Raw genomic sequence first — 57,671 nt, 5'->3', positions numbered from 1 at the left:
CTTCGCGCCCACCTACGGCTTGGCCGAGTCCACGCTGTACGTCAGCGGCGGTCCGTGTGGTTCGGGCGCACGCCCACAACTCTTCGCACCCGACGACCTGGAGCGTGGTATCGCCACCGCGAAGTCCGGCGGGCGAGAGCTGCTGAGTATGGGACATGTTGAGCCGGAACAGCTCGCCGTGGTCGACCGGGAAACGGGTCGGCGCTGCCCCGAGAACCGCGTCGGGGAGATATGGCTGCGCGGCGAGAGTATCGCCGACGGGTATTGGGGGAAGCCGGAAGCGAACGAGCGCACCTTCGCGGCGACCATTGCCGAAGAAGGTAACTCGGCCTTTTTGCGTACCGGTGATCTCGGATTCGTACGCGGGGGAGAGCTTTTCATCTCCGGGCGAATCAAGGAGCTGATGATCGTCCACGGGCGCAATATCTTCCCGCAGGATATCGAGCGAACGATCGTATCGAACCACCCGACGCTGCGGCCCGGTGGTTGTGCCGTTTTCGCGGCATGTATCGACAACCAGGATCGCGTGATGGTCGTCCAGGAGCTCAACGACACATTGGAGAAGGGCGGCGCCACCGAGCTGGAGGGTTCGATTCGCGACATTGTCAGTCGCGCACATGCGATCAGCCTGTATCGAATCATCTTCGTCGGAAAAGGTGAGGTTCCCAAAACGACCAGCGGCAAGATTCAGCGGCAACGTTTGCGTGAGATCTACTCGGCTGCAACAGCATTGGAGGGAAGTGTGCTATGAGTGAATCGACGGAAACGGCGACCGTACTGGATTTCTTCGTGGGCTGGGTGGCCGAGCGTTTGGAGCGGGAATCGGTCGACCCGCATTCTCCGCTCACCTCCCTGGGACTCGATTCCGTGCAAGCGGCGGAGCTGATGACCATTCTGGAGGATCGGTACGATACGGAAGTCACCGCCGAGGACATCTTCGATGGGCTGAGCCTGGCCGATATCGCGGCGATGGTGGGTACCAGATCCGACGTCCCCGCCTCTCGCGCAATCGATTTCAGCCTGCTGTTCTTCGCCAGCGATGCGCAGCAGAATTCCACCGGTCGCTACAACCTGTTACTCGAGAGCGCGCGTTTCGCCGATACGCACGGCCTCCGAGCCATTTGGATTCCGGAGCGTCACTTCCACAAGTTCGGTGGCCTGTACCCGAATCCGGCGGTGCTCGGCGCCGCACTGGCCGCCGGTACCGAGTGCGTGCGCATTCGCGCGGGCAGTGTGGTGCTGCCACTGCACAATCCGGTGCGGGTCGCCGAGGACTGGTCGGTGGTCGACAACCTGTCCAACGGACGGGTCGATCTGGCCTTCGCCACCGGATGGAATGTCGACGACTTCGTGCTCGCGGGTGACCGCTACACCGATCGGGTCGAGATCACCCGATCGGGCATCGAAACGGTGCGACAGCTGTGGCGCGGCGAATCGATCGCCCTGCCCAATGGCGTCGGCGAGGAGCGGTCGGTGCGGATCTTCCCGACACCGGTGCAACCGGACCTCCCGATCTGGCTCACCTGTAGCGGCGGTATCGAACGTTTCGAAATGGCCGGGGCATTGGGTGCGAATGTGTTGACCGCCTTGCTTTTTCAAGAGGTAGACGAGCTGGCGGAGAAGTTGGCGGCCTACCGCAAGGCGCGGGTACGGCACGGTCACGGTATCGACGAGGGGACCGTCACCGTCATGCTGCACACCTTCGTCGGCGAGAGCGAGGCCCAGGTGCGCAAGACGGTCGAGGGGCCCTTCAAGCGCTATCTCGAGGATTCCGTCGATCTGTGGCGCCGCGGCTCCGCCGCACTGGACAGCCTGGACGCGAACTCGCGATCCAAGGTGCTGGATTTCGCATTCGAGCGCTACTACCGCAATAACGGCCTGTTCGGTACGCCGGACTCCGCGCTGTCGATGGTCGAAAGGTTGCACGAGATCGGCGTCGATGAAATCGCCTGCCTGATCGACTTCGGCATTCCGGACTCGCAGGTGCTGGCGGGACTGGAATCGCTGGCCAGGCTCGGGAAGCGGGCGTCGTCCGCGTAGCAGATCGTCGCCGAACAATACAGATACGGGAGCACAATTGACGGGCCAGCCTTCACTTCCTTTTCCGTTATCGTCCGCACAGCAGGGAATTTGGTACGCACAGCAGTTGGCTGGCTCGACCCCGGTAACCAACTCCCTCTGCATCGATCTGCACGGCGACCTCGACGCCGGATTGCTGATGGAGTCGTTCTGGCGGGTGGCGGGGGAGTTCGAAGCGGGACGCTTACGCCTGATCGAGGCCGCGGGCGCACCGTTGCAGGTGGTGGACCGGCCGCTGGACGAGCCGGTCCGCTGCCTGGATCTGCGCTCGTCGGCGGATCCGGTGGCGGCGGCCCACGAATGGATGCGTGCGGAGTACAGCCGCCCGGTCGACCTGTACCGGGATCGCCTGATCACCACCGCGGTTCTGCGAGTGGGGGAGCGACGCTGGTTCTGGTACCTGCGCGCCCATCACATCGCGATGGACGGGGTCGCCGCGATGACCCTGCTGACCCGGATCGGCGAGGTGTACACCGCCGCGGTCGAGGGCAGGCAACCCGCGCCATTGCGCATTCGCGGTTTGGCCGAACTCGTCGCCGAGGACGAAAAATACCGCGCCTCCGAACGTTTCGAGGTGGACCAGCAGTTCTGGCGAGAGCAGTTGACCGGCCTGCCCGCACCGGTCAGCCTCGCCGGACAGAGCGGTCGAGCCGATGCCCACCCCATCTCGGTGAGCGGCGTGCTCTCCACCGAAACGGCCGCGATGCTAGATGCGGTGGTCAAGGCGAATTCGACGACTCAGGCAGCGCTGATTCTGGCGGCCTTCGGATTGTTCCTCGGCCGAATGACCGATAGCGCGGATATCGTCCTCAGCCTGCCGGTCTCGGCACGTGTCACCACGGCGGCGCGACGCTCCGGCGGCATGCTGGCGAATACCGTTCCCTTTCGAGTGACCAGCGGTCCGAGCGGCACGGTGGGGGACCTGATCCGCGCCGCACAACAGCAGTTGGTCGATGTGCTCCGCCACCAGCGCTACCGGCAGGAGGATATGTTCCGCGATACCGATCGGCTGACACCGCAGTCACAGGTCTTCGGTCCCTATGTGGACCTGATGATGTTCGATACGAAAATTGTTCTCGGATCGATCGCCGGACAGCTACAGGTATTGACTCCCGGACTGGTCTCGGATCTGTCGGTGAGCTTCTATTCCGGCGCGGGCGCGGATGCCACGCGAATGGACTTCGTGGCGAACCACAACCTGTACACGCCCGAGGATCTCGCGGGCCACCATCGCCGATTCCTCGGGTTCTTCCACGACTTCCTCCAGGCGATCGGTACCGATCCCACCACTCCGGTCCGCGATATCGGCGTACTCGAGCCCGGCGAACGAGATCGACTGCTGCGGCAGTGGAACGACACCGCAGCCCCCGTCGACCCGGCCGTCACGCTCGTGGATATGTTCCATGAGCGGGCGGTCACGACTCCGGATGCGGTCGCCGTGGTCTCCGGCACCGAACAGCTCACCTACGAACAGCTCGGCGCTCGCGCTCGGCAGCTGGCGCAGGTCTTGGCAGCGCGCGGAGCCGGGCCGGAAACCATTGTGGCGGTCGCACTTCCGCGTGGCATTGCGCTGATCACGGCATTGCTCGCCGTGCTCGAGACCGGTGCCGCCTATTTGCCGCTCGACCCGGCGTCACCGCCGGACCGGCTCACCTACATTCTGGCCGACGCCGATCCGCGGCTCGTGCTGGTCGACGACAGCACCGCCGATCTCATCGGGCATCTGGACGTGGCACGTGTGCACATGGACGATCCGGGTTCGAGTGAGCCGGTCGTCGTCGCGCCGCCCCGGCTGCGGCCGGAGAATGCCGCGTACTTCATCTACACCTCCGGTACGACCGGAAAACCCAAGGGCGTCGCCATTACCCACGCGAACGCGGTCTCACTGTTCGTGGGGACACAGCCCTGGTGCGGTTTCGGCTCCGATGATGTGTGGGCGTGGTGCCACTCGCAGGCGTTCGATTTCTCGGTCTGGGAAATCTGGGGCGCGCTGCTGCACGGAGGCCGGGTGGTGGTCGTGCCACGGGAAGTGGCGTATTCGCCGTCGGAACTGTGGGATCTCGTCGTGGCGCAGCGGGTGACGATTCTCAATCAGACCCCGTCGGCGTTCTACGCACTGATCGAATCACGCTGTGCACGTGTGGAAGACCGCTCCGCCCTGCGGATGGTGATCTTCGGCGGCGAAGCCCTCGACCCCGCGCGCCTGCGGCGCTGGCCGTTCGTCGAAGGCCCGAACACACCGGTGCTGGTGAATATGTACGGCATTACCGAAACCACCGTGCACGTGACGAAACAGGTTCTCACCGAACAGCATTGGCGTAGCGAACCGGGGGCCAGTCCGATCGGCGTCCCGCTGGCGAATCTGCGTGTGTACGTGCTGGATTCGTGGCTTCGACCGGTACCCGCGGGCGTGGCCGGGGAGATGTATGTGGCGGGCAGCCAGGTCGGGCGGGGCTACCACGGCCGCGCGGGACTGACGGCCGCGCGATTCATTGCCGACCCGTTCGATTCGACCGGTGCCGGAAGGCTGTACCGCAGTGGTGATGTCGTGCGCTGGACAACGGATGGAGCGCTGGAATACGTCGGTCGCGCCGATGAACAGGTGAAGATTCGCGGATACCGCATCGAACTCGGTGAGGTCGAAGCCGTCCTGGCCGCCGAGGACGTGGTCGCCCGGGCCGTGGTAACCACTCGCACCGCCACCGGGGGCACACCCGAGGCCGCGCCCGTGGAACAGCTCATCGCCTATATGGTGCCGGATCCTCGCGTCGCGCCAGTGGCCGCGAAATGTCTGCAGCTACAGCGCGACGGTGTGATCGCCGCGAACGAACTGCACGAACTCCCGAACGGGATGCCGGTGGTCGGCCGCAATAAGTCCAATATCTCGTTCCTCTACGAGGAGATCTTCGAACGCGCCGAATACTGCGCCTGCGGTCTGACCATCCCCACCACGGGATGCGTGGTCGATATCGGCGCACACGTCGGCATGTTCTCCCTCTACGCGAAGAGCAAATCGCCCGATCTCGAGATCTACGCGGTCGAGCCGATGCCGGAGTTGCGCCGGATGTTCGAGGCCAATTCGGCGCTGCACGGTCTGAACGCGACACTCATTCCATATGCCATCGGCGCGGAGTCGGCGACCGATACCTTCACCTACTACCCGGAAATGTCGGTGCTGTCCGGCCGGGGCGCCGACAGCCGGGTACAGCGCAATATTCTCGAGTCGTACCTGCACAATGAATTCCAGGCGGAGAGCCGCGATCTGGGGGACACCTATGTCGATCAGCTGATCGCCGACCGGCTGGAGTTCGAACAGGTCGACGTACCCATTCGAAGTCTGTCGCACATTATCGACGAGTACGGCATCACCCATATCGACCTGCTCAAGGTCGATGTGGAGGGCAGCGAACTCGAGGCGTTGCGCGGTATCGAGACCGCGCACTGGCCGCTCATCGATCGCATGGTGATCGAGGTGCACGATATCGAGGATCGGCTCGCCGGTATCGAGAAACTCCTGTGCGAGCGGGACTTCGAGGTCGCCTCGCTCATCTCGCCGAATGTGACCGGGACGGACCTGCACATCGTGTACGCGGTCCGCCACGGTCTCGATTCGAGCCAGGGTTGCGGCGGCGAACAGGTCAATGTGCTGGAGCCCCGGGAGAAATGGAGCGCCCCGGCGCCGCTCGGCGCGCTGCTGCGCCGACGTCTCGGTGAGCGCCTGCCCGGTTACATGGTGCCGGATGTGGTGATGGTGCTCGACGAGCTGCCCTTGACGGTGAACGGCAAGGTGGACAAGGCCGCGTTGCCCGACCCGGTGCTGGCGCAGGTGTGCTACCGGGCACCGGCCACCGCGATGGAAGAGGTGGTGGCGGGGATCTTCGCCGAGGTGCTGGAAATCGAGCGGGTCGGTGTCGACGACGATTTCTTCGCGCTGGGCGGCAATTCACTGTCGGCGACCCGGTTGTCGGCGCGCCTCGCCGATGGGGTGGGCGTCGCGGTGGCGGTACGCGATATCTTCGACGCGTCGGTGGTGGGGGAGTTGGCGGAGGTGCTCGCCGAGCGCGTAGCGAGCCCGGATGCGGTGAGCGTGGACGAGGGCCCGCGGCTGGGTCGCCGACCGCGGCCGGAACGGGTGCCACTGTCGTTCGCTCAGCAGCGCATGTGGTTCGTGAACCGATTCGCGCCGGAGTCGGCGGCGTACAGCATCCCCATGCTGTTGCGTCTGTCGGGCGAAGTGGATGTGGCGGCGCTGTCGGCCGCGGTAGGGGATGTGCTGGAGCGGCACGAGGTATTGCGGACCCGGTACCCCGATGCGGACGGTATCCCGTTCCAGGTGGTGGTTCCGGTCGAGGAGCTGGCCACGGTGGTGGACATGACCCCGTGCCCGGTGGCGGGTTCCGCGCTGGCAGATGCGGTCGACGCGGTGGTGTCGGTGGGTTTCGATGTGGCGCGGCAGGTTCCGATGCGGGTGCGGTTGCTGTCGGTGGGCCCGGACGAGTTCGTGCTGATCTGGGTGATGCACCACATCAGCTCGGACGGGTTCTCGATGGCCCCGTTGGCGCGTGATCTCGCGATGGCCTATGCGGCGAGGTGTAGTGGGCGGCAACCGGCCTGGGCTCCGCTACCGGTGCAGTACGCGGATTACGCGTTGTGGCAGCGCGAGCTACTGGGCGCTGTCGACGATTCGGAATCAATGCTGTCGAGCCAACTTCGCTATTGGGCCGAGCGATTGCGCGATCTGCCCGAGGTATTGGAACTGCCGAGCGATCGTCCGCGACCGGCGGTGGCGTCGTATCGAGGGGCCAAGCACCGCTTCGTGGTGGAGCCGGAGGTCGTCACCGGGTTGCAGGGGCTGGCGCACAGCTACGGAGTGACCGTCTTCATGGTCTTCCACGCGGCGCTGACGGTCGTGCTCGCGCGGCTGTCGGGCAGCGGCGATATCGCTGTCGGATCGCCGGTTTCCGGACGCGGTGCGGCCGAACTGGATGATCTGGTCGGCATGTTCGTCAATACCCTCGTGCTGCGCACCCGGGTGGACGAGTCGGTGTCGTTCGCCGAACTGCTGGCGCAGGTTCGCGATGTCGATCTGGATGCGTTCGCGCACGCCGAGGTTCCGTTCGAGCAGGTCGTGGAGGCCTTGGATCCGCCGCGCAGTCAGGCGCATCACCCGTTGTTCCAGGTCATGCTGGCCTTCCACAATCTCGATGAGGTTCACTTCGATTTCCCCGGACTCGAGGTGACCGGATCGGGCGCCGAAACCGGTATCGAGCGGTTCGACCTGACCTTGACAATGACCGATGCCGCCGATGGTACCGGTGCGATGCCGATCGATATCGGCTATGCCACAGATCTTTTCGATGCGACAACGATCGCGGTGCTCGCCCAGCGCCTGTTGTTCGTGCTGGGTGCGGTGGCTCAGGACCCCACCGTGCCGGTGCGCGCTATCGATGTGCTGTCGACAACCGAGCGCCGGGTGCTGCTCGACGGTTGGGGTCGCAATACCCAGGTCGTGGACCCCGTGGTGCTGCCGGAATTGCTGGCCGCGGCTGCCGTGCGCAACCCGGCCGGTGGTGCGATTGTGGACGGGGAGCGGCGAATCACCTACCGCGAACTGGATGAGCGCTCGAATCGCCTGGCGCACTATCTGATCGACCATGGGGTGGGTCCGGAGTCGGTGGTCGCGATCGGTGTCCCGCGATCGCCGGAGTGGGTGCTGTCGGTCTGGGCGATCGCCAAGACCGGAGCCGCGTTCCTCTCGCTGGATCCCGGCCACCCAACGGGGCGCAACCAGTTCATCTGCACGGATTCCGCTGTGCTACTCGGGGTTACGGTCGACCGGTACACAGCGGCTCTGCCACGAGAAGGTATGTCGTGGCTGGTGGTCGACGACCCGACCGTCGCGACCCGGATACGGCAGTGCCCGGCTACCCCGATATCCGATGCGGATCGGTGCGCGCCGGTGCGCCCATCCAATACGGCCTATGTGGTGTACACCTCGGGATCGACCGGACTCCCGAAGGGCGTCGAGGTCACACACGCCGGCCTGGCGGCATTGACGGTCGACCATCTGCTGCGCGCCGAGGTCGAGACGGATTCTCGAGTATTGGGCGTTGCCGCACGGACATTCGACGCGGCGATACTCGAACTGCTACTGGCGGTATCCGGCGGCGCGGTACTGGTTCTCGCACCCGAGGACGTCTATGGCGGACAGCCACTGTGGGAGCTGCTGTACGGAGAGCGCATCAGCCACGCGTTCCTGACACCGGCGGTGGCATTGTCGATGGACGCCGATGGGCTCGATGATCTGCGCGTCGTCATGACCGGCGGCGACCGGTGCGGACCGCAGCTGGTGTCGCGATGGTCGGGGACCGATCTCGCGGCTCGGCGCAGGGTGCACAACCTGTACGGCCCGGCCGAGGCGACGATCTGGGTTACCGGCGCGGAGCTGGCACCGGAGCGCCCGGTGGGAATCGGTGGGCCGATCGCCGGTATATCCGCGGTGGTGCTGGATTCGTGGCTGCGTCCGGTCCCCACCGGTGCGGTGGGTGAGTTGTATGTATCGGGACCCGGTGTGGCACGCGGATATCGGGGGCGGCCGGGGCTGACCGCCTCGCGATTCGTCGCAGATCCGAATGGTCTACCGGGCGCGCGCCGGTATCGCACGGGCGATCTGGTTCGGTGGCTGCCCTGCGACGAATCCGATTCGGGCGCTGCTGTTCTGGTGTATGTCGGCCGCTCCGATTTCCAGGTGAAGGTGCGCGGACAGCGACTGGAACTGGGCGAGATCGAGGCCGCCCTGACCGACGTCGACGGCGTCGACCAGGCCGTGGCCATCGTGCATTCTCCCGACGGCGGTGCCGCTACCCGCCTGGCGGCCTACGTGGTCGCCGGGCCGGGATGTGTGCTGGACCCCGCGATTGTGCGGGAGTCGGTGACCCGGCACCTGCCGGGATACATGGTGCCGGATGCGGTGATGGTGCTCGCCGCGCTGCCCTTGACCACCAGCGGCAAGGTGGACCGCCGCGCGCTGCCGGAACCGGTCGTCACCGAGCAGACGTTCCGGGCGCCCGTGACCGCCGTCGAGGAGATCGTGGCGGACGTCTTCGCGGAGGTCCTCGGTATCGACCGGGTCGGGGCCGAGGACGACTTCTTCGTCCTGGGTGGCGATTCGATCGTTTCGATCCAGGTCGTGGCCAAGGCCCGCGCCCGCGGGGTGGTGTTCGGCCCGAAGGATATCTTCGAGCGGCGCACCGCGGCCCGTCTGGCGCTGATCGCCCGGACGCCCGAGGCCGAGACAGCCGGTGCGACAGCGGAGTCGGCAGGCGCCGGAGTGGGGGAGCTGCCGCTCCTGCCGGTGGCGCGCTGGATGGTGGAGTGGGGTAGCGAATTCAGTCGATTCGACCAGCACGTAGTGCTGCGCCTGCCCACCGGGTTGGACGAAACGGCGCTGCTCGACGCCATCGGTGCGGTGCTGGATCGGCACGACATGCTCCGTTCGGCGTTGCGGCGCAAGGAATCCGGTGAGTGGTCGCTGGCCGTGCCCCCACCGGGCACTATCGATCCGATCGCGCTACTGCGCCGGCGCACGCTCGACACCGTCGACTCCGCAACCGGCCGCGACGCGATCGCGGATATCGCCGCGACGGAACTCGAGTCGGCATTGGATCAACTCGATCCCGCGGCCGGTGCCATGGTGCGCTTCGTCTGGTTCGACGCGGCCGATGCCGGTGTGCCCGGCTGGTTGCTGGTAGTAGCCCACCACCTGGTGATCGACGGTGTGTCGTGGCGCATTGTGGTGCCGGATCTGCTGTCGGCGTTCGAACAGCTGCGGGCCGGAGATACACCGACGCTCGCCCCGGTGGGAACGTCCATGCGGAGTTGGGCGCACGGACTCGCCGCGGCGGCCACCCACCCCGAGCGGGTGCGGGAACTGGCGCTGTGGCAGGAGATGCTGGCCGGGCCGGACCCGGTGTGGGGCGGGCGCGAACTGGACCCGGATCTGGATACGGCCGCAGTCGTCGAGCAGGTCCGACTGGAACTGCCCGAGCAGGTGACCCGGGCGCTACTGGCGCGGGTTCCGGCCGTTTTCCACGGCGGCGTGGACGACGCTCTCCTCGCGGGTTTGGCTGTGGCGGTGCGTATCTGGCGCGGCCGCCGCGGGATTGATGAGCCGTCGGTGCTGGTGCGCCTGGAAGGGCACGGCCGCGAGGAACAGGTCGTCGGCGGTGCGGACCTGTCGCGCACGGTGGGCTGGTTCACATCGATGTTCCCCGTCCGTTTCGATCTGACCGGCATCGATCTCGAGGGGGTGCTGGCGGCCGGCACCGAGGTCGGTGCGGTGGTGCGGTCGGTGAAGGAGAGGTTGCGGTCGATTCCGGACAGGGGGATCGGTTACGGATTGCTGCGGTATCTCAATGACGAGACCGCCGCGCTACTGCCCGATCGCATGCCGGGCCGGATCGGCTTCAACTACCTGGGCCGTGTCACCGGCACCGGCGTGGACGGAATCGACGGTGGTCTAGGCGAACTGAACTCCACCCCGGATCCGGATATGCCGGTGACGACCGCGGTGGATGTGACCGCGATCGTGATCGACGACCGGCTGCGGGCCAGTTTCCGTTTCCCCAGCACCCTGTCGAGCCGCGCGGATATCGAGGAACTGTCGGCATTGTGGTCGCAGGTGCTGACGGCGATCGCCGAGCACGCGCAAACGCTCGGTGCGGGCGGGCATTCCCCCTCGGACTTCGAGCTGGTCGGGTCGACCCAATCCGATATCACCGCACTGGAACTCGCGTACCCATCGCTGAGTGATGTGTGGCCGCTGACCCCATTGCAGGCCGGATTGCTGTTCCACGCCGACCTTTCCGCCACCGCCACCGGCGTCGACCTGTACACCGCGCAGATGGTGCTGCGCCTGACCGGCAGCCTGAACGTTGATCGTCTGCACGCGGCCGCGGTCGCCCTGGTTGACAGGCACCAGATCTTACGGACCGCGTACACCACGACCGGTAGCGGCGTCAGCGTCGCGGTGGTCTCGACTGATGTCGAACTGCCCTGGCGGGTAGTCGATCTCACTGTCAGCTCCGACTCGGACGCTGACGAGCGCCTGGCCGAGCTCGCCGTCGCCGAGAAGGCCGAGCGCTTCGATCCGGCGGTCGCGCCGCTGCTGCGATTCGTGGTGGCGGAGCTGGAGACCGATCAGTGGGCACTGGTATTGACCAATCATCACGTGATCCTCGATGGCTGGTCCTGGCCTTTGTTGCTCAGCGAACTCTTCACCCGATACGCGGACGCCGACCCCGTCGGTGACGACCCGGCCGGTTCATACCGAGACTTCCTGGCCTGGTTGGCGACCCGTGATCGTGACGCGGCCCTGACCGTATGGTCGGAAGCCCTCGACGGTGCCGAACCAACCCTGGTCGGAGGTACCGCCGCGGCCGAGTCCGGTGCGGTGGCGGAACGGTCGATCGCACTCGACGATGGCGAGAACCAGGCACTGCTGACGGCGGCCGCCGCCGCGGGCGTCACGGTCAACACGGTGCTCCAGTCGGCGTGGGCGCTCATGATGGCGCAATTGAGCGGCCGCGACGATGTGGTGTTCGGTGCGACGGTATCGGGGCGCCCCGGTGAACTACCCGGTGCCGAAAGCACTATCGGCCTGTTCATCAATACGATCCCGACTCGGGTCCGGCTGCGGCCGACCGAGACCGTCACCCAACTGTGGGCTCGAATCCACAATGAGCAAGCCGTCCTGCTCGACCATCACCACCTGGGTCTCACCGATATCCACGAGCTGGCGGGTACCGGCAGCCTCTTCGACACCGTCATGGTCTTCGAGTCCTATCCCATTGACGAGCGCACCATTCGGCGCATCACCGCGCGCGGCGATATGCAGATCAGCGGAGTCACCGCGACCGATGCCACGCACTATCCCCTGACGTGCAGCTTCACCTTGCAGGACGTGTTGCGGATTCGATTGCAGTACCGCCCGGAAGTATTCGGCGAGTATGCGATCACGGACTTCTCCCAGCGCCTGCACCAGGTGTTGCGATCGATCACCCACGATCCCACCGCGCCGGTACGAGATATCGACGTGCTCTCCGCATCCGACCGAGAGCAGCTGGGACGGTGGGGGCACGGCGGCAACCCCGGCCGCGCGGCCCGCTATGCGATGCTGCCGGAGTTGTTGGCGGCAGCCGTCGCGAATAATCCGGACGGCCCCGCGGTGGTCTACGAAGGCCAGCAGCTCACGTACCGCCAACTGGATGAGCGTTCGAATCGATTGGCGCGCTACCTCATCGGACTCGGTATCGGCCCCGAGACGGTCGTAGCGATCGGGGTCCCGCGCTCGCTGGAGTGGGTGCTGTCGGTCTGGGCGATCGCCAAGACCGGAGCCGGATTCCTGTCCCTGGACCCCGGCCACCCCCTGGACCGCAACCAGTTCATGTGCGCGGACTCCGGTGCACCGGTGGGTATTACGGTCGCCCGGCATTCGGCGGCACTGCCGTGCACGGATATATCGTGGCTGGTGGTCGATGATCCCGCTGTCGTATCGCAGATCCAGCGGTGCGCACACATCCCCGTGGACGATGCGGACCGAGGTGCGCCGCTGCATGCGCACTGCACCGCGTATGTCGTCTATACCTCGGGTTCGACGGGCCGCCCGAAGGGTGTCGAGGTCACCCACGCCGGACTCGCGGGCGTGTGCGGTGAGCAGCGGCAGCGCTATGCGGTACGTGCGACGTCGCGGGTATTGAGCGTGTCCGCAAGGACATTCGACGCGGCGATCTTCGAACTGCTACTGGCGGTATCCGGTTCGGCGGCTCTGGTGGTGACCCCATCGGATGTCTACGGTGGGCAGCCACTGACCGAACTGATGCGCGCCGAGCGCATCACCCACGCCGTCCTCACCCCGACGGTGGCCGCCACCATGGACCCCGGCGGGCTGAACGACCTGGAGGTATTCACCGCGGCGGGTGAGGCATGCCCACCCGCGCTGGTCGCCCGGTGGTCGCGCACCGATGCGACAGGTCGCCGACGGGTGCACAATCTGTACGGTCCAGCCGAAGCGACGATCTGGGTCACCGGCAGTGCCGAATTGCTGGTGGACCAACCGATCACCATGGGATCGGTGGTAGCCGATCTCTCGGTACGGGTGTTGGATTCGTGGTTGTGTCCGGTGCCCGCCGGTGTGGTGGGTGAGTTGTATGTGTCGGGTCCGGGTGTGGCGCGAGGATATCGGGGTCGTGCGGGGCTGACGGCATCGCGTTTCGTAGCCGATCCGTTCGGCGCTCCGGGCGAGCGCCTGTATCGCACGGGCGACCTGGTCCGCTGGGTATCGGCAGCCGAATCCGATTCGGACGCGGGTACTTTGGTCTACGTCGGACGTGCAGACTTCCAGGTGAAGGTACGCGGCCAACGATTGGAACCGGGCGAGGTCGAGGCCGCGCTGACCGACGTACCGGGAATCGAACAGGCCGTCGTCATCGTGCATGCCCCGGACAGTGGTGCGCGCCTGGTCGCCTACGTGGTGGCCGGTCCGGGAGCCGTGCCGGACCCGGCGGCGGTGCGGGCCGCGGTGCGGCATCGCCTGCCCGGGTTCATGGTGCCGGATGTCGTCATGGTGCTCGATGAGCTGCCGGTGACGATCAATGGCAAGGTCGACAAGGTCGCACTGCCCGATCCGGCAACGGCCCGCGCGTCCTACCGAGCACCCGCGACCGAGACCGAGCAGCTCGTGGCGGGGGTATACGCCGAAGTCCTCGGGCTCGACCGAGTCGGCCTGGATGACGACTTCTTCGCACTGGGTGGCAATTCCCTATCGGCGACCCGACTTTCGACCCGGCTGACCGACGGTCTGGGTGTCACCGTGGGTGTCCGCGACGTATTCGCCACCGCGGCGGTCGAGGCGATGGCGGCATTGCTGACCGCTCGCAGCACGGATTCGCCGGTGGTGGACACTGGCGCGCGGCTGGTTGCGCGGACGCGTCCGAAGCGGGTGCCTCTGTCGTTCGCACAGCAGCGCATGTGGTTCGTGAACCGCTTCGCGGCGGAATCTGCGGCCTACAGCATTCCGATGGTATTGCGCCTGTCGGGACGGTTGAACGTGGCGGCGCTCTCGGATGCCGTGCGCGATGTGCTGAAACGGCACGAGGTACTGCGCACCAGGTATCCCGACGAGGGTGGCGTCCCGTGCCAAATCGCGGTCCCGATCGAGGAACTGGCCACCGCGGTGGATGTGGAAATGACCGGTTCTCCGGTGGCCGAGGACGAACTGGTCACCGCGATCGCCGCCGTCGTCTCGACGGGTTTCGACCTGGCACAGCAGATTCCGATGCGGGTGCGGCTGCTGACCATCGCCCCCGATGAGTTCGTGCTGGTCTGGGTGGTTCACCACATCAGCGCGGATGGCTTCTCGATGGCACCGCTGGCCCGCGACCTGGCGGCCGCCTACGCCGCGAGGTCCGCTGGCCGGGAACCGGACTGGGTGCCACTGCCGGTGCAGTACGCCGATTACGCCCTGTGGCAGCGGGAATCGCTGGGTTCGACCAGCGATCCGGAGTCATTGCTCTCGCGGCAGCTCGAGTACTGGGCTGGCCAATTGCGGGATCTGCCCGAGGTATTGGAGTTGCCGACCGATCGTCCGCGCCCGCCGGTCGCATCGCATCGGGGCTCGACCCACGGCTTCGTTCTGGAGCCAAGTGTGGTCTCCGGATTACACGGCCTCGCACAGGCACACGGCGTCACGGTGTTCATGGTCTTCCACGCGGCCTTGGCGGTGCTGCTGTCGCGCCTGTCGGGCCGCGGCGATATCGCGGTGGGAACGCCGGTTTCCGGCCGCGGTGCGGCGGAACTCGATGATCTGATCGGCATGTTCGTCAATACCGTGGTGCTGCGCACCCGGATCGATGAAGCGGTCTCGGTGGCGGACCTGCTGGCCGAGATCCGGGGCACGGATCTGGATGCGTTCGCGCACGCGGAGATTCCATTCGATCAGATCGTGGAGGCGTTGGATCCGCCACGCACACAGGCGCATAACCCGCTGTTCCAGGTGATGCTGGCCTTCCACAATCTCGACGACGCCGATATCGCACTGCCCGGCATCGCGGTCACCGCGTCGGGCGCCGACACCGGTATCGAGCGGTTCGATCTGACACTTGCCCTCACCGATACCCCGGACGACACCGGCTCGATACCGGTCGACATCGGTTACGCCACCGATCTTTTCGATCCCGCCACCATCGCCGACTTCGCCAGCCGTCTGTACCGGGTACTGGAAACGATGATTGCCGATCCCGCCCTTCCGGTGCGCGCGATCGACGTCCTCTCGCCACCGGAACGCCACCGGCTGCTCCGCGAATGGGGCCGCAACGGTACTCCCGAACTCGACACCCTGGCGGGCGCAGACGATGTGACGCTCCCGGTGTTGCTGGCGGCGGCGGTCGCGGCCAATCCCAGTGGTGATGCGGTGGTGGACGGCGACCGGCGACTGACATACCGGGAACTGGATGAAGCGTCGAATCGCTTGGCCCGCCATCTCATCGGCTGCGGCGCCGGTCCGGAATCGGTGGTAGCGATCGGGGTCCCGCGCTCGCTGGAGTGGGTGCTGTCGGTCTGGGCGATCGCCAAGACCGGAGCCGGATTCCTCTCCCTGGACCCGGGTCATCCGCTGGGCCGCAATCAGTTCATGTGCACCGATTCCGGTGTACCGGTGGGAATTACCACCGGGCAACACGTGGCATCGCTGCCGCAGGACGGTATTTCGTGGCTGGTCGTCGATGATCCGGCCGTGACGGCACAGATCCGACTCTGTCCGCGCACCCCGCTGACCAATGCGGACAGGCGCGGGTCGTTGCGCCCCGCCAATACTGCCTACGCCGTGTACACCTCGGGCTCGACCGGACGCCCGAAGGGTGTCGAGATCACCCATGCCGGACTCGCCGCGGTGGCCGCCGCGCAATTCCATCGATATGCCGTAGACACCGGTTCCCGGGTATTGGGCTTGGCCGCACGTACTTTCGACGCCGCCATGCTCGAGATCCTGCTTGCCGTTCCCGCCGGCGCTGCCCTGGTTCTCGCACCCGACGACGTGTACGGCGGGGAACCGCTGGCCGAATTCCTTCGCGCGCAACGGGTGAGCCATCTGTTCTGGACACCATCGGTGGCGCTGTCGGTGGCACCGGAGGGGCTCGATGAGCTGCGGGTCGTCTCTGCTGGCGGCGAACATTTCTCACCGCACCTGGTAGCGCGCTGGTCGCGTACCGACATCGCCGGTGCGCGCAGGTTCTTCAATGCCTACGGACCCACCGAGACCACGATTATCGCGGCCATCAGCCCCGAACTCAGGGCCGGTGATCAGATCACCCTGGGGTCGGGTATCGCCGGTGTGGATGCGGTGGTGCTGGATTCGTGGTTGCGTCCGGTCCCCGCCGGTGTGGCGGGTGAACTGTATCTGTCGGGGCCAGGTGTGGCGCGCGGATATCGGGGCCGTTCGGCATTGACCGCCTCGACGTTCGTCGCCGATCCCTATGGGCTACCCGGCGATCGCCTGTATCGCACCGGCGATCTGGTCCGCTGGGCGGCCGACGAGTCCGACATCGGCGCTGGATCTTTGGCGTATGTGGGCCGGTCCGATTTCCAGGTGAAGGTGCGCGGCCAGCGGCTGGAGCTCGGCGAGGTCGAGACCGCGCTGACCGACGTGGCGGGAGTCGAACAGGCCGTCGTGACCGTGCATTCCCCTGAAGCGGGCGACGCCGCCGCTGTGCGGCTGGTCGCCTATGTGGTGGCCGCGGCGGGCGGTGTCCTGGACCCGATTGCGGTGCGGGAGTCCGTGGGTCGGCAGCTGCCGTCCTACATGGTGCCCGATGTGGTGATGGTGCTCGCTGACCTGCCCCTGACCACCAGCGGCAAGGTGGACCGTCGCGCCCTGCCCGAACCGGTGTTCACCCCGCGGGTATTCCGAGCACCGGCCACGCCGACCGAGCAGATTGTGGCGGAGGTGTTCGCGGAGGTCCTCGGTATCGATCGGGTCGGGGCCGAGGACGACTTCTTCGTCCTGGGTGGCGATTCGATCGTTTCGATCCAGGTCGTGGCCAAGGCCCGCGCACGGGGCGTGGTGTTCGGCCCGAAGGATGTCTTCGAACAGCGCACGGCGGCGCGGCTGGCATTGATCGCCGAGGACGCCGCGGAGACCACCGGCGGTCTGGCGGAGCTACCCGGCGGCGGCGTGGGTGAGCTGCCGCTCTTGCCGGTGGCGCAGTGGATGACGGAGTGGGGTAGGGGATTCGACCGATTCGACCAGCATGTGGTGCTACGTCTGCCCGCCGGCCTGGACGAGGCGGGGCTGACCACGAGTGTGCGTGCGCTACTGCACCGGCACGATATGCTGCGTTCCCGACTGCGGCGCAATGCCGTGGGACAGTGGTCGCTACTGGTCGCCCCGACCGACGAGGTGGATACGGCCTCGGTCCTGCATCGCTGTGTACTCGACCCGAGTGCCGACCTCGACTCGGAATCCGGCCGCCGGTCCATCTCCGAAATCGCCGCGGTGGAACTCGAGTCGGCACTGGATCGGCTGAACCCCGCCCAGGGCTCGATGGTGCGGTTCGTCTGGCTCGACCCCGCCGACAGCGCGGAATCCTCCTCGCCCGGTTGGCTGCTGGTGGTGGCGCACCACCTGGTGATCGACGGTGTGTCCTGGCGCGTGGTGGTGCCGGACCTGCTGTCGGCGTTCGAACAGGTCCGGGCAGGCGACGAACCCGTGCTCGCACCGGTGGGAACATCCATGCGGCGCTGGGCACATGGACTGGTCACGGCGGCCACCGGGCCCGCACGGGTAGCGGAGCTGGGATTGTGGCAGTCCGTGCTCGCGGGGCCGGATCCGCTCTGGGGTGGACGCGAACTCGACCCGACGGTCGATACCGCCGCCACGCTCGACCAGGTACGTGTGGAATTGCCGGAATCGGTGACCCGAGCACTACTGGGCACGATACCGGTGGCATTCCACGGTAGCGTGAACGATGGCCTGCTGGCGGGTTTGGCTGTGGCCGTACGAATGTGGCAGTCACGGCGCGGACTGGACGAGTCATCGGTGCTGGTGCGCCTGGAGGGCCACGGCCGTGAGGAAGCAGTGGTCGGTGGCGCGGACCTCTCTCGCACGGTGGGTTGGTTCACGTCGATGTTCCCGGTCCGTTTCGATCTGACCGGAATCGCCCCCGACGATGCCGCCGCGGCAGTGCGGCAGGTGAAGGAGACGCTGCGGTCGATCCCGGACAAGGGGATCGGCTACGGATTGCTGCGGTACCTCAATGACGACACCGCCGCACACCTGCCCGATCGCATGCCCGGCCGCATCGGCTTCAACTACCTGGGTCGGATCTCCGGCGCGGATATCGGCGACGGCGGGGTACACGGTGGTCTGGGCGAAATCGACGCCGCCCCGGATCCGGATATGCCGGTAACGGTGGCGGTGGACGTCAACGCGATTGCCATCGAGGACCGGCTGCGGACCAGTTTCCGCTTCCCGCGCACTCTGCTCGACCGCGCCGAGGTCGAGGAGCTGGCCGCGTTGTGGTCGCAGGCGCTGACCGCCATCGCCGAATGCGCCGAGACCCCCGGTGCCGGTGGGCATTCGCCGTCGGACTTCGGTCTGGTGGATCTCACCCAATCCGACGTCACCGCACTGGAACTCGCGTATCCGTCGCTCAGCGACGTATGGCCGGTCACCCCACTGCAGGCCGGACTGCTGTTCCACGCCCACCTGGCCGATGCTCACGCGGACGTGGATGCCTATGTCGCACAGCTGGTCCTGCATATGACCGGTGAACTGGATCTGTCTCGCCTGCGCACGGCGGCGGCAACCCTGCTGGAACGCCATCAGGGTCTGCGAACCGCGTTCACCACATCCGGTGCCGGGGTGAGCGTGGCGGTGCTCTGTGACCGCGTCGAACTGCCATGGCGCGTAGTGGATCTCACCGGAAGTCCCGATTCGGAGGCAGAACTGCTGGCACTGGCCGCGCGGGAGAAGGCTAAACCCTTCGATCTCGCGGCGGCGCCACTGATCCGATTCACGGTGGCCCGGCTGGACACCGGCCGGTGGGCGCTGATCCTGACCAATCACCACGTCATCCTCGACGGCTGGTCCTGGCCTCTTCTGCTCACCGACTGGTTCACCCTCTACGCGGGCGAACAGCAGACGGGAGCGGCCGGATCGTATCGAGACTTCTTGGCGTGGTTGACCACTCGGGATCGGGACGCGGCCCAGGCGGCGTGGGCCGCTGCCCTCGATGCCGCCGAACCCACCCTGCTGGCCGGTCGCTCCGGTAGCGCTGCCGGACCGGTGTCGGTGGCGGACCGGACGATCATCCTGGAAAGCGCCGACGCTCGCGAACTGGTGGCCGCGGCCGCCGCCGCGGGCGTCACCGTCAATACCGTCCTGCAGTCCGCGTGGGCGATTATGGCCGCGCACGCGACCGGTCGCACCGATGTGATGTTCGGGGCGACGGTATCCGGGCGTCCCGGCGAGCTCCCGACCGCCGAACGCACCATCGGACTGTTCATCAATACGATTCCGACCAGGGTCCGTTTGGATCCCACCGAGACCGTCGCACAACTGTGGACCCGCATCCACCGCGAGCAGACCGCCCTCCTCGACCATCACCATGTCGGCCTGCGCGAAATCCACACGCTCACCGGGTATGAGAGCCTCTTCGACACCCTCATGGTGCTCGAGTCGTATCCGGTCGACTTCCACAATATCGAGCACGCCGTCGGCGGCGGCGAGCTGGCGATCGACCATGTCACCGCCGCCGATTCCACGCACTACCCACTGTCGTGCACCGCGACCCTGCAGGACACCCTCCGCATCCGGCTCCAGTACCACACCGAGGTATTCGACCCGGCGGTGATCGAAACGTTCGCGCACCGCCTGCGACAGGTGCTGCGCACGCTCACCACCGATCCCACCGCGACGGTCCGCGAAATCGATGTGCTGTCGACATCGGAACGCCAGCTGCTCCTGCACGACTGGCGCGGCGGCAACGAGATCGAGCGTGCGGCGGCCCTGCCGGAGCTGCTGGCCGCGGCCGTGGCGGGTAACCCGGACGGCAACGCGGTCGTGGACGGGGATCGACAGCTCAGCTACCGCGAGCTCGATGAGGACTCCAACCGTTTGGCGCGCTTACTGATCGGTTACGGCGTCGGTCCGGAGTCCGTGGTCGCGATCGGTGTCCCGCGGTCGCTGGAGTGGGTGCTGTCGGTGTGGGCGATCGCCAAGACCGGCGCGGCATTCCTGTCCGTGGATCCGGCGCACCCAGCGGACCGCAATCATTTCGTATGCACTGATTCCGCTGTGCGAGTCGGTATTACGACGACACGCCAGGTCCACTCCTTACCGGGAGACGAGGTGTCGTGGCTGATTGTCGATGAGCCCGACACAGCGGCACGGCTTCGACAGTGCTCGCCGTCGCCGGTATCGGACGGGGATCGGTGCGGTGCGTCGCGGCCGTCGAATACCGCCTACGTCGTCTACACGTCGGGATCGACCGGGCGCCCGAAGGGCGTCGAAGTCACCCATACCGGCTTGACGGCCGTGCTGTCCGACCATGTGCGGCGCTGTGCGGTCGATGCGGGCTCGCGGGTATTGGCCGTTGCCGCCCGCACATTCGATGCCGCGATCCTCGAGTTCCTGCTGTCGGTATCGGGTGGTTCGGCACTGATTATCGCGCCCGAGGACGTGTACGGCGGACCGCCGCTGGCGGAGTTCCTCCGCGGCCACCACATCAGCCACGCCTTCCTCACGCCCTCGGTGGCACTGTCGGTGGACACCGACGGGCTCGACGAGCTGCGGGTGGTAATGACCGGGGGTGATCGCAGCGGGCCGCAGCTGGTATCGCGTTGGTCGCGCACCGATACGGCGGGTCGGCGTCGCGTACACAACCTGTACGGTCCGGCCGAGGCGACGATTTGGGTGACCGGTAGCGCCGAATTGCTGGTGGGCGAGCCCATCACCCTGGGTTCGGTCATTGCCGGTATGTCGGTCCGGGTGCTGGACTCCTGGTTGCGTCCGGTACCCGCCGATGTGGTGGGTGAGTTGTATGTGTCGGGACCCGGTGTGGCGCGCGGATACCGGGGCCGTACCGGTCTGACGGCGTCGCGATTCGTCGCCGATCCGTACGGGCTGCCGGGTGACCGGCTGTACCGCACGGGCGATCTGGTCCGCTGGACAACGGATGCGGGGTCTGCCTCCGGCACAGGTGTTCTGGAGTTCATCGGCCGGTCCGACTTCCAGGTGAAGGTGCGCGGTCAGCGTCTGGAGCCCGGGGAGGTGGAGGCCGCCCTCACCGCGTCGGCGGGCATCGAACAGGCCGTCGTGGTGGTGCATTCCGCCGACGCCGGCTCGGGAGCGCGGCTGGTCGCCTACGTGGTCGCCGCCTCCGGGTATGTGCCGGATCCGGCGGCGGTGCGGGAATCGGTGGGACAGCGACTCCCCGGCTATATGGTGCCGGATGTGGTGATGGTGCTCGACGAATTGCCATTGACCAGCAGCGGCAAGGTGGACCGGCGGGCATTGCCGGAACCGGTATTCGCACCGGCGGTGTTCCGCGCACCCGCCACGGCGACCGAACGGATCGTGGCGGAGATATTCGCCGAGGTCCTCGGTGTTTACCGGGTGGGGGCCGAGGACGACTTCTTCGTTCTGGGCGGCGATTCAATCGTGTCCATCCAGGTGGTGGCCAAGGCGCGGGCGCGGGGCGTGGTGTTCGGTCCGCGTGATGTCTTCGAGCAGCGCACCGCGGCCCGTCTGGCCATGGTCGCCCGTACCGCCGAGGATGACGCCGTCGCACTGGTGGAGCTCCCCGGCGGCGGCGTCGGAGATATGCCGCTGTTGCCGGTGGCGCAGTGGTTGGTGGAGTGGGACAAGGGTTTTCAGCGGTTCGATCAGCACATCGCCCTACGGCTGCCGGCCGGGTTGGACGAGGCGGCACTCAGCGCGGCCGTGTGTGCGGTGCTGGACCGCCACGACATGCTGCGTTCCCGATTGCGACGCGATGACTCCGGGCAATGGTCAATGGTGGTCGTACCCGCCAACGAGGTGGACGCCTCGTCGCTGCTGCATCGGCGTGCACTCGATCAGGCCATGGATGTCGACTCCGAGGCGGGGTTGGCCGCCGTCGCGGAAATCGCCACCCTGGAATTGAATTCGGCACTGGACCGACTCGACCCCAGTGCCGGATCAATGGTGCGGTTCGTATGGCTCGACCCGGGGACCGCCGCACCGGGCTGGCTGCTGGTGGTGGCGCATCACCTGGTGATCGACGGTGTGTCCTGGCGCGTGGTGGTACCGGATCTACTGTCGGCGTTCGAACAGCTGCGAGCGGGCGGCGTGCCGGTGCTCGCACCGGTGGGCACGTCCATGCGGCGCTGGGCACACGGTCTCGCAGCCGCCGCGACCTCGGACGTTCGCGCGGGTGAACTGGCGCTGTGGCAGTCCATGGTGAGCGGCCCGGACCCGGTTTGGGGTGGGCGCGACCTGGATCCGGCGATCGATACGGCCGCGGTACTCGAACAGGTAGCGGTGGAATTGCCGGAGCCGACCACGCGGGCACTGCTGTCGACGGTCCCAGCGGTCTTCCACGGCGGTGTCAATGATGGTCTGCTCGCGGGTCTGGCGGTGGCGGTGCGGATGTGGCGGCAACGCCGAGGCATCGCCGAGCCGTCGGTAATGGTGCGCCTGGAGGGGCACGGTCGCGAGGAACAGGTCCTGCCCGGCGCGGATCTGTCGCGGACGGTCGGGTGGTTCACCTCCATGTTCCCGGTGCGCTTCGACCTGGCCGGGATCGAACCGGACAATGTCATCGCCGGTGGGGCGGGAGTCGGCGCGGCCGTGCGGTCGGTGAAGGAGACGCTGCGGTCGATCCCGGACAAGGGGATCGGCTACGGCCTGCTGCGATACCTCAACGACGATACCGCCGCCCGACTCCCCGACCGGATGCCGGGCCGCATCGGCTTCAACTATCTCGGTCGTATCTCCGGCACCGGCGAGAGCGGAATCCAGGGTGGCCTGGCCGATGTGAACCCCACCCCGGATCCGGATATGCCGATCACGATGGCGATGGATGTGAGTGCGATCGCGATCGACGATCGGTTGCGGGCGAACTTCCGCTTTCCGCGCACACTGCTGGACCGCGCCGAGGTCGAGGAATTGGCGGCACTGTGGTCGCAGGCGCTGACCGCTATTGCCGAACACGCCGAATCCCCGGGTGCGGGTGGGCATTCGCCATCGGACTTCGGCCTGGTCGAACTGACCCAATCCGATATCACCGCACTGGAACGCGCGTACCCGTCGCTGAGTGACGTGTGGCCCCTGTCGCCACTTCAGGCCGGACTGCTCTTCCATGCCCAGCTGACCGACCATGCGGGCGATGTCGATGTGTATGCCTCGCAAGTGGTGTTGCACCTGACCGGAGAGCTGGACCCCGATCGGCTGCGCCAGGCCGCGACAACCGTGGTGCAGCGCCACCAGGGATTGCGGACGGCATTCACAACCGTCAGCGGTGGCAGCAGTGTCGCGGTGGTCAACGAACAGTTCGAACTACCGTGGCAGGTAGTGGATTTCACCGCGTCCATGAATCCCGAGGCGGAGCTCGTGGAGTTGGCCGCACAGGAGAAGGCCCGGCGCTTCGATCTCGCGGCGGCACCACTGATCCGGTTCACGGTCGCCCGGCTGGACACCGACCGCTGGGCCCTGATCCTCACCAACCACCACGTTATCCTCGACGGCTGGTCCTGCCCGCTGGTGATCACCGAGCTGTTCACCGAATACCTCGGCGAGGGCACGACACCGACGACGGCCGGTTCGTATCGAGATTTCCTGGCGTGGTTGGCGACTCGTGATCGCGCGGCGGCACTCACCGCGTGGACCGAGGCGCTCGACGGTGCCGAACCCACCCTGATCGCAGCTGCCGGTACCGGCACCGGAGCGGTGGCCGAGCAGTGGATAACGATCGATGACGCCGCTGCCCGGGAAGTGGTGGCCGTAGCCGCCGCGGCGGGCGTGACCGTCAATACCGTAATGCAGTCGGTCTGGGCGCTCATGGTGGCGAACCTGAGTGGCCGCGGCGATGTGGTGTTCGGCGCGACGGTATCGGGTCGTCCCGCCGAATTGCCCGGTGCGGATCGCACTATCGGCCTGTTCATCAATACGATCGTGACCCGGGTGCGGTTGGACCCGACCGAGAGCGTCACCCGGCTGTGGACCCGTATCCACAATGAGCAGGCGGCCCTGCTCGAGCATCACCACCTTGGCCTGACCGATATCCACGCGGTCACCGGCAGCGACATGCTGTTCGACACCGCGATGGTGGTCGAGTCCTATCCCGTCGATGTCAACGGCATCCGACGCCTCACCGGCGACGGCGAGGTGGCCGTCACCGCGGTCACCGCCGCCGACGCCACGCACTACCCCCTGACCTGCAGCGTTATTCTGCAGGACGGTCTGCGGATTCGCTTGCAGTACCGGCGCGACGTTTTCGATACGGCGGCGATCGCGGCGTTCTCCGAATGCCTGCAGCAGGTTCTGCGCACCGTCACGCACGATCCCACCATCATGGTGCGCGATATAGATCCGCTGTCGGCCGCCGAACGACACCGACTCGTCCGGGAATGGGGACACCACGGCACTCTCGACTCCGCCACCGCCGATGCCGCTGCGACGCTGCCGCAATTGTTGGCGGCAGCGGTAGCGAGCAATCCCGACGGTGACGCGGTAGTGGACGGCGACCGGAGGCTCACATATCGCGAACTCGATGAGCGATCCAATCGATTGGCACACTTGCTGATCGGCTCCGGCGTGGGTCCGGAGTCGGTCGTGGTGGTGGGTGCACGTCGGTCACTGGAGTGGGTGTTGTCGGTCTGGGCGATTGCCAAGACCGGAGCGGCGTTCCTATCCATCGATCCTGCCCACCCGCTCGATCGCAATCGATTCGTGTGCGCGGATGCCGCTGTGCGAGTTGGGATTACAACCGACCGGTATACCTCCGCGCTACCGCGGGACGGCATGACGTGGCTCATTCTCGACGAGCCCGCCCTCGCGGCCCGCATCGCCGAGTGCCCACCGGCACCGGTGACCGATGCCGACCGGTGTCGGGCGTTGCGGCCGGAGAACACCGCCTACGTCGTGTACACCTCCGGCTCGACCGGCCGCCCGAAGGGCGTGGAGGTCACCCATACCGGGCTGGCCACCCGGGTCGCCAGTCAGATCCGCGATCTCGAACTGACCTCGGACGCGCGGGTATCGACAGTGGCCGCACGGACATTCGACGCGGCCATCTTCGAATTCCTGCTGGCCGTATCGAGTGGCGCGGTGCTGGTCATCGTTCCCGACGATATATACGGCGGGCAGCCACTGCGGGAGCTATTGCGCGCTCAGCGCATCACCCACGCCTTCCTCACCCCGGCGGTGGCGCTCTCGATGGACGCGGACGGACTCGATGATGTCCGAATCGTCATGACCGGTGGTGATCGCTGTGCGCCGCAATTGGTCTCGCGCTGGTCGGGCACCGACAGCGCGCACCGACGCGCCGTGCACAACCTGTACGGCCCGGCCGAAGCGACAATCTGGGTGACGGGCGCGCGATTGCTGCCCGACCGGCCGGTGGTAATCGGTGGCCCGATTCTGGGGACGGCGGTTGTGGTCTTGGACGCCTGGTTGCGCCCCGTTCCGCTCGGCGCGGTGGGTGAGCTGTATGTGTCCGGCCCCGCCGTGGCGCGCGGATACCGGGGACGACCCGCATCGACGGCATCGTGCTTCGTGGCCGACCCCTTCGGCGGGCCGGGGAGGCGCCTGTATCGCACTGGTGATCTGGTGCGCTGGGTGATCGATGAATCCGATTCGGACCGTGGAGTTCTGGTCTTCGTCGGCCGCTGCGACTTCCAGGTGAAGGTGCGCGGACAGCGACTGGAACTGGGCGAGGTCGAGGCCGCGCTGACCGAGGTCGAGGGCGTCGAACAGGCCGTCGCGGTCGTTCACGTCCCGCCTGCGGCTGCTGCCGCGCCGTACGAGGCCGCCGCGCGATTGGTGGCCTACATCGTGGCCGACCCGGGATCCCTGCCCGACCCGGCGGCGGTACGGCAATCGGTCGGGCAGTCCCTGCCCGGCTACATGGTGCCGGATGTGGTGATGGTGCTCGACGAACTGCCCCTCACAGTGAACGGCAAGGTAGACAAGGCGGGCTTGCCCGAGCCGCTGCTGGCTCAGGCCTCCTACCGCGCCCCCGTCACCGCGGTGGAAGAGGTGGTGGCCCAGGTCTTCACCGAGGTCACCGGGATCGATCGAGTCGGCCTCGATGACGGTTTCTTCGCACTGGGCGGCAATTCGCTTTCGGCGACGCGGCTGTCGGCGCGACTGGCCGACAGGCTGGGCGTCACCGTGGGCGTGCGCGACGTCTTCGAGCGACCGGTGGTGCGGGACCTCGCGGAATCGCTCGCGACCCGTATCTGCGGCCCCGGCGGGGAGGTGTCCGGTCCGCGCCTGGTCCCGTGGGCACGCCCGGAACGGGTGCCGCTGTCCTTCGCGCAACAACGCATGTGGTTCGTCAACCGGTTCGCCCCGGACTCGGTGGCGTACAGCATCCCCCTGGTCCTGCGGTTGTCGGGTGGACTGGATGTGGCGGCCCTGTCGGGCGCGGTGTGGGATGTGCTGGGTCGGCACGAGGTGCTGCGCACGCGGTATCCCGACGAGAACGGTCTGCCGTTCCAGCTGGTGGTCCCCATCGAGGAACTCGGAACCGCCGTGGATGTGAACCTCGATCCGCTACCGGTGGACGAAGCGGAGTCGGCGGCCGCCGTTGCCGGTATTGTCGCGTCGGGATTCGATGTGGCGCTGCGGGTTCCACTGCGGGTGCGACTGCTGACGCTGGGTCCCGATGAGTTCGTCCTGGTGTGGGTGGTGCATCACATCAGCGCGGACGGGTTCTCGATGGCCCCATTGGCACGTGATCTCGCGATCGCGTATGCGGCGAGGTGCGCTGGCGGACAACCGAATTGGTCGCCGCTGCCGGTGCAGTACGCCGATTACGCGCTGTGGCAGCGCGAGTCGCTCGGTTCGGCGCACGATCCGGACTCCGCACTGTCGCGTCAGCTCGGGTACTGGACCGGCCAATTGCGGGATCTGCCCGAGGTATTGGAGTTGCCGACCGACCGTCCGCGCCCGGCAATCGCCTCGCATCGGGGGGCCACCCACAGCTTCGTCGTGGACGCGGATGTGGTCACCGGATTGTGGGCACTCGCCCAAGCGCGCGGGGTGACGGTGTTCATGATCTTCCACGCCGCTCTGGCGGTCGTACTGTCGCGCCTGTCGGGCAGTGGCGATATCGCGGTGGGAACGCCGGTGGCCGGGCGTGGTGCCGCCGAATTGGATGATCTGGTCGGCATGTTCGTCAACACGCTGGTGCTGCGCACCCGCGTCGACGAATCGGTGCCGTTCACCGAACTGCTATCCGATATCCGCGGTGTGGATCTGGATGCGTTCGCGCACGCGGAGATTCCGTTCGAACAGATCGTGGAGGCCCTGGATCCACCGCGCCGCCAGGCACATAACCCGCTGTTCCAGGTAATGCTCGCCTTCCACAACCTCGAGCGAACCGGTCTGGAACTGCCGGGCGTGGTGGTGACGCCCTCGGGCACCGACACCGGTATCGAGCGATTCGACCTGACGCTGACCCTCACCGATACCCCCGACGAACACGGAGCCATCCCCGTCAATCTCAGCTACGCCACCGATCTGTTCGACGAGCCCACGGCCGCGACCTTCGCGCGCCGCCTCGATCGGGTGCTACGGGCCATCGCCACGAATCCGACGGTGCCGGTACGCGATATCGACATCCTCTCGATCCCCGAGCGGTACCGGCTGCTGGATGAATGCGGTCGTGGCGATGCCCTCGACGCGGCCGCGAGCAAGAGTGCTGCCACGCTGCCGGAGCTGCTGGCCGCGGCGGTCGCCGCCAATCGGAACCGGGACGCGGTCGTGGAAGGCGAGCGCCGCATCACCTACCGCGAGCTCGACGAATACTCGAATCGATTGGCGCGCTATCTGATCGCTCGTGGAGTCGGACCGGAATCGGTGGTCGCGATCGGAGTCCCACGATCATGGGACTGGGTGCTGGCGGTCTGGGCGATCACCAAGACCGGGGCAGCGTTCCTGTCCATCGACCCGGCCCATCCGGCGGACCGTAATCGGTTCGTGTGCACCGACTCCGGTGCCCGCTGCGTGCTGACCTGGGGTGAACCCGGGTTCGAGGTCTCCGGCGTGGACGTGGTCCGTCTCGACGAACTCGACCTCTCGAAACTCGCTGGGACACCGGTGCGCGATACCGACCGGTGCCGGTCGTTGCGGCCGACAAATCCGGCCTACGTCGTCTACACCTCCGGCTCGACCGGACGCCCGAAGGGTGTGGAAGTCACCCACACCGGGTTGGCGGCGCTGCTGGCGGCGGATACGCGCGAATACGCGGTGGACCGGAAGTCACGGGTGCTGGGTGTCGCCGCGCGGACGTTCGACGCCGCGATTCTGGAGCTCTTGCTCGCCGTCTCCGGTGGTGCGGTCCTGGTGCTCGCGCCCGACGACGTCTACGGCGGTGAACCGTTGGCGCACCTGCTGCGTACCGAGCACATCACGCACGCGTTCCTGACCCCGGCGGTGGCAATGTCGATGGATACCGAGGGGCTCGATGAGTTGCGGGTGGTGCTGACCGGTGGCGACCGGTGCGGGCCGCAGCTGGTGTCGCGCTGGTCGCGCTCCGATCGCACGCGCCGACGACGCGTACACAACCTCTACGGTCCAGCCGAGGCGACGATCTGGGTGACCGCCAGCCCCGAATTGCGTGCGGGTGCTCCGGTCACGCTGGGTTCGGTGATCGCCGGTACGTCGGTGCTGGTGCTGGATGCGTGGTTGCGTCCGGTGCCCGCCGGTGTGGTGGGTGAGTTGTATGTATCGGGTCCCGGTGTGGCGCGCGGCTATCGGGGACGACCCGAATTGACGGCATCGCGTTTCGTGGCCGATCCGTACGGGCTGCCGGGCGACCGGCTGTATCGCACCGGCGACCTGGTGCGCTGGATGACCGCTGAATCCGATTCGGCCGCTGGTGTTTTGGCATTCGTGGGCCGCTCCGACTTCCAGGTGAAGGTGCGCGGACAGCGACTGGAGCTGGGCGAGGTCGAGGCCGCGCTGACCGAGGTCGAGGGCATCGACCAGGCCGTGGTCATCGTGGCTTCCGAGGGCGCCGCCGCACGCTTGATCGCCTACGTGACCGCCCGACCGGGCCGCACGGTGGATCCGGTGCGCGCCCGGCGGTCGGTGGGCGGCCACCTCCCGGGCTATATGGTGCCCGATGCGGTGATGGTGCTCGCTGACCTGCCCATGACCACCAGCGGAAAGGTGGATCGCCGGGCACTGCCGGAGCCGATCGTCCCCCCGCGACTGTTCCGGGAACCCGCCACGGCGACCGAACAGGCCGTGGCGGAGGTATTCGCCGAAGTGCTCGCCGTGGATCGAGTCGGGGCCGATGACGACTTCTTCGCCCTGGGCGGAAATTCGCTGAGCGCGGTGCGGGTCGTCTCGCTGCTGCGGGCACGAACCGGGAAGCAGTTGCGGTACAGCCAGCTCTTCTCCGACGCGACACCGATATCGGTCGCGCAAGCCCTGGACAGCGAGCACGGCGGGATGGATATCTCGCTGGGTGTGCTGACGCCGCTGCGTTCATCAGGTGACCGCTCGCCGCTGTTCTGTGTGCACCCCGGTGGCGGTCTCGCCTGGGTGTACGGAGCCCTGGCGGGTCACCTCGATGCCGATCGCCCGGTACACGGTCTGCAGGATCCCTATATCGTCGCCGACGAGCCTCGAATGGAATCGGTTGGCGCATATGCGGATCGGTACGTTCGCGAGCTCGTCGAACGATTCCCGGATACCACCTACAACCTGCTGGGCTGGTCGCTGGGCGGCCAGATCGCGCATGCCATGGCCGTGCGCCTGCAAGCCATGGGGCATGCGGTCGGCCTGTTGGCCCTCGTGGACGCGGGCATCACGACCGGTGCGCGGGAAGCGGCGGAACCCGAGCCGCGGGAAGTCGCCGAGGCCGTCGGCCGCATTCTCGGCGGCTGGCGAGAAGCCCTGGGGCTGGACGAAATTCCGGAGATCGACGAGATCGACGAGTTCTACGCGCTGGTATCGGACCGGATCAGCCGCGCCGGGATACTGACGCCACAGCAGGTCGAACGAGTATTGGAGAGCTTCTCGCAACCGATCCCGTACGCGCCGGGGAGTTTCGACGGCGATGCGGTGCTCTTCACCTCAGCCCGCGAACCGGGCCGCGACGAACTCGCGCACACCTGGCGTGAATACATCACCGGACGGATCGAGCGAATACCCGTCGACGCCTGGCACACCGGCATGCTGAATGCGGATAGGACGGCCGAGCTCGGGCCGATCCTGGAAGCCCGGCTCCGCACCGCCGAGGACGGTCACTGATGCCGGACCAGCCGCCACAGCGAGGTGACCTCGGCGGAGCGGGCCGCGTGCAGCGGATCGCTCGTTTCCTTGGCCCGGCGATGGCGGGGGTTGGTATCGAGTTTGTCGATGACGCGTAGGCCCGCCGACTCGATCAGGGCGGGTAACTCGTCGGGGCCGCGCAGACCCAGTCGTTCGGCCAGGTCGGACACGATGAGCCACCCCTCCCCGCCCGCCTCCAGGTGGGCGGGGAGGCCGGTGAGGAACTCCCGGAGCATGGCACTGTCTGGGTCGTAGACGCCCTGCTCGAGGTCGGAGGTGGGACGGGCGGGCAGCCAGGGTGGGTTGCAGACGATGAGGTCCGCCCGACCTTCGGGATAGAGGGCGGGGCCGACCACGTCGATCTGTTCGGTGAGGCGCAGATCTCGCACGGTCGCGCGGGCGCAGTCGAGTGCGCGGAGATTGGCATCGGTGGCGAGAATGCGCGAAATACCGCGACGGGCCAGCACGGCCGCGAGTACCCCCGTGCCGGTACCCAGGTCGAACGCCATGCGGGTCCGGGGTGGCAGCGGGGCACTGGCGACCAGATCGATATATTCGCCGCGCACCGGGGAGAACACCCCGTAGTGCGGGTGAATGCTGGCGTCCAGATACGGGATGGCCACCCCCTGCCGCCGCCACTGGTGCGCGCCGATCACACCGAGCAACTCGGTCAGCGCTACCACCGTGGTTCCCTGTGCCGGACCATAGGCCTCGCGGCAAGCCAGGCGCACCTCCGGTGCCCGGCGCAGAGCCAGCGAGTAGTCGTCTTCCAAGACGACCAGGACCCGGCCGAGGACGCGGGCGCGATGGCCGCGGCTGCGGCGGTACTGGCGAAACAATTCGGCTGGATCGTCCACCGGCGCTGGTGTTTTCCGGTCGAGGCGGCGGCCGAGGGCGGCCAGCAGCTGGCGGGCGTTCTGGAAGTCGCCGCGCCACAGCAGGGCGGTTCCCTCACAGCACAGGCGATAGGCGTTATCGGCCTTGGTGCGATCGTCGGCCACCGTGATCCGGGTGGGCGCGGGTGTGCCGTTCTCCGAATGCCACCGTGCGGAGTACTCCGACGCGGCGGCGTCGGTGTGGTTCTCGGTCCAGGAAACGGTGGACACGGCGTTCTCCTCGTCGTGGGATGTGGGGGGCGCGAAACGCGCTTCGACGAGAAGTTCGCGGAACAATCGGTGCTACGGCGGGTATGCCCATACCCCGTCACACGAACCTAGCACGGGTCCGGCATCCGCTCGAGGCCAGCTCAGCGCCGCCAATTGCCGGTCCACAGCAATCACACAGGCAAATTCGGGAGCAGAGCACGGGTTTCCGTCGTTGAATGGAAGAGTGCTCGTTCGAAGCACCCCGTGAGGCCGAGTCCGAGGAGGTCGGGCCATGCACATCGCAGCCGACGAGATCGGAGCCGGCGTGCCCACCGGACCGGAGGGGGAGATGCGGCTCGGGCAGGTCACGGGAGAGGCGGCGAGCCGGGTCGGGCGGCGCAAGGTCAATGCGGACGCGGTGGCCATGATTACCGATACGCGGCGGGGGCGGACCGCGTTCGTGGTGGCCGATGGGGTCGGAGATCAGTCGGCGGCCGCGCGGGCGGCGCGGATTGTCGCGCGGACGGCGGCACGGGTGGCCGTTGTCCACGGTGCGCGCGAGGGCATCCTCGCGGCGCAGCGGGAACTACTGCGCGAGCTACCCGATTCCGCCGCGGACAGCGTGCTCGTCGTGGCGGTCCTGCCGGCCGGCGGGCAGGACGACGGTCCGTGCGATATCGCCTGGGTCGGTGACTGCCGTGCCTACCGGTGGAATGGCCGGGTACTGCACCAGATCACCACCGATCACACTGTCGCCGAATACTTTCGAGCGCGCGGACACAACCCGCTGCCGGGCATGGGGCATCTGGTCACCAGCTCGGCGCGCACGGCACGATCGAGTGATATCGGGCAGACGGCCACCGGTTCGAGCACGGGACGATTCCTGCTGTGCACCGATGGCGTCGGGAAACGCCTCGAAATGGCGGATATCAAAGCGATTCTCGCCGAGGGCATGCCGACCGGCAGCACCGTCGACGCTCTGATCGAGGCCGCACTGAACACCGGCGGGACCGACAATGCCACGGCACTGGTGATCGACGCGATCCCCGCCCACGCCGCTGACACCTGAGCGGGTGGCGGAAGCGCTGCACACTGCGTGACCGAATTCCCCGTCATCACGGCGTGCTTCTGGGCCGGGATCCACGACGTGCGGAGCGTTCTCGGTGTGGATTCCGGCCACAAGCACGCCGGAATGACGGGCGTCTACGCGCGGGACTTTCGGTCAGGCGTTTAGAAGAGGTTCGCCAGGCCGGACAGCGGTCCGGGCAGCCCCGAGACGTGCTTCCTGATGCCCTCCGCCACGGGGTTGGGGTTTGCGGCGCGGAGGCGGTCGAGTTCGGTTTGCATGGTGTCCACGGTGTGTTCGTAGTTGGCCTCGACCGTCGCCTGGTCGTCGGGGTCGCCGGGTTCGGTGGACCAGTTGAGCGGGGGGAGGAAGCTGACGTGGACCGAGGCGGGGAGGGGGATCTGCGGGAGGATCGGGGCCACACCGAAGGGGAGACCGACGGTGTAGGGAAAGACCTTGGCGCGCACCAGTTTGTCCAACTGGAGTAGCTTGGCGGTGCGCTCGCCGCGGCTGAGGACGAAGATGGAGTCGTGGCCGCCATTGGCTACCGCCGGGATGACGGGGACGCCGAGCTTCAGGGCCAGCCGGATGAAGCCCTTGCGATTGGCGAAGTCGATTCTGCCGCGGTCGGTCCAGGGGCGGCAGGCTTCCCAGTCGCCACCGGGGTAGACCATGACCGCGCCGCCGTCCTTGAGTCCCGCCGTGGCGGCTTCCTGGGAGGCGGGGATAACGCCGAAACTGCGCAGGCTGTCACCGAGAACCGGTGCGCGCAAAAGGATTTCGTGGGCCACGCCGAAGGTGGGTTCCTTCGGGCGGCGGTCCATCATGGCCATGAAGGTGATCCACACCTCGGGGGCCCAGTAGATGGACGAGTGATTGCCGATGACCAGCGCCGGACCGGAGGTCGGAAGGTTTTCCAGCCCACTGACTTCCGGGGTGAAATAGCTGGTGTAGGTCCGCGCAAAGGAGAGCAGCGGGTGGTTCGGGTCCGGTATCTGCGTGGTGGTGCTCATGTACCCATTCCTGTCTATCGCACTGGGCGGACGGGCGGCACGCAGCGGCCTGTGTCGACGCCGAATAGGCGTCGGGCGGAAATGAATTGCCCCGGTACATCCCCATTGATAGTCCCCGATGGCCGCGCGTGCGCGGACCGGTACGGCACTGCGCGCACCTCGTCGCCGCTCTGCGATCGATGGCCGCTACCGTCCTCCTGCGCCTTCGACGTTATCAGCCAAGCACTTGCTTGGTAGGAAGTGTGCGGAACCCAACATTCCGGGCCGGATGGCCAGCGAATTCGCGCGCGCCGCCCTAATATTCGAACTTCTGCCTGCGGAGCGCGGCATATTCTCGCCTCACCGCACCGGCGGCATGGTCCGGGCATCCGGATCCACGCCCACGGGCATTTGTGCGCCATTGTCCGGAATATTCGGCCGCGGGGCATTGGCCGAGCCGCGAATTTGCTGTTCCGGCGGGGGATTGACGCAGTAGTTCCACTTGCGAAAAGTGGGTTCCTGCGCCACGTAAGCCGGGGTCGTCCTGGTCGGGTACTGACAGAACGGGCGCGGCCAGAGATCGACGATGGCGTAGAACTCGCCGTCATGCGCCGGAACGCCCATGGCGGACGTACCCACCACCAGGGCCGGGAACAGGGCGCGGATCGCGGGCACCCGCAGTTGTGCGGAACGCACGATGGCGCTCATATTGGTCGCCAGATTGGTAATGGGGTCGGCATTGCGGTCCAGGATGTCGGCGGCGAGGGCGAGCATGCCGGGGGCATCGTCGAGGATCCGTCGGATCTCCTCGTCGGCCGCGATCGCCTGGTCGATGAGAATGCGCGAATTGCGGGTCAGCGTACCGAGATCCGGCTGTGCGTTGGAGGTGGTGGCGGCCACCGTGCGCAGATTGGTGATGAGGCTGGTGGTCTGTGGGAGCAGATTGTCCAACCCGGCGACGGCCAGGCTGATGCCATTGATGAACGACCGGAGCTGATCCGGTCCGCCACTGAGCGCGGTATCCAATTCCGTGAGTATGACGCTGAATTTGTCCGGATCGATCTGCGCGATCAGATCACTGCTGTTATCGAGCATCTGCCACACCGGGACCGGGGTGGAGATGCGCGACGGATCGAATCGAATCACCGAGCCGTCATCCAGGTAGGGGCCGTGATCGGTATGGGGTACGAAGTCGAGGTACTGCTCACCGGCCCCCGACAGCGCCTTCACCTGGATATCCGTATCTCGCGGAATCCGGTACCGCTCAGCGATTTCCGCGCGCACAGCCACCGCCGCACCCGTATCGGCCAGCTCCACGGCCTTGATCTGCCCGACGCGATACCCCCGCCAGGTGACATTGTTACCAACCTGCAAACCGCCCGACCGGTCCAGCTGCACGGTTACCGCGTACGTCGACCCCGGCAGCCGCACCCGCATGGTGTCGATCAGCAGATACCCGCCACCTGCCACAAGCCCGACCGTGAGGACTACTCCTGATGCCAGAAACCTGAAACGCTGAGGATTGCTCACGAGCCACCTTTTGCCGCCGTATTTCGGATCAGTGCAATAGCAAACTCTTGGCGAAATCGCGATCATAGTAGCCGGTGAGCGCGTGCTGGACCGGATATTGGGTTGCGGCGTCGTCTCGATCCGTCGTGAGAGCAGTGAAAACCGTGTTCCGGCAGCCATTCCGGCGGATTGCGCGATAGCGTGCGTTAAATGTCGGTTCTTTGTCTCATTGCGAGCGGGGTCCCCCGGAGCGCGCGCTCGAATGGTTCGTGGCGATCGCCGTCCGGCATGCCGAGGCCGAGCCGCGCCGGATTCTCGAAGAGCGCTACCGGCAGTCCGAGGCGAACCCGTAGTTCCCCCGGCGTCCGGGCGGAGTCCGTTCGGTGCCGTTCGTACCGGTGATTGTGGCGACCCCGGCCGTATCGGCGGGGATTGGAATCATTGCGACTGTGCGAGACCGGCATTTCACCCAAATCACAGCGCCCATCGGACGAGGGTTCACCCCGCTGAATCTTGATCGAACTCGCGACACGTCGACCGCGTCATGTGACGACACGCCGAGGAGGTGCGGTACTCTTCGCGCAGCTAATGGACGGCAACCGGAGTGCGGGGGCCGGAAGTGTGCTGTGGAAAGGGAGATTCGATGATCGCCCGCTGCGTGGGGTTGGCCGGTGTCGCATGTGCGAGTCTGGCATTGATATCGGGCTGCTCGGGGCAGAGCGCGGAGCCGGGGGAAGACGACCGGGAGATCGCGGCCGCCGACGCGTCGAACCAGTCCCGCAGTGTCTTCGTGACCGCGTGCGGTGGCACCGCCGCGGGATGGCAGGCGTCCGGGGTGGTGAGCAATCGCGACGATGTCGAGCATCGGTACGCGGTGGTCGTCAGCTTCATCACGCCGGAATCGACTGTGTTGGAACGCACCCGCACCGAAGTACTGGTACCGCCGGGGGCGACGGAGAATTTCACCACCGAGACTCTGCTCGATCCGGTGCGCCGTCCGGAGACGGTGAAGTGTGTGCTGCGGGACGTGGAACAGCTCTGAACTCGGCATACCGGTAGCTGGGAACCCCGCACAGGGTGTGCGCAAACCCGCCCGGCGGGGGTGGTGGAGCGCTTACGATCTGATCGGTTGGGCGCGACCGTTGTGAACTTGTCGGTGGCATGGTGCATGCTCTTGGCCAGAAAGTGTCCACCATCGCTCGGAGTGCCCCCATGTCGTCCCGTCGCACCAAGCCACAACCTTTGTCGGATAGTGAGATTCGACAGATCGCCTCGGATATAGAGGCGGGCCGTCCGCCCATGGTGTGGTTCACCTCTGCGGCGGTCGGCGTGCCGGAGGGGCGATCCGGAAAGGTTCTCGCCCTCGGTGATCCATCCGAAGGTGATTTCCTACAGGTCAAACCGGCAGGTACGAAGGATGTGCTGTCCTTCGGTCCGACCGAGGTAACGCTGGTCAAACCGCCCCGGCCTCAGAAAGAGGCCGCGGCCAAACCGAAGTCCGCCAATGCGAAACCGACAACGGCAACGAGGAAGGACTCCACAGTGACGATGTCGTCGCCCGTGACCATGCCATCGGCCCCGCCAGCCGCGCCGAAACCCGAAGCACCGCAGGCGTCAGCGAGCACGGCGCCGCAGGCGTCAGCGAGCACCGCGCCGCAGGGGGCAGCAAGCACCGCACCGCAGCCCTCCACGAACACCGCACCCGCGAATTCCGCTGCGGAAGCGGGCAAACCGGCGAAGCCCGCATCGCGTCCGGCCCGCAATGCCGCCGCGTCGGCAGCGAAGAAGTCGAAGCCCGCCGAGGTGACGGTGACCCTCTCCGGCACCGCCGACGGCGAGTGGACCCTCGACGTCGTCAACGGCAAGAAGCGCACCATTCGCGGCCTGTCCGTGCCGAGTTCGGCGGTGGCCCAGGCGGCCAAGATCCTGCACCCCGAGGTGGCCGAAGTGGTCGACTCGGTGCTGGACGCGGTACGCGGCGCGCAGCGCGCCAAGGTCGAGCAGTTGCAGGCGGAATTGGAGAACGCCCGGCGAATGCTGGACGACCTCACCAGCTAGTACCGCCCGGACAGGTCGATGCGGTGACCATCCTCGTCGGTCCGGCGTGAACACCCCTCGTCATTCCGGCATGCTTTTGGCCGGAATCCACACCAGCGGACTCGAAGAGCCACAGGTATGGATCCCGGCCGACAGCGTGTCGGGATAGCGGGTTGACCCCCGCCCTTCCCGACAGATCAGCTCAGGCGCAAGCGATTCCGTCGCCGTCCGGGTCCAGGTGCGGGCTATAGCTGGGCGCACCCCGCAGCAGCGGTGCGATTCCGGCGTGCTGTACGTCCTCACACGTGGCGTAATGCGGTCCGGGGCGATAACCCAGCCCGGCCATCATATCTTCGAGCATGATCGCGATACGTGGCCCCAGCATGCCCACCCGGTTGCCGAAATTGGCCGATCCGGTACCGGAACCGGTACCCGGCATCGAGCCGGACCCCGTCCCATTCGCGGAACCGGTGGCGGAGGAGGTGGCCGAACCCGGATTGGTGAGCAGATCGGCCGATTGGGAGGCCGATCCGGTGCCGGCTACGGCAACCTCGTTGCCATCGGGGGTCACCGCATCGGGAGCCACTTCCTCCGAGGGTGATTCGAGCGGTATCGCCAGCGCGGTGCTCGGCGCGGCGAAAGTCAGGGCGGTCGCGAACAATAGCGCGGCCGCGAGCCGGGGTGGGGAAATGGATGAACGCATATGAGCCTCGAAATCGATGTGGTGCTAAGCGATCGCGATCTCAGACCGCGGTCTCCCGATGCCAGACTCGTTGCCCGGTATCGGGGTGGCCCGATCCGAGATCATCATGGAAAACGTACCCGAGCGAGTATTCTTTCGCGTAGTACATAGCCGAATCCGCTTCGCGCAGAAGGTCGTACACGGTGGTATCACTGCCACGCGGCCCGCTGCAGGCGACTCCGATACTGGCCGCGATCCGAATCTCGGCGGCACTCAATTCGAATGGTTCGCCCAGTGCCGCCAGCAATCTTTGGGCGAGCAGCATGGATTCCGGCCGACCGACCGGAGTCAGCACCACGAATTCGTCGCCGCCGTACCGGGCCGCCGCGTCATCGCGGCGAATAATGCGCCGAATGCGCGCCGCCGCATTGGCAATCAGCTCATCGCCGACCGCATGCCCGTAATTGTCATTGACTCGCTTGAAACCGTCCAGATCGATGAACAGCAGTGCCAAGGGCTGTTCGCCCCAACGGTCCCGATTGCGGTGCAGGGCGCGTAGCAGCGCGGCGCGATTCAACAATCCGGTCAGCATGTCGTGATCGGCCTGATACTGCGCGCGGCGTTCACTGCGCGCGCTGCGCTCGATGGCGCGTTCGCTGCGCAGCAGCATTCCGACCAGCAGCATGGCGAACAGCGAGGCCACCACGATCCGATCCAGGGGATCCAGGCTGGAGCCCACCACCGTAACCAGTGACGCCACAATGAGCGCGATGGCGATAATGCTGGCGCGCTGCCGCGACCGATGCGACAGCATGCGGCGCGGCCCGCCGAGGGTGACCATGGTCGGGTGAATCGCCGCCACAGCGATCAGTGTGTACGCGAGTTGCACGGGCACCAACAGTGTTTCGTAGCCGATATGTCCCGCGAGATCGCCCACCAGAATGATCAGCATGGCCATGTGCACGAGCCGCAATGAGGTTTCCGAGCGTGCCGAGGTCACCACCGAATGCGCGACGACGGTCAGCAGGAGCGCGTCCAGCACCGGATAGGTGGCCGCGGTCACGGTGGTGAAGGTGATCCGATCGGCCGCGTGCAGGATCGGGGAGATGAGGAAGGTCCAGGCGGCCAGCAGTGCGCCCAATCCGATCAGCGCGGAATCCAACAGCAGATCGTGGTCGGCGCTGGACTGCCGCGGCCGCAGCCACAGCACCGCCGCCGCACCGATTCCGCAATAGCCGGCAAAGCTGAACAGATCGTCGAAGGGGTGTGTCTGCGAGTCGGTGAAATCGCGCAGCAGGGTACCGATGGTGAGTTGTACGGCGGCGATGGAGAGCAGGTACCAGGGCAGCGGTTGCGGCGGTCGGTAGCGGCGCAGCCCCACACAGATCATGATTACGCTGGATAGCACGGCGGCGCTCATGGTGATCAGGGCGAGCGGTCGGGAGAGTACGAGCAGCGGCAGGGTGAGGGCGGTCAGCGCGCAGCCGAACAACAGGGTGCGCCAGCAGATTCCGAATAATCGACCGGACCGCTCGGTCGGTCCTGTCTCCGTTCCCACCGGCCCCCCTCATCCGCTCCGTTCCCCATGGAGCTCGTGCTACGTCGTGATCTGCACTTCCTCCACCGTGAGGTCCACACCCGGCGCTGGCGAGAGTTCGGCTCGTACCGAATGGTCGCACCCGTGTACCGCTATCCGCTTCCGGGTAGTCGAGTCGATCATGGCACGAAAACGCGCGTCCCGTACCGGACTTGGACGAACGCGCAGTACCTCAGTATGTGAGGCTCGCTATGCTCACTGCGCACCGAGGACGACATCATGCATGACCCTGACCAAGCGGGAGCAGAGTTGGATTCGACAGCTGGTGTTCCGGATATAACCGCAGGCCGATCGGTTTCGATCGCCGGACAATGGCTCGCACCCGGCCGGGTCAATCTTATCGGCGAACATACCGACTACAACGACGGATTCGTCCTACCGATCGCGCTGCCACAGGGTGTGACGTGTACTGCCGCCAGCGGCGCGAATGGGGAGGTGCGGGTCGCTTCACGGCAGCGACCGGGTGCGGTGGTGACGTGGCCGATACCCGAAATCGACGACTCCGAAAGCGGGGATGCGGTCGGCCGCGTGCGGCATTGGCCGGACTGGGCCCGCTACCCGCTCGGCGTCGCGGCCGAATACCTGCGCCGTGGCCACCCGATTACCGGCGTGGATCTCGAACTGGACGGCACCGTACCCATGGGCGCGGGGTTGTCCTCCTCGGCCGCGCTGTCGTGCTCGGTGGCCGTGGCGCTGCGCGACCTGTTCGCCCCCGGCCTCACCGACGCCGAACTGATCGATATCGCGCGCACCGCCGAGAACGAGTACGCGGGCGTGCCGACCGGGATCCTGGACCAATCCGCATCCATACTGTGCCGCGCCGGACATGCGCTGTTTCTCGATGTGCGGACCCGGGAACACCGGCAGATACCGTTCGATCTGGAGCGGTTCGGCCTGCGGCTGCTGGTAATCGACACCCGTAGCCCACACCGTCTGGTCGACGGTGAATATGCCCGCCGCCGTGCGCAATGCGAGGCGGCGGCCGCCACCCTGGGGGTCGCGTCACTGCGTGATATCGCCACCATCGGCGATACCCGCCGTATCGGGGAACCGGTGCTGCGCCGTCGCGCTCGGCATGTGGTGAGCGAGAACCTCCGCGTGCGGCAGGTCGCCGATATCCTCGGCGCGGGTCGCGATCCACGCGAGGTAGGCCCCATCCTCACCGCCGGGCACGCCTCGCTGCGTGACGATTTCGAGGTATCCACGGATCGGCTGAATACCGCCGTCGAGGCGGCGCTCACCGCCGGTGCCTACGGGGCGCGCATGGTGGGCGGCGGATTCGGCGGCAGCGTGATCGCACTCGTCGACGCCCGCCGCGCGGCCTGCGTCACCGGCGTGGTCGAGGCCGCCTTCGCGGAGTCGGATTTCGCGGTGCCACACGCCTTTCCGGTGGTGGCGTCGGCTGGCGCGCATCGGGTCGAGTAGCCGAGGCGACCTGACACGCGCATCCGAACCGATCGGCGCCGGTCAGACGGACTGGACGGTTAATATTCGCGACACGGTTGTTCGTCTCCGCCCGATCGCATCGTCAGGAGAGCTGTATGCCGTTCCGTGTCGACCGGTCCGACACCGTGGCTGTCTTCCTGGCGGACGGGCAATTGCGACTGGATGCCGATCCCATCGACTACGCCTTGGTCGGACTGTATTTCGTCTTCGTGCTCGGTATCGGTTTGCTGGCCCGGCAGCGGGTGTCCAACAGTATCGACTTCTTCCTGTCCGGGCGGTCGCTGCCCGCCTGGGTGACCGGCCTGGCCTTCATCTCCGCGAATCTCGGTGCGGTCGAGATCATGGGAATGTCGGCCAATGGCGCGCAGTACGGCATGCCGACCATGCACTACTTCTGGATCGGCGCGGTCCCTGCCATGCTGTTCCTCGGCGTGGTGATGATGCCGTTCTACTACGGCTCCAAGGTGCGCAGTGTGCCGGAATTCATGCGGCGGCGCTTCGGGACCGGCGCGCATCTGGTCAATGCGTTGAGCTTCGCGGTGGCGCAGGTCCTCATCGCGGGCGTGAATCTGTATCTGCTGGGCACGATTCTGAATGTGCTGCTGGGCTGGCCGCTGTGGATATCGGTGATCGTGTCGGCGGTGATCGTGCTGTCCTACATCACTCTGGGCGGACTGTCGGCGGCGATCGACAACGAGGTGCTGCAGTTCTTCGTCATTGTCGCCGCACTGCTGCCGCTGACCCTGGTGGGCCTGCACAAGGTCGGTGGCTGGGATGGCCTGCGCGACAAGTTTTCATCATGCACGAGATGGATGTCTTCCATCTGTCCGGTCAAGGTGCGAGCTTCTTGGCTGCCGGTGTCGCCTTCGCGGTGGATATCGTGGTGAGTGTGATCGTCACATGCTGTTCGATATTCGCACCATTGTCGGTGCGCTGCTCGGCTGCTACGGCCTGATCGTGCTGGCGACCGGGCTGTTCTACGACAATGACCTGCAGGAGGCGAAAACCGGTGGTATCAACATAAATCTGTGGGCCGGTATCGGCATGCTCGTCGCGTCGGTGGTGTTCCTGGCGTGGGTGCGGCTGCGGCCGGTGCAGGTGCCGCCCACCGTGGATACCACCCCGGATGCGTCACCGACCGCCGAATAGTCCGGCGCGGACTCTGGGCGGCGGGTGACACTACATCGCGGGTAGCCGCTCGCCCTGTACGACTTCGATATCGAGTTCGATTTTGACGGTGGTGCCGATCGCGGCCACACCGGCGCGCACGGCCGCGTTGTAGTCGATCGCGAAATCGTTGCGGTGCAATAGTGTTTCGGCGTGGAACGCGGCACGTACACCGCCCCACGGATCCGACCCGAACCCGCCGTAGGTCACCGCCAGATCGACCGAGCGCTGCTGCCCGTGCAGGACCAGCTCGCCGGGCATCATCCAGGTATCGGCACCGGTACGACGCAATCCGTGGCCGGTGAAGGTGATCATCGGATAACTGTCGACATCCAAGAACTCCGGCGAGCGAAGATGATTGTCCCGCATCGAGATACCGGTATCGATACTCGCCGCCCCGACCTCGGCGTGCCCGGTGGACCGCTCGAATGGCGCAGCGATATCGAGCCGTCCACTCACCTTCGCGAATCGCGCCTTGATACTCGCGATACCCAGATGACGCGCGGTGGCGATCACCGTCGAATGTGCGGGATCGATCGTCCACGGTCCCGGTGGGGGAGCCGTCACGGTCCCCGCCACCGGCGTCAACACCACCTCACCGAGCACTCCGGTGCCCGCCGCGGAGATCTGCGCGACCCGCGCCACCGGTCCGAACCCGACAGCGGTGAGAACCGCGGTATGCACGCCCGCGGGGAGAAGTTCGGTGTTCACCGCTCCGGTCTCGTCGGCGATCGCGTGGGCGAGCTGGCGGCCCGTCATATCCGTCACCGTCAATACCGCGTCCGGCACCGGCCACCCCGCCGCGGTGCGAACCCGGCCGGTCAACCCGCTCATCGACGATCCCCGAGTTCGTAACCGAGCCGCACGTCGTAGGCGACCTCGCCACCGGCGACAGTGATCTGCCCGGTCACCGGCGGATAGCCACGGGCAACCACGGTGTACTGACCTTCGAGCAGATCAGGGACGACGTAGCGCCCGTTCTCGTCGGTGCGCACCGACGCGGTCACCGCACCCGCCGCGTCGAGCACATTGACCAGCACGTCCGGCGCCGGCCGGTCGCCGTCGGTCCACGCGGATCCGGCCAGCACCCCCATCGCGATCAGCTCGATGTCATGGCGCAGCACCCCACTGTCGGGCACCGTCACCGTGATCGCGCTGGGACGCATGTGCTCAGCGGCCGCGACCAAGGTATAGACGCCCGACATCACTCCGTGGCACGTGTACCCGCCGTCGCCGTCGGTGACGGCGGCCCCGACCACCGCACCACGCGAATCGGTCAGCGTGACGGTCGCACCCGATAGCGGCGAACCGTGGCCAGCGGTGCGGATCACACCCGACAACTCGCCGGAACCCGCCAGGGTCAGATCCAACGCCCGGGGTCGCTGATCAAGCGACACATTGACCGCGGTGGGCTGGTGCCCACTCGCCGACACGATCAGCACATAGCCACCGGCTGTCGGCGCGCTGATCGCGTAACCGCCATCAGCGCCACTGCTCGCCCGCGCGACCTGGCGGCCGCCCTGATCGATCAACGTCAACACCGCACCCGGCAGCGGATGGCCATCCTCGCGGTGGACACGACCGCCCAATGCCCCACCGCCGCAGTCCGATCCGGACGATTCCTCGGTCGCCAGAGCGGTCTGCGGCAGCGCGTCGGCCCGGTATGCCCCATGGCCGTTCCGCGCCGTCGACGTATGCCGCCCGGCCGCTGCGGTCGGCATTGGTTCGGCCGCGGCCGACACTCGCTCGGCGCCTTCCCGGACCTCGTCGTCGTCCCAGCTCGACCCCACGAGTACCGCCAGCTCGGAATCCAATGCGGCCATGTGGTCCGTCTCGGGCGAATTATCCTGCACCGCAGCCTCTTTCGTGGTCGGGTCCAGGGCGGGATCGATATCGATCGTGCTGCGCAGCGGACGGTTCGGGAGCATCGCGGTCGCGATGAGGGCGACGACCGCCGCGACCGCGGCGATGAGGAAGATCCGGCCGGTCGCGTCACCGTAGGCGGCCCGTACCACCGTGACCACCGGTGCGGGCAAGGCATGGAGATTCAGGCTACCGCCGCCCGAGGAGCCGGCCGGGATGCCCAGGCTGGCGAAACCCGCCGCCGACAGATCGCTCACCCGGGTAGCCAGCACCGACCCCAGCACGGAGACGCCGACAGCGCCGCCGAAGGTGCGGAAGAAGGCGACACTGCTCGATGCCGCGCCGATATTGTGCACACTCACGGTGTTCTGCACGGCCAGCACCAGGTTCTGCATCATCATGCCGACACCGAGTCCGACAATCGCGATGTATACGCCGACCAGCCACAGGTTGGTGGCGTGATCGATGGTCGAGAGCAGCCCGAACCCGACCACCAACAGCGCACCGCCGGTGACGACGAACGCCTTCCATTTCCCGAACCGGGTGATCAGCTGTCCCGAACCGGTTGATGCCACGAGCATGCCCGCGACCATCGGAATGGTCAGCACACCGGCCACCGTCGGTGAGTATCCGCGCGCTGTCTGGAAGTACTGACCCAGGAAGGTGGTCGCTCCGAACATGCCGATGCCGACCGCGATCGAGGCGATGATCGCCAGACCGGTGGTGCGTTCGGTGACGATCGACAGCGGGATGATCGGCGCTTTGGCTCGGGATTCCACCAGTACGGTGGCGAGCAGCAACAACACGCCCGCGCCGACATAGATGGCCGATTCGCGGGAGAACCACGCGTAGTAGTCCGCCTTGCCCGCGAACGACACCCAGATGAGCAGCACCGATACCCCGGCCGTCATCAGGGCCGCGCCGAGCCAGTCGATAGACACCCCGGCCTTGCGTTCGGTGGGCAACCGCAGGGTCCGCTGTAGCAGGACCAGGGCGATCACGGCCAGGGGCACACAGACGAAGAAACACCAGCGCCAGCCGAGCGGACTGTCGACGATGACGCCGCCGAGGATGGGGCCACCGGACATCGAAACCGCCATGACGGCACCCATATAGCCGGAATAGCGCCCGCGCTCACGCGGCGAGACGATGGAGCCGATGATCGCCACGACGAGGGCGGTCAATCCGCCCATGCCGATGCCCTGAATCACGCGTGCTGCCAACAGCATCGGCACATTGCCCGCGACACCGGCGATTACCGAACCAATGACGAAGATGACAATGGCCGTCTGGACCAACAGCTTCTTGTTGAACAGATCGGCGAACTTGCCCCAGATGGGGGTGGACGCGGCATTGGCCAACAGTGCGGTAGTGATGACCCAGGCGTAGGCGGTCTGCGACCCTTCCAGGTCGCCGATGATCGTGGGCAGTGCGGTCGCCACGATCGTGGTGCTGAGCAATGCCGTGAACAGTGCCGCCAGCAGCCCTGTCATGGCTTCCAGTACTTGACGATGGGTCATCGCGTCCGGGGCACGCCGCGTCCCCGCGTCGACTGAATTAGACATCGGATTCCTGACTTTCTGTCGAAACCGGTCGGCGCTCGCCCACGGCGGTGTGGTGCGCGACCGCGGCCAGCGAATTCCTGAGCTTCTGAACAACCGTGGCGGCCTGCTCGGCTTCGACCTCACTCCAGTTGGCGAGAGCGGCCTGCAATGCCCGCGCCCGCGAGACTCGAACGCACCGCAGCAGTGCGCTGCCGTCGGCGGTGATCTGGATGAGCGTCGCTCGGCCGTCGTCGGGGTCGGCGTGACGGGCGATATTGCCGGAGCTCACCAGTTCGGCGACATGCCTGCTCAGGGTCGATTGGCTGATGCACAGGTCCGCAGCGAGGTCCACCTGTCGGCACGGCCCCCGGGCCTCGAGGGAACCCAGTACGCCGATACCGCCTGGAAGCAGGTCGCCCTCTTCCGGGTGGGAGAGGGCGGCGCGGATCGCCCGGCCCATGAAGAAGAGCTCTTTTATCAGGCTCTGAGCCGTATCGGGTGACACCGCCATGTCCACTCCCAGCACGAGAATATTTGCTTTCGGTACGCAACCATACGTAATTTACTTGCGGTAAGCAACTAACTAATGATGGAGGTGCCCAGCTGAGTGTCTGCCAGGACATGTGTCGGCCCGCCGGGTCGACGTACCGCGGTGGGTCGAGGCGGCGGGGGCCGAATTGCGTTCCATGCCACAAGCACGCCGGAATGACGAGGGTAGTGCGCGCGGAACTTCTGACCAGGTGCTCAGCGCGCCGTGGTTCGTCAGCCGATTCGGCCCGGACCAGCCGGTCCGGGCCGAATCGGTTGACTGCGGGTCGAACTACTCGGCTGGACGCGGCGGCAGTGGCGAGTTGATGGTGGTGAAGTAGTCGATGATCGATGCGACAGCCACCGGAGCGGTAATGAGAATGGTACCGGCGATACCGATCAGACTCGCGCCCGCGGCCGCACCGAGCAGGCAGCCGATGATCGGACCGGAGCCGAGGCCGGCGAGGATTGGAGCGGTTGCGATGGTGGTGGCCACCGCGCCGACGGCACAGCCGACAATGCCACCCAGCACGGTGGTGGTCAGCCCGGAAAGGGTTGCGGCGAAGCCGATTCGCCCCGTCATCCGTGACCAGGCGGCCTTCTCCCGCTCGTACTCGTTCTTGAATTCGGCCTTGTCCTCGAAGGGCAGGGCCACCGGCTGGTAAACCGCGTGCTCCCGGTCGAGTCGCGGTGTCAGGGTCGCGGTGCGACCGGTGATCTCGGCGGCCACCGGGAAGACGAACTCGTCGACCCGAACCCGCAGCGGCGCACCCGCTACGACGGTGCCATCGGTCGACTTGATCTCCAGGACGCCGTCGGCGACGTTCAGCGAGCCGATATCGGTGGACAGGGTCAGGCTCTCGTCCTGCGCCTCATACGACACATTCACCGGTGCGGGCGTGGTTGTGACCGGATCGGCATGGCTCGTCCCGGTCGCTAGACCCAGCGCCGTGATGAGCATGGCGGACGTAGCGGCGAGCTTCTTGATCTTCATCAGGTGAAATTCCTTGTTTCGCATATGGGGGCGCGCCGTCGCTCTGGGGAGAACCGGCGCGAAACCCGTGGAGAGGCAGACGAATCCGGCGGCACGGCAGTGTCGCCGTGTCGCTGAGCGGATTCGAGGTAGTTGTTAGACCGGGGTCTTCCGGCGGGCGAGCAGGCCGACCACCAGGTCCACGAGAAGGAAGCCGAGCACAGTCAGTCCGACCAGCGGCGCGAACCAGCCGATCACCACGCTCACCGCCGCGAACGGCGCGAGCAGCCACAGCGGCACCCCGCGCAATACACCGCGCCGCGGCGCACGACCCACGGCAAAGCTATTGCCCCCCTTGGTCGGACGACGCCGCCACCACATGAGGTAACCGCGCACGACCACGGTGATCAGGCCGATCATGACGGCCAACAACAGCAACTGGTTGAGCAGGCCGAACATCAGACCCATATGGAACTGGATGCCCCAGTTGGTGAATTTGGCCATGAGCGGCCAGTCCGAGTACCGCAGCACATCGGTGACCTCGCCGGTCGCACCGTTCACCGCGATCGAGTCGATGGTGTAGACCCCGGACATGCGACGCTCCTTGGCCGTGAAGGCCACACCGTCCTCGGCCGGAACGCTGATCTCCACCGGGCCCTCGATGCCGTTGGCGCGAATCACGCCGAATACCCGGTTCACCTGGTTGATTCGCGTGGCCGACGGCGAGGCGGCGGACGGGTCGGGCATACCGTGCTCGGCGTGTTCACCGGCCGGGGCGATCGGAGTCGGCGTACCGGGCAGTTTGCCGCTCACCGCGGGCGTCACCCAGCTCATCTCCGCGCGGAGCTTCGACACATTCTCGCCCGCGTACTTGGACCAGGTCATACCGGTCACCGAGAGCAGCAGGATTACCGGCAGAATCCACACCCCCACGGCCGCATGCCAATTCAGTGTGCGACCGCGCGGGCGAGAGCGATCCGGCCGGAGTAGCCAGCCCGCGCCGCTACGGGTGCGCCGGGCACGAACCCGGCGAATCCACAGCACCAGACCGGCCAGCGCGATCACCCACATCCAGGACGCGGCCAACTCGCTGTAGAGGCGGCCGGGATCGCCCAGATGTAGATCCCGATGCAGGTGGTCGATCCAGGTGCGGGTGGGCAGTGCGCCCGAACTGCCGTAGACGACGCTGTCACCGAGCGGTTGCGCGGTCACCGGGTCGACGAAAACGGCCCGCCGTTCGGATTCGCCGAGCGTCGGGTCGTTGAAAATGACCCGGGTGGTGTCGCCGGTGTTCTGGGCCGGAGCGACAGCCACCAGCGGCAGCTTCGGCAGCGTCGCCGCGGCCGCGTTGATCTGAGTCGACAACGGCTGCACCGGTCCGGTGGAATCGGTGTGCAGCACACCGCGTTCGGTGAAGTTCTCCAGCGTGGGGGCGATGGCGTAGAGCGCACCCGTCAGGGCCGCGATCAGAATGAACGGTCCGACGAAAACGCCCGCGTAGAAATGCAGTCGCAGCATCAGCGCCTGGAATGCGCTGCCCGCTTTCCTGCCGCTGTTCGCGGAATCGGCGGGGGGATCGGAATCGAGGGTAGGCGAGGGCGGCGGTGTCGCATCGACACCGCTTTCGGTGATGGTCACTAGCGGACTTTCTGGTTCGAGTGGTCACCCGAGACGCGCCCGCTCCATCGATCCGCCGCAAGGGGGAGACAGGTATGCGCGTACCGCGACATCACACAGGCGGGAAAGCCCATGTGCCGGGTGAGAAATGAGAATCAGCCTCGAACGAGAACAGGTGGTCCGCGCGTGCGGAAGGTATCGGCCGCGAATATGCGCAGCACGACCCGATCGCGGTGCTCGATGGGCAGTGCGGGCGGTCCGGACCGGACCGGCAGCACCACCGGCGCCGGTAGTACCCGCGCCAATACCGTGGTGGTGATGCGATAGGCGGCTTCCGCGCCCAGGATCAGGACGGCCGCGACAATCGCGCCGACGACGTGCGCGGCCAGCATGCTCGGCGTCCACAGCGACTGGTGATGATGGTGGCCACCGCCACCGCTCCACGACATGCTCAGGTGGCCGAGTAGTTGCCCGCCCACCAGCGCCGCGACCAACCCGAGCGCCGTGGTGCGCAGCGCGCCCACCCCGGCGGTCAACGCGCCGACCACGGCGGAACCGGCGATGAGCAGCGTCACCGCATTCGAATCGGGGACCGCGGCCCCCGACGCCCAGCCATGTGCGGCGACCGCGAGCGCCCCGGAAATCGAACCGGCCGCCCCACCCCGCAAAACCGCTGCATCGCTGCGGAAATGCGCCGTGGAACGGCCGGACTCGAAACTCACGTGCTGATGATAGCTGGCGGCTACTCCGCCGGAACCTCCATCTCGATGAGCGGCTTGCGCAGCAGCTTGCCGGTGGCATTGCGCGGCAGCTCATCGAGGAAGATCACCTCGCGCGGCACCTTGTAGCGCGCCAGGTTCTCCTTCACGTAGTCCTTGATCTCACCGACGTCACGCTTGGAATCCGGACCCGGCACCACAATCGCGCGCAGCCGCTTGCCGAAGGTGCGATCGTCCACACCCACCACGGCGGCCTCGAACACATCGGACCGGTTGGACAGCAGGTTCTCGACCTCCTGCGGGAAGACGTTCTCACCACCGGAGACGATCATGTCGTCGTCGCGACCGTCGATGAACAGCAGGCCGTCGGCATCGAAGTGGCCGACATCGCCGCTGGACATGAGGCCGTCGACGAACTCCTTGGTGCGGCCGTCGGTGTAGGCCTTGAACGAGTGCGCGTTGCCGATGAAGATGGTGCCCGTCACGCCCGGCTTGGTAATGCGCTTGCGGTTCTCGTCGTAGAGCGCGAGCGTAATGCCGACCGGCGGGCGGCCCGCGGTGGTCGGGGCCTTACGCAGCTCCTCCGGATTGGCTACGGAGATAACCGCGCATTCGGTGGAGCCGTACAGGTTGTAGAGGGTGGGCCCGAAGTAGTCCAGGCTGCGCAGCACCACATCCGGCGGAATGGACGAGCCCGCCGCGAAAATCACCTTCAGGGTGTCGGAGGGGCTGTACTTCTCCAGCACCTCCGGCGGTAGATCGAGCATGCGCTGGATCATGGTCGGCACCACGGTCAGGCCCTGCGCCTTGTACTTCTGGATATTGGCGAGGGTCTGCTCCGGATCGAAGCGACGCTGCTGGAAGACGACCCGATTGCCCAGGCCGATGGACAGCGTGAACTGCGAGAGGCCGGTGGCGTGGAAGATCGGCGCGGCCATTACGACGGTGCTGTTGCGCGGCAACGGGATTCGATCCAGGAACTGGGCCGAGATGAACGGGCTGACCTTATCGCGCGGCGCGCCCTTGGGGGTGCCGGTGGTGCCCGACGTGAGGATGACCATGCCGCCGGGCTTCTCCGGAGCCGGAATCGCCGCGGTGGACTGCCCCTGCGAGACCGACTCGATGGTCGGAATGCTCGGATCGGCATTGTCGTGCTCATCCACCCAGGTGAGGATGCGCGGAATGTCTTCAGGGATGGCACTCATGAGCTCGAAGAACTCACTGTCGTGCAGCACCGCCTTAACCTGCTCGCGCGCCGCGACATCGGCGAACTGCGGCTTGGCGAATCCGGTATTCATGAGGACGGCGCGCACCCCCAGCTTGCCCGCGGCGAGAATGCTCAACACCATGCCCCGGTGATCGCGAGCCAGAATGGCGATGACATCGCCGGCCTCGATGCCACGCGCGGTCAGGCCGCGGGCGAAGGCGTTCGAGAGCTCGTCGAGCTCCTTGACGGAGAGTTCACCGCGTTCGTCGACAATCGCCGCGTGCGGATTCGTCTGCGCCGCGTGCATGACGACACCGGCGAACGGGCCGAACTTCAGCACATTCAGCGCGGACTTCACCGCGTGATCGGGACGCAGGGGGTTGAACAGCCCCCGCTTCATCATGGCATTGACGCTGAGCGCCGTATCGCTGGCTTTGCGAAACACGGAGCTTGCCGCCGGGGCAAGTGACATGGGTACAACCTTCCGCGATTCCCCCTGCCGGACGAAGTCGGCCAGCGAACCGCAACATCGAGATCCAGTGCGCTTGCAGCCTAGCAAGCGCAGGCAGGAAGGTTGTGGTCCAGCTCTCTGTGACGTGCGGTTGCGCCTATTGGCCCTCGATTGTGACCTCCGGCTATACCTGGTACTCGATCAGTACCCGCCGCAGTAGCTTGCCGGTGGTATTACGCGGCAGGTCATCGAGGAAGATCACCTCGCGCGGCACCTTGTAGCGGGCCAGATTGCCCTTCACGTATGCCTTGATCTCCTCGGCGTCCGGCGTCGCGCCCGGCTCGGGAACGATGAAGGCGCGCAGGCGCTTGCCGAATTCCACATCGTCGACGCCGACCACCGCGGCGTCGAAGACATCCGGGCGCTCGAGCAGCAGGTTCTCCACCTCCTGCGGGAAGACGTTCTCACCGCCGGAAACAATCATGTCGTCATCGCGACCGTCCACGAAAAGTAGGCCGTTATCGTCGAAATGGCCGACATCGCCGCTGGACATATAGCCGTCGATAATCTGCTTGTGGCGGCCGTCGGTGTAGCCCTCGAAGGGCGCACCGGAGCGAATGAAGATGCGGCCGGTGACATTCTTGGCGTGCACGCGCATGCCTTCGTCGTCGAACAGCACCACCTCGCAGGTCAGCGGGGAGCGACCAGCGGTGCCCGGCGCCTTGGCCAGATCCTCCGGCCGCGCCACGGTCGCCACCGCGCATTCGGTAGAGCCGTACAGGTTGTACAGCACCGGACCGAAGACCTCGGCGGTGCGGACCGACAGCTCGGGCGAGAGCGCGGAGCCCGCGATTACAATGCACTTCAGCGCGGAGGTGTCGTATTTTTCGCGAATGCCGGGATCGAGTTCGACCATGCGATGCAGCATGGTCGGCACCGCCACCAGCATGTCGGCCCGGTGTTCGGCGATCAGGCTCAGCGTGCGCTCCGCGTCGAAGCGGCGAGACAGCACCACCTTGTTCCCCAGCGCCGTACCGACCAGCCAGGTGCCCATACCCGTGCTGTGGAAGATGGGCGAAACGATGACCATGGTGCCCTGGCGCGGGAAGTCGATCCGGTCCACCATCTGGACGGTGCCGATGGGGCCGACCTTGGTGCGCGGTGCGCCCTTGGGCAGGCCGGTGGTGCCGCTGGTGAGAATGATGAAGCCGCCGGGCTTGTCCGGGGCGGGCAGCGGGTCCGTGGAGTTGGCTGCGATCAGCGTGTCGAGAGTCGTTGCGCCGGAAGGCAGTTCATGGCCCTCGTCCACCCAGGTGAGGACCCGGTGCAGTTCCGGGGGCAGGGCGTCGAGCAGGCCCAGGAATTCACTGTCGTGCAGTACCGCCTTGACCTGCTCGCGGGCGCACACCTCCGCGAACTGCGGTTTGGCGAATCCGGTATTCATGAGCGCGGAGCGCACACCGAGCTTTCCGGCGGCGGCGAGGGAGATCAGCAGCCCGCGATGGTCGCGCGCCAGAATGCCGACCACCATGCCCGGCTCGATACCCATGGCCTGCAGACCACGTGCCAGGGCCGTCGATTGCTCATCGAGCTCGCGGTAGGTCATCTCACCGCGTTCATCAGCCAGGGCGGGCCGGTCCGGCCATACCCGCGCCGCGTGCCGCACCATGGTGGCCTGCGGTCCGAAGACCTTCGCCTCCTTCATGGTGCGCAGGGTCTCCATGGGATTGCGAGGGTCGCTGACACCGACCTCGCGTAACCGCCCCAAACCCTTGACAACCTCGGCGGTGTGAGTGAAGCGCTGTTGCACCGTGTGCAGAATCGAGGTCATCTCGATCAAACCTCCGAACTAGCCCATGTACTGCAGAAACATGACGAGTAGGCGCTCACGGTAGCAGTGAACTGTGACTTGGGTTACACACTTTCGGCCAAACTGCCCACAGATTGAGATGTTGAGCAGCCGGTGGGTCCGCGGTGGTTAAGTGGAGAGCGTGACCTCCTCCAGTGAGTTGCTCTTCGGTGTGTACGCAGCGAGTCAGGTCAGCGCGATCGCCGGACCACCGGACAATCGTGCGGCGATCGGCGACCTGGTGCGGCGGCTCCAGGGGGACGCGCCGTTCGTGGTGCGTGAATACCTGCACTACCTGGGCACACCACCGGATCCGGAGCGCGCGGCCGTCCTACATCCCGACCGGGTGTACGGCGAGCTGACCATGCCGGATCAGTGGTACCTGGACGGGCATCGACAGCTGGACTTGGTGCTCTGTTATCTGCCGGTCGCCGAGGATGTCGAGGGGTGGCTGCGGTTCATCGACCGGGCCATCGACCGGTATGGGGAGATTGCGCGGTACTTGCAGATCACCCTGGAGCCCAATTTCAATATTCCGTGGATCGACGGTAGTTCGCCCGGTGTGATGAACGCATTGGTGCAGGGAATTGCCCACGCGCGCAAGACACTCGACACCATCGGGTTGGAGCGGGTGCGCGTCGGGTTCTCGGTGGCCGAGCCGCCGGAGTGGATGGGTGGCGACGGCGCCTTCTGGGATGGGCTGGCCGTGGTGCCGCCGGCCGAATTCGCCGAGCAGGTGGACTATGTCGGGCTGGCGCTGTACCCCGATGCCTTCTCCCCGGTCGCACCGCACGGGACGCCGGGCGATATCGCCTCGCTGGTCGAACACGGTATCGCGCAGCTGCGGGAGGTGAACCTGCCGAAGGTGGGCATCGGATCGCATGTGCCGATCCATATCGCCGAATGCGGCAGCGTCACCGGCACGGAACGCAGTCCGGAACACCAGGCCGACAGCATCGATCACATGGTCCGGGCGGTGGTCGCCGTGCGTGAACGCTTCCATGTCCGGCACCTCGAGCTGTTCTCGCTGCGGGACGCGGATTCGGAGCGCTCGGAACCGCATGCGCAGCTGGGAATTACGACCAGCGACTACACACCCAAGGTGGCATTCGAGACCTATCGGAAGCTGGTCGCGGAGTTCAGCGCCTGAAGGTCGCTCGGCGGCGCGTCACAGATGCTCAGCGCGCAGGCTGTTCCCTGCGTGCGGTGATGGTCATGGGCAGGCCGAAGCGCGGGCGTAGTGAGATGAGCGAATGCTCGTCCACCGGATATCCGGGCTGCGGGGTGAGGCGATAACGCTGGGTGATCATGGCCACCGCGACCTGTATCTCCAGTTCCGCCAGCGGTGCGCCGATACAGCGTCGTGCGCCGCCCCCGAAGGGGAAGTGGGTGTAGGGCACCGGTTTCGGGCGGTCCGGGGCGAAGCGGTCGGGGTCGAAGGTATCTGGTTCGGGCCAATGCCGGGGGTCGTGGTGCACGGTGTGAGAACTGATGAACAGTGTGCTGCGGGCCGGCAGGTGGTAGCCACCGATCTCGACGTCGCGGGTGGTTTCGCGCGGGAACATGGGGATGGCGGGATGTAGGCGCAACGCCTCGTCGACGATCTGGGTCAGATAGGGGAGTCGTGGCAGGTCGGCAGCCTCGGGTGGGCGGCCATCGAGTTCCCGTTCCAGTTCGGCGGCAAGACGTTCGGTGACGTCGGGATGTTCGGCGAGTTCGTACAGTGTCCACGCCAGTCCACAGCCGGTGGTCTCGTGTCCGGCCAGCAGATAGGTCTTCAACTCGTCGGCGATCTGCTGCCTGGTCAGGGGTGCGCCGGTCGCGGGATCAATGGTGTCGAACAGGGTGCCCACCAGTCGATCCGGCGGAAGCTGACCTGAAAGATGCTGTGCGACCAGGGTATCGGCCACCCCATTGATCACCGCCCGGGTATTGCGTAAACGGCGGCGGACCGGACCCGGTACCCAACTCGGCAGCAATAGCTCCGGACTGCCCGGGAACATGCCCGACAGCACGTGTGGAATGGCGGCGACCACCTCGGTGGACCGCTCGCTGAGATCGCAGCCGCACAGCACGCGGGTGACCACCTCGAAGGCCAGGCGCATTACCTCGGGGACGATATCTATCGGGTCGTCCGGTGCGCCGAGCGCGTCCCAGCGGTCCATCATGTCGGTGATCACATCGGCAATCGTCGGCACGGCTGGTCGGAGGCTGCCGGAGCGGAAGAACGGCTGCCCGGCAGCGCGCAGGGTGCGCCACTGCTCACCGTCGGTGGTCAGCGAGCCCTTGCCGAAGAACAGTTCGAAACCGCCGTACACCTGGCCGCGTCGATACGCGCCGGTCTTGTCGTGCAGCACTTCCGAGATCGGGCCCGGACCGGTGACCTGGTACATGACCTGCGGACCGACTCGGAAGCGCGCGACTTCGCCGTAGTCGCGGTGCAGCTCGCCCATGATGGCAGCGGCATCGCGGCGGTAACGGCGAATGCCGAAGGGCAGTTTCGGGCCGGGTGGGGTACGCATGGCGCTCACCGACCCTTCACACATTTGTCGTAGAGATCGGGCAGGCGATTGTCGGGATCGTATGTCTCCTCGAGCTTTCGGTAGGTATCGCCGCCGTAGTGCCGCCAGAATTCCTTCTCGGTGTAGTGCGCCGTGGAGTAGAGCGGCTTATGCCCACCGAGTTCGGCAATGGCCCGCTCGATGAGCCGATTGTGGTAGTCGGGAGCCTCGCCCACACGTTGCCGCAGCGGCCACCAGAAGCCGACGCTGACATAGAGGCGATTCCGGTCGATCGGATACAACGTGGCCGGAGTGCGTAAACGCATGGGACACAGCCATACCGGGCTGATCCCGATCTCACGGGCGAAGAACTCCAGGAAATCCGGCACGGACTCGACCGGTAGATCGGCATCCTGTAGCACCCACTCGACGGGCCTGCCGATAGCGGAGGTCGCCCGGTCCGCCAGCCCACTCTGCCGCATCCGCATCTGAATCTTGCGGAACATCTCGGCATTTCGATACCTGCGTGGCCAGAGTCGGCGCACTAGCGGGTTCTCCAAGCCGAACAGCTTGGAGGTCCAGTAGAGATCGGTATCCCAGCGCCACAGGTAGTCACGGGTGGTGAGGTAATCCTGCGAGCGGGTACGCAGGGTGCGGTAGTAGATGCGCTGACCCGTGTAGTCGGAGACGAATGGCGGGTCATCGGTGTAGTCGGCCAGGACCAGGTGCACCGCATCCTCGGCGAAGTACGCGCCATCGACGAAATCAACCGGAATACCGTGGTACTCACCGCTGCTGTCTATTTCGAGGAGCGTATCCACCCACTCCCGCGCGGATGCGGTATGGATATGCCGGAGCCGTACATAGCGTTTGGCGGGCTCGAGCTCGAGTCGCAGCCGCAGGGCATATCCCAGCGAACCATACGAATGCGCGAACCCGTTGAACAGTTCGGCATGCTCGTTCTCCCGGGTGGCGGTCACCACCCGCCCATCTCCGGTCAGAATGTCCATCTCCCGCACACCGTCATGCGGCAACCCACCCCGAAACGACGACGACTCCGCTCCCGTCCCCGCCACTCCGCCGCCGATCGTGATGGTCTTACAGTCCAACACGACCGGCGGCAGCATCCCCTGGGCCAGCGTCGCGTCCGCGATGGTCTCGTAGGTGGCCATGCCCTGCACCTCGGCGGTCCGCGACTCGGGATCCACCGACAGCACCCGATCCAAATGCCGCACATCCAGGCTGGGTCCGCTGTGACGCTGCCTGGTCCGATACAGGTTGGAAGTGGGCTTGGTGAGTCGCACCGGGGTATCGGTAGGAAGCGCGGCGTACTGGCGCCGCAATTCCTCGACCGCCTGCCGATGCTCGGCGAACGCGATGTCGACCTGCGTGGATTCGACCATGGATTCCCCTGAGCGCGAAGCGATTATGACCACTCCGACGCTATAGCCGCAGGCGATGAGTGTCGTCGGTCAACAGTGGAATCCCGCTTCAACAATTGTTGAGAAGCTAGCTGGCAGCTGATTCCGGATCGAGCAACCCCGATTCATGCGCCAACGCTACGGCCTGAAAGGCCCGATCCAACTCCAACTTCCGCAACATATGGTGAATATGCGACCGCACCGTCACCTCCGCCACGAATAGCCGCTCGGCAATCGCCGCCACCGGCAGTCCGGTCGCCAACAGCCGCAACACCTGAATCTCACGCGCGGTCAATACCTGCCGAGGATCAACTCCGGTCCGCCGAGGACTCGCATTGACCAGCCTGGACAGCAGCCGCCCCGTCACCGACGGCGACAGAATCGCATTACCCGCCGCTACTTCCCTTATGCCATAGGCGATCTGACTCGGCGGATCGTGCTCGAGCAGGAACCCCCGCGCCCCGGCATGAAGCGCCGCTACGGCACCCGCCGCGCATTCCTCCGGCGCGAGTACCAGCACCGGAATCGCCTGAGCCATGGCGGCATCGACCAATTCGCCCGTCGCACAGCCGGTGGCGCTGGAGAGCGCTTCGGTGTCAGCGACAATGACGTCGGGCCGCAAGGAAGCCAACGCGGCTGCGGCCGCGCTTGCGTCCGCGAATTCACCGGCGACAGTCAGGTCGGGTTCGCCTGCCAGGACGCTGCGAAGGCCGAGTCGGATCAGTGGTTCTCGATCGCAGACGAGGACTCGGATCTCCATGTGCCAGCTCGCTTTCCGTGCGGCTCGGGGTTTGG

The 57,671-nt window shown here is 66.4% G+C and carries 25 protein-coding genes and 2 pseudogenes (1 of these 27 running past the window's edge); 10 read left to right on the top strand and 17 right to left on the bottom strand.

The genetic code is table 11. From position 1 onward, the window contains the following. The 3 genes in view from NU1_RS17960 to NU1_RS17950 are tightly spaced (at most 37 nt apart) and all read left to right on the top strand, a layout consistent with a single transcriptional unit that may run on beyond the window. Positions 1–751, top strand: the end of a protein-coding gene (locus NU1_RS17960; RefSeq protein ID WP_067522892.1) for a fatty acyl-AMP ligase. Its footprint begins 947 nt before the window's first position; 751 of the gene's 1,698 nt are visible here — the last part of the coding sequence; the start codon falls outside the window, past its left edge; it ends in the stop codon at positions 749–751. Then, entirely contained in the window at positions 748–2,040 is a 1,293-nt protein-coding gene (locus NU1_RS17955; protein WP_067522889.1) for a MupA/Atu3671 family FMN-dependent luciferase-like monooxygenase, read from the top strand. Before NU1_RS17960 ends, NU1_RS17955 begins: the two co-directional genes overlap by 4 nt. Positions 2,041–2,077: 37 nt before the next feature. Next, entirely contained in the window at positions 2,078–30,601 is a 28,524-nt protein-coding gene (locus NU1_RS17950; RefSeq protein ID WP_084521547.1) for a non-ribosomal peptide synthetase, read from the top strand. Here the strand turns inward: NU1_RS17950 and NU1_RS17945 are convergent. Further along, positions 30,595–31,728 carry a methyltransferase gene (locus NU1_RS17945; protein WP_067523040.1) on the bottom strand — a complete coding sequence of 378 codons (1,134 nt, stop codon included), beginning with the start codon at positions 31,726–31,728 and terminating at the stop codon, positions 30,595–30,597. The genes NU1_RS17950 and NU1_RS17945 overlap by 7 nt on opposite strands. Positions 31,729–31,999: 271 nt before the next feature. On the opposite strand from NU1_RS17945, the gene NU1_RS17940 reads away from it, so the two are divergent. Beyond that, positions 32,000–32,776 carry a PP2C family protein-serine/threonine phosphatase gene (locus NU1_RS17940; RefSeq protein ID WP_157552447.1) on the top strand — a complete coding sequence of 259 codons (777 nt, stop codon included), beginning with the start codon at positions 32,000–32,002 and terminating at the stop codon, positions 32,774–32,776. Positions 32,777–32,937: 161 nt separating this feature from the next. Here NU1_RS17940 and NU1_RS17935 read toward each other — a convergent pair whose 3' ends face one another. Continuing rightward, positions 32,938–33,786 carry a lysophospholipid acyltransferase family protein gene (locus tag NU1_RS17935; protein WP_067522884.1) on the bottom strand — a complete coding sequence of 283 codons (849 nt, stop codon included), beginning with the start codon at positions 33,784–33,786 and terminating at the stop codon, positions 32,938–32,940. A 339-nt stretch (positions 33,787–34,125) separates the two neighbouring features. Further along, complete coding sequence (locus tag NU1_RS17930; RefSeq protein ID WP_067522882.1) at positions 34,126–35,295, bottom strand: MlaD family protein; 1,170 nt, start codon at positions 35,293–35,295, stop codon at positions 34,126–34,128. Between the two features lie 622 nt (positions 35,296–35,917). Between NU1_RS17930 and NU1_RS17920 the strand changes: the two genes are divergently transcribed. After that, complete coding sequence (locus NU1_RS17920) at positions 35,918–36,316, top strand: hypothetical protein (RefSeq protein WP_157552445.1); 399 nt, start codon at positions 35,918–35,920, stop codon at positions 36,314–36,316. Between the two features lie 119 nt (positions 36,317–36,435). Beyond that, positions 36,436–37,332 (top strand): DUF6319 family protein, encoded by an 897-nt coding sequence (locus NU1_RS44060; RefSeq protein ID WP_307644189.1) that lies wholly within the window; start codon positions 36,436–36,438, stop codon positions 37,330–37,332. A gap of 181 nt (positions 37,333–37,513) precedes the next feature. Here the strand turns inward: NU1_RS44060 and NU1_RS43330 are convergent, their stop codons facing one another. Further along, positions 37,514–38,014: an excalibur calcium-binding domain-containing protein gene (locus NU1_RS43330; protein ID WP_245720179.1), complete on the bottom strand. Its 501-nt coding sequence runs from the start codon at positions 38,012–38,014 to the stop codon at positions 37,514–37,516. 40 nt (positions 38,015–38,054) lie between these two features. Next, entirely contained in the window at positions 38,055–39,551 is a 1,497-nt protein-coding gene (locus tag NU1_RS17905) for a GGDEF domain-containing protein (protein ID WP_067522871.1), read from the bottom strand. Positions 39,552–39,809: 258 nt separating this feature from the next. Here NU1_RS17905 and galK point away from each other — a divergent pair, with 258 nt between their 5' ends. The 3 genes and pseudogenes from galK (at position 39,810) to NU1_RS17890 (ending at position 42,185) form a co-directional block, all read left to right on the top strand. Then, on the top strand, positions 39,810–41,015 hold the full coding sequence (gene galK, locus NU1_RS17900) for a galactokinase (protein WP_084521545.1): 1,206 nt from the start codon (positions 39,810–39,812) through the stop codon (positions 41,013–41,015). A 116-nt stretch (positions 41,016–41,131) separates the two neighbouring features. Continuing rightward, a pseudogene (locus NU1_RS17895) lies at positions 41,132–41,836 on the top strand (sodium:solute symporter family transporter); the annotation flags it as partial. Between the two features lie 100 nt (positions 41,837–41,936). Further along, positions 41,937–42,185: a hypothetical protein gene (locus NU1_RS17890; RefSeq protein ID WP_067522869.1), complete on the top strand. Its 249-nt coding sequence runs from the start codon at positions 41,937–41,939 to the stop codon at positions 42,183–42,185. Between the two features lie 30 nt (positions 42,186–42,215). Here NU1_RS17890 and NU1_RS17885 read toward each other — a convergent pair whose 3' ends face one another. From NU1_RS17885 to NU1_RS17850, 9 genes and pseudogenes are all read right to left on the bottom strand, one after another. Beyond that, complete coding sequence (locus tag NU1_RS17885) at positions 42,216–43,037, bottom strand: YceI family protein (RefSeq protein ID WP_067522867.1); 822 nt, start codon at positions 43,035–43,037, stop codon at positions 42,216–42,218. Beyond that, positions 43,034–43,924, bottom strand: a complete 891-nt coding sequence (locus NU1_RS43325) for an MSCRAMM family protein (RefSeq protein WP_245720190.1) — start codon at positions 43,922–43,924, stop codon at positions 43,034–43,036. The genes NU1_RS17885 and NU1_RS43325 overlap by 4 nt, the downstream gene beginning before the upstream one ends. A 150-nt stretch (positions 43,925–44,074) precedes the next feature. After that, a pseudogene (locus NU1_RS42785) lies at positions 44,075–45,586 on the bottom strand (MDR family MFS transporter); the annotation flags it as partial. 37 nt (positions 45,587–45,623) lie between these two features. Continuing rightward, complete coding sequence (locus tag NU1_RS17875; protein WP_067523036.1) at positions 45,624–46,121, bottom strand: MarR family winged helix-turn-helix transcriptional regulator; 498 nt, start codon at positions 46,119–46,121, stop codon at positions 45,624–45,626. A 309-nt stretch (positions 46,122–46,430) separates the two neighbouring features. Further along, the gene (locus tag NU1_RS17870; RefSeq protein WP_067523035.1) at positions 46,431–47,132 is read right to left on the bottom strand and encodes a DUF8020 domain-containing protein; all 702 of its coding nucleotides are present in this window, start codon (positions 47,130–47,132) and stop codon (positions 46,431–46,433) included. Between the two features lie 135 nt (positions 47,133–47,267). Further along, a complete protein-coding gene (locus NU1_RS17865; protein ID WP_067522865.1) occupies positions 47,268–48,749 on the bottom strand; it encodes a PepSY-associated TM helix domain-containing protein in 1,482 nt (493 codons plus the stop codon). Between the two features lie 134 nt (positions 48,750–48,883). Continuing rightward, positions 48,884–49,450 carry a hypothetical protein gene (locus NU1_RS17860; protein ID WP_084521543.1) on the bottom strand — a complete coding sequence of 189 codons (567 nt, stop codon included), beginning with the start codon at positions 49,448–49,450 and terminating at the stop codon, positions 48,884–48,886. A gap of 20 nt (positions 49,451–49,470) precedes the next feature. Continuing rightward, complete coding sequence (locus NU1_RS17855; RefSeq protein ID WP_067522863.1) at positions 49,471–51,126, bottom strand: acyl-CoA synthetase; 1,656 nt, start codon at positions 51,124–51,126, stop codon at positions 49,471–49,473. A gap of 163 nt (positions 51,127–51,289) precedes the next feature. After that, positions 51,290–52,936 (bottom strand): acyl-CoA synthetase, encoded by a 1,647-nt coding sequence (locus tag NU1_RS17850; RefSeq protein WP_067523033.1) that lies wholly within the window; start codon positions 52,934–52,936, stop codon positions 51,290–51,292. Between the two features lie 160 nt (positions 52,937–53,096). Here NU1_RS17850 and NU1_RS17845 point away from each other — a divergent pair, with 160 nt between their 5' ends. Further along, complete coding sequence (locus NU1_RS17845) at positions 53,097–54,104, top strand: hypothetical protein (protein ID WP_157552443.1); 1,008 nt, start codon at positions 53,097–53,099, stop codon at positions 54,102–54,104. A 28-nt stretch (positions 54,105–54,132) separates the two neighbouring features. Here NU1_RS17845 and NU1_RS17840 read toward each other — a convergent pair whose 3' ends face one another. The 3 genes from NU1_RS17840 to NU1_RS17830 all read right to left on the bottom strand — a co-directional run. After that, entirely contained in the window at positions 54,133–55,476 is a 1,344-nt protein-coding gene (locus tag NU1_RS17840) for a cytochrome P450 (RefSeq protein ID WP_169815087.1), read from the bottom strand. Positions 55,477–55,481: 5 nt separating this feature from the next. Then, complete coding sequence (locus NU1_RS17835) at positions 55,482–56,858, bottom strand: FAD-binding oxidoreductase (protein WP_067522857.1); 1,377 nt, start codon at positions 56,856–56,858, stop codon at positions 55,482–55,484. A 106-nt stretch (positions 56,859–56,964) separates the two neighbouring features. Further along, positions 56,965–57,671 (bottom strand): response regulator transcription factor (locus NU1_RS17830; RefSeq protein WP_218027843.1); only part of this gene is annotated, 707 nt, incomplete at its 5' end.

The organism is Nocardia uniformis NBRC 13702, from assembly GCF_001613345.1.
GTDB classification, from domain to species: Bacteria; Actinomycetota; Actinomycetes; order Mycobacteriales; family Mycobacteriaceae; genus Nocardia; species Nocardia uniformis.
The sequence above is the reverse complement of the archived record's forward strand: the minus strand, read 5'-3'. Positions and strand labels throughout refer to the sequence as shown.

Bases quoted from the DNA above. Each gene is read 5' to 3' on its own strand.
- NU1_RS17890 (WP_067522869.1), top strand. From the start codon at position 41,937: ATGCTGTTCGATATTCGCACCATTGTCGGTGCGCTGCTCGGCTGCTAC.
- NU1_RS17940 (WP_157552447.1), top strand. From the start codon at position 32,000: ATGCACATCGCAGCCGACGAGATCGGAGCCGGCGTGCCCACCGGACCG.
- galK (WP_084521545.1), top strand. From the start codon at position 39,810: ATGCATGACCCTGACCAAGCGGGAGCAGAGTTGGATTCGACAGCTGGT.
- NU1_RS43330 (WP_245720179.1), bottom strand. From the start codon at position 38,014: ATGCGTTCATCCATTTCCCCACCCCGGCTCGCGGCCGCGCTATTGTTC.
- NU1_RS17885 (WP_067522867.1), bottom strand. From the start codon at position 43,037: ATGAGCGGGTTGACCGGCCGGGTTCGCACCGCGGCGGGGTGGCCGGTG.
- NU1_RS17875 (WP_067523036.1), bottom strand. From the start codon at position 46,121: ATGGCGGTGTCACCCGATACGGCTCAGAGCCTGATAAAAGAGCTCTTC.
- NU1_RS17870 (WP_067523035.1), bottom strand. From the start codon at position 47,132: ATGAAGATCAAGAAGCTCGCCGCTACGTCCGCCATGCTCATCACGGCG.
- NU1_RS17920 (WP_157552445.1), top strand. From the start codon at position 35,918: ATGATCGCCCGCTGCGTGGGGTTGGCCGGTGTCGCATGTGCGAGTCTG.
- NU1_RS17840 (WP_169815087.1), bottom strand. From the start codon at position 55,476: ATGCGTACCCCACCCGGCCCGAAACTGCCCTTCGGCATTCGCCGTTAC.
- NU1_RS17855 (WP_067522863.1), bottom strand. From the start codon at position 51,126: ATGTCACTTGCCCCGGCGGCAAGCTCCGTGTTTCGCAAAGCCAGCGAT.
- NU1_RS44060 (WP_307644189.1), top strand. From the start codon at position 36,436: ATGGTGCATGCTCTTGGCCAGAAAGTGTCCACCATCGCTCGGAGTGCC.
- NU1_RS17935 (WP_067522884.1), bottom strand. From the start codon at position 33,786: ATGAGCACCACCACGCAGATACCGGACCCGAACCACCCGCTGCTCTCC.
- NU1_RS17850 (WP_067523033.1), bottom strand. From the start codon at position 52,936: ATGACCTCGATTCTGCACACGGTGCAACAGCGCTTCACTCACACCGCC.
- NU1_RS17835 (WP_067522857.1), bottom strand. From the start codon at position 56,858: ATGGTCGAATCCACGCAGGTCGACATCGCGTTCGCCGAGCATCGGCAG.
- NU1_RS17955 (WP_067522889.1), top strand. From the start codon at position 748: ATGAGTGAATCGACGGAAACGGCGACCGTACTGGATTTCTTCGTGGGC.
- NU1_RS43325 (WP_245720190.1), bottom strand. From the start codon at position 43,924: ATGCCGACCGCAGCGGCCGGGCGGCATACGTCGACGGCGCGGAACGGC.